Source organism: Rhizobium sp. P40RR-XXII, from assembly GCF_012641405.1.
In the GTDB taxonomy this organism is placed as follows: domain Bacteria; phylum Pseudomonadota; class Alphaproteobacteria; order Rhizobiales; family Rhizobiaceae; genus Rhizobium.
In genome coordinates, this window is sequence record NZ_JABAII010000013.1 from 57,056 (window position 1) to 112,467 (window position 55,412).

General features: G+C 61.1%; 56 protein-coding genes and 1 riboswitch (2 of these 57 running past the window's edge). Of the genes, 34 read left to right on the forward strand and 22 right to left on the reverse strand.

Features of this window, described 5'->3' with window-relative positions:
• Positions 1-195: the final stretch of a GntR family transcriptional regulator gene (locus tag HGP16_RS22675; RefSeq protein WP_168842247.1), read on the forward strand. Its footprint begins 498 nt before the window's first position; 195 of the gene's 693 nt are visible here — the last part of the coding sequence; its start codon lies beyond the left edge, outside the window; it ends in the stop codon at positions 193-195.
• A 119-nt stretch (positions 196-314) separates the two neighbouring features.
• Here the strand turns inward: HGP16_RS22675 and HGP16_RS22680 are convergent, their stop codons facing one another.
• Entirely contained in the window at positions 315-1,037 is a 723-nt protein-coding gene (locus HGP16_RS22680; RefSeq protein ID WP_246703385.1) for an SMI1/KNR4 family protein, read from the reverse strand.
• 53 nt (positions 1,038-1,090) lie between these two features.
• On the opposite strand from HGP16_RS22680, the gene HGP16_RS22685 reads away from it, so the two are divergent.
• The 4 genes from HGP16_RS22685 (at position 1,091) to nadC (ending at position 5,431) form a co-directional block, all read left to right on the forward strand.
• Positions 1,091-1,993: an NUDIX hydrolase gene (locus tag HGP16_RS22685; protein ID WP_168842248.1), complete on the forward strand. Its 903-nt coding sequence runs from the start codon at positions 1,091-1,093 to the stop codon at positions 1,991-1,993.
• Positions 1,994-2,062: 69 nt separating this feature from the next.
• Positions 2,063-3,034 carry a quinolinate synthase NadA gene (gene nadA, locus HGP16_RS22690; RefSeq protein WP_168842249.1) on the forward strand — a complete coding sequence of 324 codons (972 nt, stop codon included), beginning with the start codon at positions 2,063-2,065 and terminating at the stop codon, positions 3,032-3,034.
• Complete coding sequence (locus HGP16_RS22695; protein ID WP_168842250.1) at positions 3,031-4,572, forward strand: L-aspartate oxidase; 1,542 nt, start codon at positions 3,031-3,033, stop codon at positions 4,570-4,572. The genes nadA and HGP16_RS22695 overlap by 4 nt, the downstream gene beginning before the upstream one ends.
• 1 nt (position 4,573) lies before the next feature.
• Complete coding sequence (gene nadC / locus HGP16_RS22700; protein WP_205926463.1) at positions 4,574-5,431, forward strand: carboxylating nicotinate-nucleotide diphosphorylase; 858 nt, start codon at positions 4,574-4,576, stop codon at positions 5,429-5,431.
• Between the two features lie 65 nt (positions 5,432-5,496).
• Here nadC and HGP16_RS22705 read toward each other — a convergent pair whose 3' ends face one another.
• The 4 genes from HGP16_RS22705 to HGP16_RS22720 all read right to left on the reverse strand — a co-directional run bounded on the left by HGP16_RS22705 (position 5,497) and on the right by HGP16_RS22720 (position 8,065).
• Entirely contained in the window at positions 5,497-5,910 is a 414-nt protein-coding gene (locus HGP16_RS22705) for a type II toxin-antitoxin system VapC family toxin (protein ID WP_168842251.1), read from the reverse strand.
• Complete coding sequence (locus tag HGP16_RS22710) at positions 5,907-6,179, reverse strand: type II toxin-antitoxin system VapB family antitoxin (protein WP_168842252.1); 273 nt, start codon at positions 6,177-6,179, stop codon at positions 5,907-5,909. The genes HGP16_RS22705 and HGP16_RS22710 overlap by 4 nt, the downstream gene beginning before the upstream one ends.
• A 146-nt stretch (positions 6,180-6,325) precedes the next feature.
• Positions 6,326-7,102 carry an SDR family NAD(P)-dependent oxidoreductase gene (locus HGP16_RS22715; protein WP_168842253.1) on the reverse strand — a complete coding sequence of 259 codons (777 nt, stop codon included), beginning with the start codon at positions 7,100-7,102 and terminating at the stop codon, positions 6,326-6,328.
• A 102-nt stretch (positions 7,103-7,204) separates the two neighbouring features.
• The gene (locus HGP16_RS22720) at positions 7,205-8,065 is read right to left on the reverse strand and encodes a MurR/RpiR family transcriptional regulator (protein ID WP_168842254.1); all 861 of its coding nucleotides are present in this window, start codon (positions 8,063-8,065) and stop codon (positions 7,205-7,207) included.
• Between the two features lie 220 nt (positions 8,066-8,285).
• Between HGP16_RS22720 and murA the strand changes: the two genes are divergently transcribed.
• The 15 genes from murA (at position 8,286) to HGP16_RS22795 (ending at position 24,016) form a co-directional block, all read left to right on the forward strand.
• Entirely contained in the window at positions 8,286-9,542 is a 1,257-nt protein-coding gene (murA, locus tag HGP16_RS22725; protein ID WP_168842255.1) for a UDP-N-acetylglucosamine 1-carboxyvinyltransferase, read from the forward strand.
• Complete coding sequence (locus HGP16_RS22730; protein WP_168842256.1) at positions 9,539-10,435, forward strand: N-acetylglucosamine kinase; 897 nt, start codon at positions 9,539-9,541, stop codon at positions 10,433-10,435. The genes murA and HGP16_RS22730 overlap by 4 nt, the downstream gene beginning before the upstream one ends.
• 85 nt (positions 10,436-10,520) lie before the next feature.
• The gene (locus tag HGP16_RS22735; protein WP_168842257.1) at positions 10,521-10,772 is read left to right on the forward strand and encodes a type II toxin-antitoxin system Phd/YefM family antitoxin; all 252 of its coding nucleotides are present in this window, start codon (positions 10,521-10,523) and stop codon (positions 10,770-10,772) included.
• On the forward strand, positions 10,769-11,215 hold the full coding sequence (locus HGP16_RS22740; protein ID WP_168842258.1) for a type II toxin-antitoxin system VapC family toxin: 447 nt from the start codon (positions 10,769-10,771) through the stop codon (positions 11,213-11,215). Before HGP16_RS22735 ends, HGP16_RS22740 begins: the two co-directional genes overlap by 4 nt.
• Positions 11,216-11,555: 340 nt before the next feature.
• Entirely contained in the window at positions 11,556-12,479 is a 924-nt protein-coding gene (gene murQ / locus HGP16_RS22745) for an N-acetylmuramic acid 6-phosphate etherase (RefSeq protein WP_168842259.1), read from the forward strand.
• 81 nt (positions 12,480-12,560) lie between these two features.
• Complete coding sequence (locus HGP16_RS22750; RefSeq protein ID WP_168842260.1) at positions 12,561-14,081, forward strand: ABC transporter substrate-binding protein; 1,521 nt, start codon at positions 12,561-12,563, stop codon at positions 14,079-14,081.
• A gap of 27 nt (positions 14,082-14,108) precedes the next feature.
• Positions 14,109-15,068: an ABC transporter permease gene (locus HGP16_RS22755; protein ID WP_168842261.1), complete on the forward strand. Its 960-nt coding sequence runs from the start codon at positions 14,109-14,111 to the stop codon at positions 15,066-15,068.
• Positions 15,068-15,907 carry an ABC transporter permease gene (locus tag HGP16_RS22760; protein ID WP_168842262.1) on the forward strand — a complete coding sequence of 280 codons (840 nt, stop codon included), beginning with the start codon at positions 15,068-15,070 and terminating at the stop codon, positions 15,905-15,907. Before HGP16_RS22755 ends, HGP16_RS22760 begins: the two co-directional genes overlap by 1 nt.
• The gene (locus HGP16_RS22765) at positions 15,904-17,643 is read left to right on the forward strand and encodes an ABC transporter ATP-binding protein (RefSeq protein ID WP_168842263.1); all 1,740 of its coding nucleotides are present in this window, start codon (positions 15,904-15,906) and stop codon (positions 17,641-17,643) included. Before HGP16_RS22760 ends, HGP16_RS22765 begins: the two co-directional genes overlap by 4 nt.
• Before the next feature lie 36 nt (positions 17,644-17,679).
• Positions 17,680-18,681: a serine hydrolase domain-containing protein gene (locus HGP16_RS22770; protein WP_246703384.1), complete on the forward strand. Its 1,002-nt coding sequence runs from the start codon at positions 17,680-17,682 to the stop codon at positions 18,679-18,681.
• 10 nt (positions 18,682-18,691) lie between these two features.
• A complete protein-coding gene (locus HGP16_RS22775) occupies positions 18,692-19,807 on the forward strand; it encodes an anhydro-N-acetylmuramic acid kinase (RefSeq protein ID WP_168842265.1) in 1,116 nt (371 codons plus the stop codon).
• Between the two features lie 108 nt (positions 19,808-19,915).
• Positions 19,916-20,866, forward strand: coding sequence for a lytic transglycosylase domain-containing protein (locus HGP16_RS22780; RefSeq protein WP_168842266.1), 951 nt, complete (start codon positions 19,916-19,918; stop codon positions 20,864-20,866).
• 141 nt (positions 20,867-21,007) lie between these two features.
• A complete protein-coding gene (locus tag HGP16_RS22785; protein ID WP_168842267.1) occupies positions 21,008-23,278 on the forward strand; it encodes an FdhF/YdeP family oxidoreductase in 2,271 nt (756 codons plus the stop codon).
• A gap of 79 nt (positions 23,279-23,357) precedes the next feature.
• Complete coding sequence (locus HGP16_RS22790; protein WP_168842268.1) at positions 23,358-23,606, forward strand: type II toxin-antitoxin system VapB family antitoxin; 249 nt, start codon at positions 23,358-23,360, stop codon at positions 23,604-23,606.
• A complete protein-coding gene (locus HGP16_RS22795) occupies positions 23,603-24,016 on the forward strand; it encodes a type II toxin-antitoxin system VapC family toxin (protein ID WP_168842269.1) in 414 nt (137 codons plus the stop codon). Before HGP16_RS22790 ends, HGP16_RS22795 begins: the two co-directional genes overlap by 4 nt.
• Positions 24,017-24,078: 62 nt before the next feature.
• On the opposite strand, the gene HGP16_RS22800 is transcribed toward HGP16_RS22795, so the two are convergent.
• The 7 genes from HGP16_RS22800 to putA form a co-directional block, all read right to left on the reverse strand.
• Positions 24,079-25,152, reverse strand: coding sequence for an ABC transporter ATP-binding protein (locus HGP16_RS22800; RefSeq protein WP_168842270.1), 1,074 nt, complete (start codon positions 25,150-25,152; stop codon positions 24,079-24,081).
• Position 25,153: 1 nt separating this feature from the next.
• Entirely contained in the window at positions 25,154-27,085 is a 1,932-nt protein-coding gene (locus HGP16_RS22805; RefSeq protein WP_168842271.1) for a glycoside hydrolase family 127 protein, read from the reverse strand.
• Between the two features lie 24 nt (positions 27,086-27,109).
• Positions 27,110-27,973, reverse strand: coding sequence for a carbohydrate ABC transporter permease (locus tag HGP16_RS22810; RefSeq protein WP_168842272.1), 864 nt, complete (start codon positions 27,971-27,973; stop codon positions 27,110-27,112).
• Positions 27,970-28,887, reverse strand: a complete 918-nt coding sequence (locus tag HGP16_RS22815; protein ID WP_168842273.1) for a carbohydrate ABC transporter permease — start codon at positions 28,885-28,887, stop codon at positions 27,970-27,972. Before HGP16_RS22815 ends, HGP16_RS22810 begins: the two co-directional genes overlap by 4 nt.
• A 67-nt stretch (positions 28,888-28,954) precedes the next feature.
• On the reverse strand, positions 28,955-30,193 hold the full coding sequence (locus HGP16_RS22820; RefSeq protein ID WP_168842361.1) for an ABC transporter substrate-binding protein: 1,239 nt from the start codon (positions 30,191-30,193) through the stop codon (positions 28,955-28,957).
• Between the two features lie 44 nt (positions 30,194-30,237).
• Positions 30,238-31,197 (reverse strand): LacI family DNA-binding transcriptional regulator, encoded by a 960-nt coding sequence (locus HGP16_RS22825; protein WP_312862891.1) that lies wholly within the window; start codon positions 31,195-31,197, stop codon positions 30,238-30,240.
• A 268-nt stretch (positions 31,198-31,465) separates the two neighbouring features.
• Positions 31,466-35,170, reverse strand: coding sequence for a trifunctional transcriptional regulator/proline dehydrogenase/L-glutamate gamma-semialdehyde dehydrogenase (gene putA / locus HGP16_RS22830; protein WP_168842274.1), 3,705 nt, complete (start codon positions 35,168-35,170; stop codon positions 31,466-31,468).
• A gap of 184 nt (positions 35,171-35,354) precedes the next feature.
• Here putA and HGP16_RS22835 point away from each other — a divergent pair, with 184 nt between their 5' ends.
• A complete protein-coding gene (locus HGP16_RS22835) occupies positions 35,355-35,816 on the forward strand; it encodes an Lrp/AsnC family transcriptional regulator (RefSeq protein WP_168842275.1) in 462 nt (153 codons plus the stop codon).
• A gap of 158 nt (positions 35,817-35,974) precedes the next feature.
• Positions 35,975-36,241, forward strand: coding sequence for a hypothetical protein (locus tag HGP16_RS22840; RefSeq protein WP_168842276.1), 267 nt, complete (start codon positions 35,975-35,977; stop codon positions 36,239-36,241).
• Positions 36,242-36,280: 39 nt separating this feature from the next.
• Here the strand turns inward: HGP16_RS22840 and HGP16_RS22845 are convergent, their stop codons facing one another.
• Positions 36,281-36,466, reverse strand: a complete 186-nt coding sequence (locus HGP16_RS22845; RefSeq protein WP_120667565.1) for a 4-oxalocrotonate tautomerase — start codon at positions 36,464-36,466, stop codon at positions 36,281-36,283.
• A 114-nt stretch (positions 36,467-36,580) separates the two neighbouring features.
• Between HGP16_RS22845 and HGP16_RS22850 the strand changes: the two genes are divergently transcribed.
• The 4 genes from HGP16_RS22850 to HGP16_RS22865 all read left to right on the forward strand — a co-directional run bounded on the left by HGP16_RS22850 (position 36,581) and on the right by HGP16_RS22865 (position 39,320).
• Complete coding sequence (locus tag HGP16_RS22850; protein WP_168842277.1) at positions 36,581-37,465, forward strand: LysR family transcriptional regulator; 885 nt, start codon at positions 36,581-36,583, stop codon at positions 37,463-37,465.
• 72 nt (positions 37,466-37,537) lie between these two features.
• Complete coding sequence (locus HGP16_RS22855; protein WP_168842278.1) at positions 37,538-38,542, forward strand: LacI family DNA-binding transcriptional regulator; 1,005 nt, start codon at positions 37,538-37,540, stop codon at positions 38,540-38,542.
• Between the two features lie 143 nt (positions 38,543-38,685).
• The gene (gene vapB / locus HGP16_RS22860; protein WP_168842279.1) at positions 38,686-38,919 is read left to right on the forward strand and encodes a type II toxin-antitoxin system VapB family antitoxin; all 234 of its coding nucleotides are present in this window, start codon (positions 38,686-38,688) and stop codon (positions 38,917-38,919) included.
• Positions 38,919-39,320 carry a type II toxin-antitoxin system tRNA(fMet)-specific endonuclease VapC gene (locus tag HGP16_RS22865; RefSeq protein ID WP_168842280.1) on the forward strand — a complete coding sequence of 134 codons (402 nt, stop codon included), beginning with the start codon at positions 38,919-38,921 and terminating at the stop codon, positions 39,318-39,320. Before vapB ends, HGP16_RS22865 begins: the two co-directional genes overlap by 1 nt.
• Positions 39,321-39,396: 76 nt before the next feature.
• On the opposite strand, the gene HGP16_RS22870 is transcribed toward HGP16_RS22865, so the two are convergent.
• Entirely contained in the window at positions 39,397-40,281 is an 885-nt protein-coding gene (locus HGP16_RS22870; RefSeq protein WP_168842281.1) for a LysR substrate-binding domain-containing protein, read from the reverse strand.
• A gap of 128 nt (positions 40,282-40,409) precedes the next feature.
• Between HGP16_RS22870 and HGP16_RS22875 the strand changes: the two genes are divergently transcribed.
• Positions 40,410-41,270, forward strand: coding sequence for a DUF1989 domain-containing protein (locus HGP16_RS22875; RefSeq protein WP_168842282.1), 861 nt, complete (start codon positions 40,410-40,412; stop codon positions 41,268-41,270).
• Between the two features lie 112 nt (positions 41,271-41,382).
• Here HGP16_RS22875 and HGP16_RS22880 read toward each other — a convergent pair whose 3' ends face one another.
• The 7 genes from HGP16_RS22880 to HGP16_RS22910 form a co-directional block, all read right to left on the reverse strand.
• Positions 41,383-41,730, reverse strand: a complete 348-nt coding sequence (locus tag HGP16_RS22880) for a hypothetical protein (RefSeq protein WP_168842283.1) — start codon at positions 41,728-41,730, stop codon at positions 41,383-41,385.
• Positions 41,731-41,886: 156 nt separating this feature from the next.
• On the reverse strand, positions 41,887-42,498 hold the full coding sequence (locus HGP16_RS22885; protein WP_168842284.1) for a thiamine phosphate synthase: 612 nt from the start codon (positions 42,496-42,498) through the stop codon (positions 41,887-41,889).
• A complete protein-coding gene (locus HGP16_RS22890; RefSeq protein ID WP_168842285.1) occupies positions 42,495-43,268 on the reverse strand; it encodes a thiazole synthase in 774 nt (257 codons plus the stop codon). Before HGP16_RS22890 ends, HGP16_RS22885 begins: the two co-directional genes overlap by 4 nt.
• 2 nt (positions 43,269-43,270) lie before the next feature.
• Entirely contained in the window at positions 43,271-43,468 is a 198-nt protein-coding gene (gene thiS / locus HGP16_RS22895; protein ID WP_168842286.1) for a sulfur carrier protein ThiS, read from the reverse strand.
• On the reverse strand, positions 43,459-44,439 hold the full coding sequence (thiO, locus tag HGP16_RS22900; RefSeq protein ID WP_168842287.1) for a glycine oxidase ThiO: 981 nt from the start codon (positions 44,437-44,439) through the stop codon (positions 43,459-43,461). Before thiO ends, thiS begins: the two co-directional genes overlap by 10 nt.
• A 1-nt stretch (position 44,440) precedes the next feature.
• Complete coding sequence (gene thiC / locus HGP16_RS22905; protein WP_168842288.1) at positions 44,441-46,267, reverse strand: phosphomethylpyrimidine synthase ThiC; 1,827 nt, start codon at positions 46,265-46,267, stop codon at positions 44,441-44,443.
• Between the two features lie 92 nt (positions 46,268-46,359).
• Positions 46,360-46,492: riboswitch (TPP riboswitch) on the reverse strand.
• A gap of 133 nt (positions 46,493-46,625) precedes the next feature.
• A complete protein-coding gene (locus HGP16_RS22910; protein WP_168842289.1) occupies positions 46,626-47,369 on the reverse strand; it encodes a hypothetical protein in 744 nt (247 codons plus the stop codon).
• 612 nt (positions 47,370-47,981) lie between these two features.
• On the opposite strand from HGP16_RS22910, the gene HGP16_RS22915 reads away from it, so the two are divergent.
• Entirely contained in the window at positions 47,982-49,073 is a 1,092-nt protein-coding gene (locus HGP16_RS22915; RefSeq protein ID WP_168842290.1) for a porin, read from the forward strand.
• 171 nt (positions 49,074-49,244) lie between these two features.
• Here the strand turns inward: HGP16_RS22915 and HGP16_RS22920 are convergent, their stop codons facing one another.
• Positions 49,245-49,886, reverse strand: coding sequence for a TetR family transcriptional regulator (locus tag HGP16_RS22920; protein WP_168842291.1), 642 nt, complete (start codon positions 49,884-49,886; stop codon positions 49,245-49,247).
• A gap of 497 nt (positions 49,887-50,383) precedes the next feature.
• On the opposite strand from HGP16_RS22920, the gene HGP16_RS22925 reads away from it, so the two are divergent.
• The 6 genes from HGP16_RS22925 to HGP16_RS22950 form a co-directional block, all read left to right on the forward strand.
• The gene (locus tag HGP16_RS22925) at positions 50,384-51,187 is read left to right on the forward strand and encodes an EF-hand domain-containing protein (protein WP_168842292.1); all 804 of its coding nucleotides are present in this window, start codon (positions 50,384-50,386) and stop codon (positions 51,185-51,187) included.
• Between the two features lie 321 nt (positions 51,188-51,508).
• Positions 51,509-52,117 carry an RNA polymerase sigma factor gene (locus tag HGP16_RS22930; RefSeq protein ID WP_281408244.1) on the forward strand — a complete coding sequence of 203 codons (609 nt, stop codon included), beginning with the start codon at positions 51,509-51,511 and terminating at the stop codon, positions 52,115-52,117.
• Positions 52,110-52,574, forward strand: a complete 465-nt coding sequence (locus HGP16_RS22935; protein ID WP_168842294.1) for a hypothetical protein — start codon at positions 52,110-52,112, stop codon at positions 52,572-52,574. Before HGP16_RS22930 ends, HGP16_RS22935 begins: the two co-directional genes overlap by 8 nt.
• A complete protein-coding gene (locus HGP16_RS22940; protein ID WP_168842295.1) occupies positions 52,571-53,020 on the forward strand; it encodes a periplasmic heavy metal sensor in 450 nt (149 codons plus the stop codon). Before HGP16_RS22935 ends, HGP16_RS22940 begins: the two co-directional genes overlap by 4 nt.
• A gap of 75 nt (positions 53,021-53,095) precedes the next feature.
• Positions 53,096-54,610, forward strand: a complete 1,515-nt coding sequence (locus tag HGP16_RS22945) for a DUF1800 family protein (RefSeq protein WP_168842296.1) — start codon at positions 53,096-53,098, stop codon at positions 54,608-54,610.
• Between the two features lie 2 nt (positions 54,611-54,612).
• A protein-coding gene (locus HGP16_RS22950) for a DUF1501 domain-containing protein (protein WP_168842297.1) crosses the window boundary here: on the forward strand, positions 54,613-55,412 show its 5' portion. The gene runs 421 nt beyond the window's last position; 800 of the gene's 1,221 nt are visible here — the first part of the coding sequence; the start codon lies at positions 54,613-54,615; its stop codon lies off the right edge, out of view.

The window sequence follows — 55,412 nt, forward strand, 5'->3', positions numbered from 1 at the left end:
GACCGGCTGCGCATGCTGAACCTGCCGATGCCTGGCAAGCTGGAGCAGATCATCGTCGATCATCAGGCGGTCGTCGATGCTGTCCGTTCGGCCGATGCGGAGGCGGCCGCCGCCGCCCTGCGCAAGCATCTCTCCGGCACCTTGTCGATCATCGATCTGATTTGTGAACAATATCCGGATTATGTCCGTCGCTAGGGTGGCAAGCAAGCGATGTGCATTTAGGCCACCGCATTGCAGCTACGCCAAACAACGGCAAATATGAACTACGCGAGAATCTTGTTTCTGGCCGCTCAACCGGACATGCTGTTGGACGGCTATTTCTCATGTTCGGCAGAGGAAAATTCTGAGGTTAGGCCTTTGACGAAGGTCTCAAAGTTTTGGGCGACCATCGTAATACGATAATCGAACGCCTCATCCACATGGACAACCCTTGGCTTACCTTCGGGTCCGCATTCACGATAATCAAGACATAACATGTCGTGCCCGGCGGATGGGCAATCGCAAAAGTATATGCCTATGGGTGGATAATCCCAATCGTCTATCCAGAACTGATTTCCCATGCTGCTGGCCAAAGACCCTTTTGTGCATCCAATGCCGAAAATTCCAGTAATTGCGATGTGATCATTCGCCCAGGATGTGGGTGACGCAACCCTGTGTTCTCTGCGAATAGGCATTCCTCCATTCTGCTGACGCATCAACGCGACGTAGGCAGACGGAAGCTTGTAACCCAGTTGTGTCTGGACGGAGGAAAGGAGACTGTCCGTCAATGGCTCATCAAGATATTCTTTGCGGGCGAATTCGCTGTCGTCCCAGAAATCCGAGAGATCGAAATCTTCGAATGGCTGCGTCATTTTTTCTCGATCCTCGACAGTTAGCTGAGAAATTGCACCCACAGATATTAATCCGGCCGAGCGGTGCAATGCCCGCTTTTGCCGCTCAAAATTGTGGGCGTCTGGATAGTTTATCTTGAGGCCATTGGCGGCAGCTCTGGTTTGATGCTCTTGTGGTCGTCTTCGTCGCTCGGGCTGCATTGGCATCGTCAGCTCTTCATGCGAGAAAAGTATAGATTGAAACAAGATATGGAGTTCGCTTGACCATCGGGCTTGCGCATGCCGAGCTGATCGCGGTGCTGACGGCCGTTACGGGCAGCGATCCAAGGGTAATGACGGTGCGGTCGGGCGATGCCTTGCCGTCCGGTCCGTTCGAGCTCGGGCACCGCACGCTGCAGAGCGGTTTGCGCGAATGGGTTCAGGAACAGACGGCTCATCCTGTCGGCTATCTGGAGCAGCTCTATACGTTTGCCGATCGCGATCGAAATAACGAAATTCTCGGCGGACGGACGATTTCCATCAGCTATCTGGGGCTCGTGCGCGAGCAGGCGGCTCCCGGTGGTGGCATGCCAGGCTGGCACGGCTGGTACGAATATCTCCCCTGGGAAGATCATCGAAATGGGCACCCGCCGATCCTCGACGACGTCGCCGCTCGCCTCGCCCCCTGGATGGACGAGGATCAGATGCGGCGCGACCAGCGTCGCCGGCGCGCCGATTTCACCTTCGGACTGAATGGCGCCGCATGGAACGAGGATCTCGTTCTGCAGCGCTATGAACTGCTCTACGAAGCAGGGCTCGTCGCCGAGGCGGGCTGCGACCTCAAGCATAATTTCGGCAGATCAATGTTTGCCGATCACCGCCGCATCCTTGCAACCGGGATGGCGCGGCTGCGGGCGAAGATCAAGTATCGCCCTGTCGTCTTCGAACTCATGCCCGAGAATTTTACGCTTCTGCAATTGCAGAAAACCGTGGAAGCGCTTGCGGGCCTAACGCTGCACAAGCAGAACTTCCGCCGTCTGATCGAACAGCAGGAGTTGGTGGAAGAGACCGGTGGCACTGAAAGCGAAACCGGTGGCCGCCCCGCCAAACTCTTCCGCTTCCGCCGCGCCGTCCTCGAGGAACGCGAATTCGCCGGAACGAAATTACCGCTCTCCCGCAATTGACATATGCTCAGCTTGAGAATATCTATTTGCGCATGATATACTCAAAATGAGTATAATAAGGAGCCGGTCATGAATCTTCCCGTATCCGCATCCTCCCTTTACGATCGCGTCAGCCGCGTCATCCCCAAAGCCGAATGGCTGACGTTCCAGGATGATGTCGAGGCAATCCTCGAATTGAAGCGACGACACAACGCCGTCATTCTCGCGCATAACTACCAGACGCCGGAAATCTTTCATGGCGTTGCCGATATCGTCGGCGACAGCCTCGCGCTTGCCCGCAAGGCCGTGGACGTCGATGCCGACATCATCGTCCTTGCCGGCGTGCATTTCATGGCCGAGACCGCCAAGCTGCTGAACCCGGAAAAGACGGTTCTGATCCCCGACATGGAAGCCGGCTGCTCGCTGGCGGAATCGATCACGCCCGAGGATATCGCTCTGCTGCGCCAGGCTCATCCGGGCGTCCCCGTCGTCACCTATGTCAATACGTCGGCGGCCGTGAAGGCTGCTTCCGATATCTGCTGCACCTCGGGCAATGCCCGGCAGGTGGTGGAATCGCTCGGCGTGCCGAAGGTGCTGATGCTTCCGGATGAGTATTTGGCGCGCAACGTGGCGCGCGAGACCAATGTCGAGCTTATCGCCTGGCATGGGCACTGCGAGGTCCATGAACTTTTCACGGCAGACGATATCCGGCAGCTGCGCGAGAATTATCCCGGCGTGACGGTACTTGCGCACCCGGAATGCCCGCCCGACGTCGTGGCGGCGGCTGACTTCGCCGGCTCGACCGCCGTGATGTCCGATTACGTCGGCAAGAAGCGTCCGTCGCGCGTCGTGCTTCTGACCGAATGTTCGATGAGCGACAATGTCGCCGTGCACCACCCCGACGTCGAGTTCATCCGGCCCTGCAATCTCTGCCCGCACATGAAGCGCATCACGCTCGGCAATATCCGCAAGGCGTTGGAAGAGGGGCGGCATGAGGTGACGGTCGACCCTGCAATTGCCGCAGACGCCCGTCGGGCAGTGGAAAGGATGCTGGCGATATGAGCGAGATCCTCGAAGAACTGAGTGGCCGCATCGTCATCGTCGGCAGCGGCCTTGCCGGCTTGATGACCGCCCTGACGCTGGCGCCCGAACCCACCGTGATCGTCACTCGCGCCCTGATCGGTGCGGAAACCTCGAGCGCCTGGGCGCAGGGCGGCATCGCCGCCAGTATCGGCAAGGGTGATAGCGCCGCCCTGCATCTCGCCGATACGCTTGCCGCAGGCGACGGGCTCTGCGACGCGAAGGTGGCGGCAAGGATTGTTGCGGAAGCTCCAGTCGCAATCGCCGCCCTGGAGCGGGCAGGCGTCGAGTTCGATCGCGATGATGCCGGAGAATTGTCGTTTGGCCTTGAAGCCGCGCATTCGCTTCGGCGCATCGTCCATTCCAAGGGTGACGGCTCGGGCGCTGCCATTGTCCGCGCGCTTGCCGAAGCGGTCGGCCGCACGCCGTCGATCACCGTGCTGGAGGGCTATCAGGCACAGCGGCTCTTGCTGGATGGGGATCGCGTCACCGGGCTTCTGTGCCTGACCGAGAAGGGCAGCGTTGCCTTGCCGTCCTCCCGCGTCGTTCTCGCCACGGGCGGTGTCGGTGGCCTGTTCGATGCGACGACCAACCCGGTCGGCAATTTCGGGCAAGGCATTGCGCTTGCGGCAAGGGCCGGGGCACGGCTTGCCGATATGGAATTCGTGCAATTCCATCCGACCGCGCTCGCCAGCCGCCGCCGTCCCCTGGCGCTCGTCAGCGAAGCGGTTCGCGGCGAAGGCGCGCTTCTCGTCAACGAAAGCGGCGTGCGCTTCATGGCCGGGGTAGACGGTGCCGAGCTCGCGCCGCGCGATGTGGTCGCCCGCGCCATCAGCGCGGAAATCGCTCGTGGCGGCCGGGTTTTCCTCGATGCGCGACAGGCGCTCGGCCGCCGTTTCGCCGCGCGCTTTCCGGTTATCGAAGCCCTTTGCCACGAGGCCGGCGTCGATCCGGCGAGCGATCTCATTCCGGTGCGTCCGGCCGTTCACTATCACATGGGCGGCGTGGCGACCGACGAGAATGGCCGCAGCTCAGTTTCCGGCCTATGGGTCGTGGGCGAGGCGGCCTCCACCGGTCTGCACGGCGCCAACCGCCTTGCCAGCAACTCCCTGCTGGAGGCAGCGGTCATGGGCATGCGGGCGGCGCACGATATTGCCGGCACGGATGCAGGCCCCACGGGATTGCCGAACCATTTTCCCGAGACTTTCGCGCCAGACCTGACGCTCATCCGGCCGATCGTGTCGCGGCATCTCGGCGTGCTGCGCAATGCCGGCGCCATCCACGGCGCGATCGCAGCACTCCTGCCGCTTTGCGAGAGCGAGAGCCCGGCGACCGACCCGGCGCTGGTGGCACTGCTGATTGCCGTCTTCGCAAGTCTCAGGATGGAATCGCGCGGCGCCCATGCCCGCACGGATTTTCCGCTGAAGCTACAGCATGCGCAGCGCCGCATGATGCATCTCACCGATGCCCTGGATATCGCCAGGTCCGTCGTCCCCTATTCCATGGCAAGGAGTGCCTGACATGACGCTTGCTCCCCTCCCGCGCCTGATCGTCGAGCCGCTGGTGCGCAATGCGCTGGTCGAAGATCTCGGTCTTGCCGGTGACGTGACATCCACGGCCGTCATCCCGGCGGAACATCGCTCCCGCGTCGCGATGGTGACCCGCCAGGCGGGCGTCGTCGCAGGTCTCGATGCGTCCGAACTCGCTTTCCAACTGGTGGACCCAGCCATTGTCATGACCCGTCATGTGCCCGATGGCACGAAGGTTGGAGCGGGCGACATCATTGCAACGATCGAGGGGCCATCGCGCGGTTTACTAACGGCGGAGCGCACCGCGCTGAATTTCCTCGGCCATCTCTCGGGCATTGCCTCCTTGACCGGCAGTATCGTCGAGGCGATCGCCGGCACGAAGGCATCGATCGTCTGCACCCGCAAGACGACGCCAGGTCTTAGGGCTCTGGAGAAATATGCCGTGCGGGCCGGCGGCGGCATGAACCATCGCTTCGCGCTCTATGACGCGGTGCTGATCAAGGACAACCACGTCGCCATTGCCGGCGGCATCACTGAAGCCATCCGCCGCGCCAAGACGGGCGTGGGCCACATGGTCAAGATCGAGGTCGAGGTGGATACGCTGGCGCAGCTTCGTGAAGCCATGCAGGAGGGGGTCGACGCGGTGCTGCTCGACAACATGACACCGGATCAACTGCGCGAGGCGGTCGATATCGTCGGTGGCCGGGCCATTACCGAAGCGTCGGGCCGCATCACGCCGGCAACGGCTGCCGCAATCGCCGCATCCGGCGTCGATCTCATCTCCGTCGGCTGGCTGACGCATAGCGCACCAACGCTCGATATCGGGCTGGATTGGAAGGCGGCGGTCTGAGGCAGGACGAGATACCACATTTTGGACGGCCGGGAACGCAAGGTTACCGGCTTCTGGTTGGTCATTTACCTCGTCAATGCGGATTGCACATCGGTCAACGCAAAATCATCTCCGACATACAGCAGAGGCGCTGAATGTTGTTTGGCAAGGGCATAGGCAAAGCAATCACCGAAATTCAGGCCGCCTCGCGTACCGAAACCCTTGCCGTATTCCACACGAGCCTTCATCGCGGCTCGCGCGAGATTGTCGTCTATCGAGGCAATCTCGATGCGGAACTCGGCCAAAAACTCGTCCAGATCGGCAATTGCTTCGCGCCGGTTTCCCTCTTTGATCCTGCTCGTCATGACCGTGCCGGCCTCGACGTAATTCACAGCCGATATGAGACGAAGACTATCGGTCTGAAGAGCCATCATGCAGTCGGAAGCTTCTGCCTCCTCGAACATGATCGCAATGATGGCAGACGCATCAACGATCATCATCGGGGGAAATCGAGTTCTTCAGCTGTATCGCCGACCGCTTCATCCCATTCCTGTTTCGTGACGGCGCGGCGATCGTAGCGGCTGGCGCGCCCACGCACGAAAGCCTTCATGCGGGCAACATAGTCGCCATGCGCCTCCTGCTCGGCACGCAGCCGTTCCAGCCGCTCGCGCATGGCCTGGGTGATGGCGTCGGTCATGGTCTCGCCGGTCAGGCGGGACAGCTCCCGCGCCAGCCGATCCGCTTCTTCGGTCTTGATGCTCAATGCCATCGCCATCTCTTTCTAGATAACTGATCTAGATAGCATGCATACGTCGCTTCTTCAATGGAAAAGGGTCACGATCAAGTTGAGCCTGGTTAATACGTAACCTAAATCGACTCTTTGACCTCTGATGCGACCTGCTCGCTGCTCAGCTTTCACACCACGACCGGCACCTGCGCGCCGTCCATGCTGATCACGACGCCGGTGACGTAGCTCGCCTTGGCCGAGCTCAGGAACGCAACGACATTGGCGATGTCGGCTGGATCGGCCATGTGGCCGATCGGGATACGCTGCAGGGCATCGGCGAGCGCCTCCTTCTCGGTCGAGCCGGAAGCCTTCGCCGCCGCCTTGAGGCCTTCGGCGACGCGATCGGTTTCCGTCAAGCCGGGATTGAGGCCGACGACGCGCACACCTCGGCCGGCATAGGCATTGGCAAGCCCGACGCTTGCAAGCATGAGGGCGGCATTAGCCGAGCCGCCCGCCACGTGGACGGGCGAGGCGATCTTGCCGCCGTTGCCGATAATATTGATGACCGCACCCGAGCCGCGTGAGCCCATGCGCTTGATCACGGGATCGATCACGTTGACGTAGGAAAAGTACTTCGCATCCATCGCAGCCCGCCAGATGGCGGGGGTCAATTCATCGGCCGGCGTGCGCGCCGCGGCACCTGCGCTGTTGACGAGGATATCGATCGGGCCGACGTCGGCCTCGACCTTATTTACCACGGCAAGTGCCTGCTCGTCGGAGATCAGATCGGCGGCATAGCCATGCGCGCCGGGAAGCCCGGAGAGGGCAGCATCGATATTGGACTGCGAGCGCGAGCAGATTGCGACGCGCGCACCTTCCTGCAGGAAGAGTTCAGCACAGGCATAGCCGATGCCCTTCGAGCCGCCCGTGATCAGAACGACTTTATCCTTCAAGCCAAGGTCCATGGAATCTCTCCGGTACGGTTTGCTAGGGATCGCCAAGCTACGTCCCGAAATCACCACCGTACAGGGTCGCGGTCGTCACAGCTTGGTTACCGGAGCGCGATCTTATGAAAGACGCTTGGCCTTCAGCACGGACACGGCCGTCTCGCTATTATGGACGTAATCATTGGCATCGGGCTGGCGCTGCACCAGCAGAATGAACAGAAGATCGGTCAGCATCAGCTGCGCGTCGCGCGCGGTGATCGCCGAGGAGCGGACGCGATCCTCGTCGCCGACGGTGTGAAGGCAGATGTCGGCGACGCGGGCAAGCGGGTTGTCCTGTAGCCCGGTGACGGCAACGACGGTTGCCTGGCGCTGGCTTGCCAGTTCCGCGATCCGCAGGGTTTCGATGCTGGCGCCGGAATAGGAAAGCGCAAAAAGCAGGTCGTCCGGACCCAGGGTCGACGCGTTGGCCATCTGCACATGGCTGTCGCTGTCATGCAGCACGTTGCGCCCGAGCTTCATCAACTTGTAGGAAAAGTCGCGTGCGACCAGCGACGAGGCGCCGACACCGGCCAGATGGATACGCCGGGCGTCGTGAAGCGCTTCGAGCGCTTTTTCGATATTGGCTTCGTTGTTGACGGAGATGGTTTGCTGCATCGCCTGCATCTTGCTGCCGAGCAGCTTCTGCAGGATCGTGAGATAGCCGTCGCCGACCTCGATCGTGCCATGGATCATCCCAGCAGGCGCCTGCCATTCCTGTGCCTTGGCCTCGCTGACGGCAAGCTTCAATTCCTGATAGCCGGCATAGCCGAGCTTCTGGCTGAACTTGACGACGCTCGACTGGCTGCGGCCCGTTTCCACCGCCAGAGCCGCGGAGGACAGACGCAACATCTGGTCGGGATTATCGATGATGAATCGGCCGATCTGGCGGTCGGCGGGGGCCATGGCTTCGAGCTGCGCGCTGATTTTCTTTAAGATCGACATTTGGTCCTTCAGGGGTCCCTTCAGGCCGTCAACACCGACCGCAGTGAAAATAGCATCCGGTGTGGGCTCTGCAATCTCGCTTCGTGCGATCGGACATTATCATAGCAAATTGGAATAAAAAATTCCAATTCCCGTTGACAGCATGGAATGGTCGAATAATCTCTGAGGGGAACGACGGTGGCTTTTGTGCCCTTGTCTATTTCCTCGGCGGATATTCATCATGGACAGACTTCGCATCTCCGGCGGCAGAAGGTTGCAGGGCGCGGTGACCATCGCCGGCGCGAAGAACGCGGCGCTGCCGCAGATCGCGGCGGCGCTTTTAAGCCCGCATCCGCTGGAGCTGACCAACCTGCCCTTAGTCAGCGATGTCGAGAACATGCTCGATGTCATTGCCCTGCACGGTGCCAAGGTCGAGCGCGGGCCGCATGGCACGACGATCGATGCAAGCGATATCGTCTCGAAGGAGACGTCGTATGATACCGTCAGGCGCATGCGGGCAACCGTGCTGGTGCTGGCGCCATTGCTTGCCCGCTTCGGCCATGCGCGCGTCTCGCTTCCCGGCGGCTGCGCCATCGGCGCGCGGCCCGTCGATATGCACATCAAGGCGCTATCGAGCCTCGGCGCCGATATTGCGATCGAAAGCGGACTGATCGTCGCTTCGGCTTTAAATGGGCTGAAGGGCGCGCGGATCGTCTTGAGCTCGCCATCCGTCGGCGCGACGGAAACGGCGATGATGGCCGCCTGCGCGGCCAAGGGCGAAACCGAGATCCTGAATGCCGCCCGCGAGCCGGAAGTGGCTGATCTGGCAGCCTGCCTCAGCGCCATGGGCGCGCGGATCGAAGGCGCAGGCACGCATCGCATCCTCATCGATGGTGACGCCGACTGGCGTCCTGCCAGGCATCATGGCATCCCCGACCGTATCGAGGCCGGCACCTATGCCGTGGCGGCGGCAATCACCGGCGGCCAGCTCGAGCTCATTCATGCGCGCTTAGAAAATCTGGCTTCGGTCGTTCAGGCGCTCGAAGCCATGGGCGTCAGCGTCTGGCCGAGCGATCGCGGTCTCGTCGTTTCCCGGGACGGCCCGCTCAAGGGTGCCGATATCACCACGGAACCCTATCCAGGTTTTCCAACGGACCTGCAGGCGCAGTTCATGGCTCTCGCCTGCTGCGCCGCCGGCGCCTCGCTGATCCGCGAGACGGTATTCGAAAATCGCTTCATGCATGTACCGGAGCTGACGCGGCTCGGCGCCAACATCACGCTGCAAGGGACGACGGCTTTGGTGCGCGGTGGCGCACCGCTCAAGGGCGCGCAGCTCATGGCGACGGACCTTCGCGCTTCCGTGTCGCTGGTCCTCGCCGCTCTCGTGTCGGAAGGCGAAACCATCGTCAACCGCGTCTATCATCTCGACCGCGGCTACGAGCAGCTGGATCGCAAACTGCGTCTCTGCGGCGCCGATATCGAACGGCTGATCTCATGACTGCCGCATCGGAAAGCGCCCCTTATTTCCTCGGCGTCGATGGCGGCGGCACCGGCTGCCGGGCGCGCATCGAGAATGCCGAGGGCACCGTTTTAGGGCAGGGGTTGTCCGGGCCGGCGACGACCCGTCTTGGCATCGCCGAAGCGTGGGCGTCGATTTCGCGTGCATTCGACGCTGCCATCGAGGAGGCGGGGTTAAACGCTTCCGATATCAGGCGCATTCATGCAGGCGTCGGATTGGCGGGGATCGGCCGCAAAGGCGCGCTTGCCGCGCTCAAGGCGATAGAACACCCCTTTGCCAGCATCGATTTCGTCAGCGACGGCGAGGGCGCCTGCCTTGGCGCGCATTCCGGTCGCGATGGTGCCATCGTGATTGCCGGGACGGGCTCCATTGGGCTCGGTCTCGTCGAGGGGCGGCAATTACGGGTTGGCGGCTATGGGTTTCCGATCTCGGATGAAGGCAGCGGTGCCTATCTCGGGCTGAAGACGGTGCAGCTTGCGCTGCGCGCCCATGATGGTCGCGAACAGAAGACGGCGCTGCTGGCCGAGATCATGCAGCGTTTCCAGAACGATCCGATGGAAGCCGTCGCCTGGATGGATCGGGCATCGGCCACGGATTACGCGGCTCTTGCGCCGATGGTCCTGCGCCACGCCGATCAAGGTGATGCGGTTGCACGTCGGATCGTGCAGGGCGCTGCCGGCCATATCGATACGCTGGTTCGCACCCTGTTCGAGAAGGGGGCGCCGCGCGTGTGTCTGCTCGGCGGTCTCGCAAGCCCGCTCGAGCCCTGGCTTGCACCCGATGTGCGCCGCCGGCTGAAACCCATCGATGGCGATGCGGTCTCCGGCGCGATCATTCTGGCCAGACGATCCGCTAGCCTGGTCCCGAACTGATCGACGCCTTCTCTCCTCTCTTGATTTCATCGGCGGCAAGCTCTATTTTTGACTACATATGGTCATTTTAGTTTGGGAGCACGTGATGTCGACAATTAGCGTGGCAGAGGCAAAGGCTGGCTTTGCCAATCTGGTTGACGAAGCCGCCAACGGCGATTTTGTCACCATCACGCGCCACGGGAAGCCCGCTGCCGTGCTTGTGTCCGTCGAAGCAGCCGAGGCTGCAAAGAAGGCTTTGGAGAAGCCGAGGCCGAATTTCGGAGATTTCCTGCTCACCTTTCCCGGTGGCATCGATTTGGATCGAAACTCCTCAAAAATGAGGGACGTTGATTTGTGACCGCATACCTGCTCGATACGAATATTATCAGCAGGTTTGCGCCGGATAAGGTGCCTCCGTCCAATGCTGTACGGAGCTGGTTCCATAGCCAGGGCGAAGCCGACGCACTTTTTCTGTCGGCTATGTCCGTTTCTGAGATCGAAAAGGGAATGCGCTCCCTTCATCGTCGCGGTGGGACTGAGCGAGCCAAGCGGCTTTCTAACTGGCTCGATTTCGTCACAGACAGTTTTGGTGATCGTATCCTACCCATGGATACGGTCGTCGCGCGGATTGCCGGCGCTCTGGAAGACGATGCCCTAAGCAAGGGCCACAATCCCGGCCTCGGGGACATTATCATTGCGGCGACGGCGCGGGCTTATGACCTGACTGTCATCACCGAGAACTTACGGCATTTCCAGCCGCTCGACGTATCCGTTGATCTTCCGGCTGTTTTCCGGCCGTGATGATCGGGCAGAGTGTTTGATCGAGCGACAATCCTACTGGCACGCTGTCCGATGTGTAAGGCCCCGCTGACGCATGATCGCGGTGGGACGTCTACGCGAACAAGATGGAATATTTTATTCCTTAATGGATTGACGAGAGGAATAAACGGGCATAGTGTTAACCTAGGTAAACAGGGAATGGACGGGGAACGAAGCCGAAAAAGGCCATCCTCAGTCCCGGCTGGCTTTGGTCGTCCGTCTTGCTGAAAACCGATCCTTGCTGCGGTGTGCCCAATGTTCATGTGATTGGGCGCGCCACGCTGACTTATTGATATCGAAGCGTTATTTCGCGAGCAGGCCCATGACAGAGCAGAAATTGATATCCGAACTGGAGCAGTTGGTTTCCGAAGGGCGCAACCCGAATACGATGCATATCGATCTATTGCCGACCTTCGATATCCTGCGTGAAATCAACTATGAGGATCAGACGGTGCCGGTCGCCGTCGAAAAGGTGATCCCGGCAATCGCCGCCGCCGTCAATCAGATCGTCATTGCCTTCCAGAAGGGTGGCCGGCTGATCTATATGGGGGCTGGCACCAGCGGCCGGCTCGGCGTTCTCGATGCCTCCGAATGCCCGCCCACCTTCAGTGTACCGCCTGACATGGTCATCGGCCTGATCGCCGGCGGCCCGGATGCGCTGCGGCGCTCGATCGAAGGCGCGGAGGATGATCCGGCGCAGGGGCGCCAGGCGCTGGAAGAGATCAACCTGACCAGGGACGATGTCGTCGTCGGCATCGCCGTCAGTGGCCGCACGCCCTATGTCATTGGTGGCTTGAACTATGCCAAGAGCATCGGCGCCTTCACGGTTGCGCTATCCTGCAACCCGAATTCCATCATTGCCGGCATTGCCGATCTGGCGATCTCGCCGGTCGTCGGCCCCGAAATCCTGACCGGCTCTACCAGGCTGAAGTCCGGCACGGCCCAGAAGCTCATTCTCAACATGCTGACGACGGCAAGCATGATCCGCATCGGCAAGAGCTATCAAAACCTCATGGTCGACGTCAGTGCCAGCAACAAGAAGCTGGTGGCGCGCGCCTCGCGCATCGTCATGCAGGCGACCGGCTGCACCCAGCATGAAGCGCGCCGCGTACTCGATCTGACGGGAAACGACGTCAAGCTTGCCATTCTCATGGAAATTACCGGGATGGGCATTGAAGAAGCCCGCACGGCATTGCAAAACGCTGATGGATTCCTGCGCAAGGCCATCAACGCCAGGACTGCTTGAGACAACCATCGCGGCATGCCGCGATGGCAATCAATGGGCCAAAATCGGCCGGGGACATTTAAAAAATTTGGAGGACTGGCAATGAGAGGAAATTTTAGACGGACGCTGTTTTCGGGAGCAGCGCTGGTCATCGGGCTTGGTCTGGCGACGATCGCGATGCCTGTGGAGGCGGCAACGCTGCGCATGGCATGGTCGCAGGACGCAACTGGGCTTGATCCGCACAAGCAGACGGCCTTCTCCTCCATCCGCCTGCTAGAACTGATTTACGAGCCGCTGGTTCGCCTCGACGGCAATCTGCAGATCGTGCCCGGTGTCGCAGAAAGCTGGCAGTTCTCGCCCGACGGCAAGCAATTGACCTTCAAGCTCAATGCCAAGGCCAAGTTCCAGAATGGCGCGCCGGTGATTTCGGCCGACGTCAAGGCCTCGTTCCAGCGCATTCTCGACCAGGCGACAGCCGCCGTCGCCCGCGCCAATTTCCTGTCGATCGCAAGCATCGACACACCCGATGCCAATACCGTCGTCTTCAACCTGTCGCAGCCCGACGTTCCCCTTCTGACGGCGATGACGAGCCTCAATGCGGCCGTGGTTCCGGCAAGCGAAATCACCGCCGGTACCATCGGCACGAAGGCGATCGGCTCCGGCCCCTTCAAGCTCGAGAGCTGGGTTCCGAATTCCAAGGAAGTCCTGAGCGCCAACAAGGATTGGGCAGGTGGCGCTGTCGGCGTCGACGGCATCAATATCAGCGTGCTGCCGGACGAAACGGCGATCCTTGCCTCGCTGCGCACCGGCCAGATCGATTTCGCGCTGCTCAACGATCCGCTCGTTGCAACACTGGTGCCGAAGGAGCCGAAGCTGCAGCTCACCCGCACGCCGGTGCTCTCCTACAACGTGCTGCAGCTCAATCCGTCGCGTAAACCCATGGATCAGTTGGCCGTGCGCCAGGCGATCTCCTGTGCCATCGACCGCAAGGATGTGATGGATACAGCCGCTCTCGGCGAAGGCAAGGTGACCGGGCCGCTGACGATGCCGCTTTATGCCACCGATCCCAGCCAGCTCTTCTGCTATACGCGCGACGTCGCCAAGGCGAAGAAGCTGATGGCCGATGCCGGTTTTGCCAATGGCTTTTCCGCGACCGTGATCGCCGCAACCGGCGAGCCGCCGACGGCCACGGCCGAGGCGCAGGTCATCCAGTCGCAGCTTTCCGAAATCGGCATCAAGCTCGATATCAAGGTGATGGAGCTCAACGTCTATGTCGACACCTGGCTCAAGGGCAATTTCGACATGGCGGTGGCGCTCAACGGCGGCAGTGCCGATCCCTATTCGATGTATAACCGCTACTGGACGAAATCCGGCAACCTGCAGAAGGTCGCCAACTATATCGACGACACGCTCGACAGCCTGATGCAGAAGGGCCGCGCCGAGACCGATCCGGCCAAGCGCAAGGAAATCTTCGCCGAATTCGAAAAGCACATCGCCGAAGCTTCGCCCTGGATCTGGCTCTACACGGCCTACGGCTATACGGCCGAGCAGAAGAACGTCGAGGGCTTCGTGCCGACGCCGACCGGTTCGCTATTCGGTCTGAGCAAAGTCTCGATCAAGTAACGGCAGTCGAGACCTAGAGGAAGCGAAATGGCATACCTGACGCGCCGGTTGATGACATTCCCACTGATCATGCTGGGCGTGTCCATCTTCGTCTTCGTCGCCATCCGGCTGGTGCCCGGAGATGCGATCACCGCGATGCTCGGGACCAATGCGGGCCTGCTGACGCCGGAGCAGCGGCAGGCCCTTGCCGTCTATTTCGGTATCGACCAGCCCTGGCCGATCCAGTACTGGCATTGGCTGCTCGGCGTATTCCAGGGCAATCTTGGCATATCCGTCACCTATGGCAAGCCGGTGCTCGATATCATCCTGGAGCGCTTTCCGCTGACACTCGAGCTTGCGCTGCTCGCCATGGTGATCGCACTCGCCATCGGCCTGCCTGCCGGCGTCTTTGCCGCCACGCGAAACGAAAAACTGTCCGATCTTGCCGTGCGCATCTTCGCCATGATCGGCCAGTCGACGCCCAATTTCGTCCTCGGACTTCTGTTGATCTATGCCTTGTCGGCCGGTTTCGGCGTATTGCCGACCATGGGGGAATTCACGCCGATCTGGCAGGATCCGCTCGGCAATCTCGGCCAGATGATCCTGCCGGCGCTCACCCTCGGCTTTGCCTTCGCGGCGTCGGTGACGCGCGTCGTGCGCTCCGCCATGCTCGATGTCTTGAGCGATGACTATGTGCGTACGGCCCGCAGTCGCGGCGTGCCGGCGCGCGGCGTCATCTGGCGGCATGCTTTGCCGAATGCGCTCATCCCGGTGGTGACGCTGAGCGGCGTCGAATTCGGCTACCTGCTCGGCGGCGCGGTGCTGGTCGAGCAGATCTATGCGCTGCCCGGGCTTGGGCGGTTGGTGCTCGATGCGATCCAGCAGCGCGATTATGCCCTGGTTCAGGGTTGCGTGCTGTTCATCGCGTTCAATTTCATGATCGTCAACCTGCTTGTCGATCTCGCCTATGTCGCGCTCGATCCGCGCGTCCGTCTGGGAGAAGGCTGATGCGGATGATCAAGGCCATTTTCGGACATGTCAGCGGCCGGATCGGCGGCGTCATCGTGCTCATCTACATCTTGGCTGCCATCCTCGGCATGCTCGGCTTGACGCCGCATGATCCGGTGGCACGCAATCCGTTGGCCCGCCTGCAATCGCCCGGTTATGCCTATTGGATGGGCACCGACCTGCTTGGGCGCGATGTGGTCAGCCGCTTGATGAATGGTATCGGAGAATCCTTGACCGTTGCGTTCTTCTCCGTTGCGCTTGCGAGCCTGATCGGCACCGTGCTTGGCCTGACCGCCGCCTGGTCGGGCAAGCGTTGGGACGGCGTGATCATGCGTCTGATGGATGTGCTTTTGGCCTTTCCGGCGATCCTGCTGGCGCTGCTGATCATCGCCATTGTCGGGCCTGGCACCTGGACCAGCGTCGCCGCGATCGCGATCGTCTATACGCCGATCTTTACCCGTGTGGTGCGCGGCCCGGCCCTTTCGCTGAAGGCACGCGATTTCGTCGATGCGGCCCGGACCTTCGGCAGCAGTAGGTCCTATATCCTGACGCGGCATCTCCTGCTCAATCTCGTCGCACCCTTGACCGTGCAGGTAACGCTGGCACTCGCCTGGTCGCTGTTGACGGAGGCGGGCCTGAGCTTCCTCGGCTTGGGAACGCAGCCGCCGGCCTCGTCCTTGGGCCTGATGCTGAGCGACAGCCGCAATCTGATGGAAACGGCACCCTGGCTGCTGATCTTCCCCGGCATCACCATCATGATCTCCATTCTCGGCTTCAATCTGCTCGGCGACGCCCTGCGCGATATCCTTGATCCGAAGATGCGGAGGGCGACGGTATGACACCACTTCTCTCTGTGTCCGATCTGCGCGTCGGTTTCGGCCGCAATCCCGAAGCCAACCCCATCGTTCGCGGCGTCAGCTTTAATCTCGATGCCGGCGAAACGCTGGCGATCGTCGGCGAAAGCGGCTCGGGCAAGTCGGTCACGGCGCTTTCGATCAATCGCCTCGTCGATTTCGGCGGTGGCCGCATTACCGCCGGTTCGATCCGTCTGACGCGGGCCGACAACCGCATTCTCGACCTGACCAAGGCGAGCGAAGCTCAGCTGACGAAGATCCGTGGTGGCGAGATCGGCATGATCTTCCAGGAACCGATGACCTCCCTCAACCCGGTCCTGACCATCGGGACGCAGATCGAGGAATCGTTCCGGCTGCATCGTGGTCTGACGGGAAGCCAGGCAAAGGCGGCGGCCAAGGATGCCCTGGATCGCGTGCGCATTCCCGATGCTGCGCGCCGTCTGACCTATTGTCCGAACCAGCTCTCCGGCGGCATGTTGCAGCGCGTGATGATCGCAACGGCGCTTGCCTGCAATCCCCGTCTGCTGATCGCCGACGAGCCGACAACGGCGCTCGATGTCACCGTGCAGGCGCAGATCATGGCGCTGCTTGCCGAATTGAAGCGCGAGACCGGCATGTCGATGATCTTCATCACCCATGATATCGGCCTTGTCGCCGGCATTGCCGACAAGGTGATGGTGATGCAGGCCGGCGAGGCGGTGGAGCAGGGTGAGCTCAATCAGATCCTCGATCATCCCGCGCATCCCTATACCCAGCATCTGCTGCATTCGGTCCCGCATTTCGCCTCCGGGCAGGCGGCACGCAGCGATTTCCAGCGCGATAAGGTACCATCCAAGCCGGCGCTGAAAGTGGAAGGGCTCACGGTCCGCTTCCCGGTCAAGGGCAGCTTCCTGCGGCGCTCGACCGGCGCAGTCCATGCCGTCGAAGGCGTCGGTTTCGACCTGATGCCGGGTGAGACACTGGCAATCGTCGGCGAGAGCGGATCGGGCAAATCCACGACCGCAAGGGCGATCCTCGGGCTCGTCAAGTCGACCCGCGGCGTCTTCACGGCGAATGGCGGCAAGGCTGCCGATCGCACGGGCGCGGTGCAGATGGTCTTCCAGAATCCCTATGCCTCCCTTAATCCGCGCCTTCGCGTCGACAGTATCCTTGCCGAACCGGTGATCGCATCGGGAGTGGGGGTTTCCGCCGAAACGCGCGAGCGCATGGTCATGCTGCTGAAGCGCGTGGGCTTGCCCGAAAACGCCCTGGAGCGCTATCCGCACGAATTTTCCGGCGGCCAGCGTCAGCGGCTTTGCATCGCGCGCGCCTTGATGCTCAATCCTTCCGTGCTGGTGCTCGACGAAGCGGTTTCGGCACTTGACGTCTCCGTCCAGGCCCAGGTCTTGAGCCTGTTGATCGAATTGCAGCGAGAATACGGTCTCGCTTATCTTTTCATCTCGCATGACATGGCGGTCGTCGAGCGCATCGCCCATCGCATTGCCGTGATCTATGCCGGGCAGATCGTCGAGATCGGCGATGCCGTCTCCGTCTTGTCGGAGCCCAAGCATTCCTATACCAGGCAGCTGATCGCGGCGGTTCCAACGGTTGAGCGGCGCAAGGAAACCTTTACGCTCGACACACGCCAGGTTCCGTCGCTGGTGCGCCCGCGGGGCTTCGAGCCCACCGTACCGGAATGGCGCCGTTTCGCAGCGGATCATATCGCTCTGGCGGAAGCCTGAGCGGAGCTGCAGGGAGCCGAGATGGAAGGGGGGAGCATGCAGTTTCAGGAGCGTTTCGACCGGGCCTTCGCGCCGCTCGAACAATCGGTTGCAGCGGCCCGCATTCCGGGCGGCGTGTTTGGCATGGTCGATCTTAAAGGGAACCGGCAGGTCCGCGCCGTCGGCTCGGCGCAAAAGGTGCCTGATGTCAGGCCGATGCTTGCCGATACTTGGTTCGACCTTGCATCGCTCACCAAGGTCATTTTCACCACGCCGCGCATCCTTGCCCTCGCCGAGGCCGGCACGATCGATCTCGATGCGCCGCTGACAGCGCTCCTGCCCGATCTGCGCCAATACAGCGCCGAAGCCTGGGAACGGAAGGTGACGTTCCGGCAATGCTTGGGCCATCAGACACCGTTCCCCGCGGTCGAGCCAATTTATACCTATGGCCGCGATCCGGAGCTTTTGCGCACCTTCATCCTGCAGCGCGAATGGCGCGCCGGCCCACCTGTCTATTCCGACATCAACTTCATTCTCCTCGGCTTCGCGCTGGAGCGGCTGGCCGGACAGACGCTCCGCGCCATGGATCCGGGGCCGGGCTTTGCCTTCTCCGCGCCGCCCGAGCTGTCGGCCGCGACGGAAGATTGCACCTGGCGCCCCCGCATTCTGTCGGGCGAGGTTCATGACGACAATTGTTCCGCGCTGCAAGGCGCCGGTCATGCCGGCCTATTCGGAACGGCGGACGCGATCCTCGATTTTGCCAGGGGATTGCTTGACGGTAGCGGCGCATCGGCTCAATCAATTGCCCTGATGCGCGCGCCGCTTTCGGCCACCCGTACGCATGGCTGGGAGCGCCCACATGACGGCTGGCATGGCGGCACCCTTTGCTCGCCGGGAACCATCGGCCATACGGGGTTCACCGGCACGGCCCTCTGGGTCGATTTCGATAAGGGCAGGGCCTGGACCTTGCTTACCAATCGCATTCATCCGACACGCCACTTCGACAGCGGCATCCTGGCGCTTCGTCAAACGGTGAGTGATCTCGTCAACGCAGCTTAGGAGCCTGACCATGGAACCAATCTGGGCAGTGGGTCTGATGACCGGGACCGTCCTCGACGGCAATATCGATGTCGCCATGCTGAAGACGGATGGCGAGCGCATCGTGGAATTCGGTCCTTACGTGCTGGCGCCCTATCCCGATTGGATCCGCAAGCTTCTGGAAGAGACCCTGGCGCAGGCGCGCGCCTGGAACTTCGAAGGGCCGGAGCCAGCGATCTTCAAGCAAGCCGAGGAGGCCCTGACGCGCGCCCAGTCGGAGGCGGTCAGGGAGCTGGTCGAAAGCAACGGCATGACGATGGCCGACATCGGCGTCGTCGGCTTCCACGGCCAGACCGTGCTGCATCGCGCGCCGCAGAAGGATCGGCTGGGACAGACGCGCCAGCTGGGGGATGGCGAGCTGATGTGCTCCATCCTCGGCACCAAGGTCGCCTATGATTTCCGCTCGGCCGACATGCGCGCCGGCGGGCAGGGCGCACCACTTGCCGCGGCGTATCACACCGCACTGCTGCGTGGCGCGGGTGCTGCGGGGGAGGCCGCCATTCTCAATCTTGGTGGTGTGGCCAACGTCACCTGGTGGGACGGAGAGGGCAATTTCGTTGCTTTCGATACCGGCCCGGCCAACGCGCCTCTGAACGATTTCATCAAGTCTCACGGGCTCGGCGAGATGGACCGGGACGGCGCGCTTGGGCGCGCCGGCAAGGTCGACGAGGCGCGGCTCGAAAAGCTGTTGCAGCACCCCTATCTGACCGCGCCCTATCCGAAATCGCTCGATCGGTTCGATTTCGGTGCCGCCATGGCGGATGGCCTGGGTCCCGAAGACGGCGCCGCCACACTTTCGGCCTTCACGGCAAGCGCCGTCGGCAAGGCGTTGGATCTTCTGCCGCGCAGGCCGAGCAAAGTGGTCGTCAGCGGCGGCGGCCGGCACAATCCGACGATCATGTCGATGCTCCGGAGCCGGGCCGGCGTCGAGCCGATTTTTGCCGAGGATCTCGGCTGGCGTGGCGATGCGGTGGAGGCGGAGTGCTTTGCGTTTCTCGCCGTGCGCGTCTTACGCGGCCTGCCGATCAGCTTTCCCGGCACGACGGGCGTGCCGGCGCCGATGCGCGGCGGGCGCCTCGCACAGTAGCGGCCGACGAACAATCGCCGTCACGTCAGAGGTTTTCGCTGCGGTCCTTCGATGATATGAAGAGGCCGCGAATTTGCGATCGGTTGGTTTCGGACGGATATCGCTTAGATGGCAGGCAGGCAGTATCGGGCAGGCTCCGTCGGCATGATTGTCGCTTTTGCGATCGCTTGCGCCATTGGCATGTCGACTTCCAATCCCGCAGCAGCGCAACCGGAATGGCGGGTTGCGCCGCCCGCTTGCGTCTCCGGCCCAATGACGACGGAAACGGGCCAGACGCTTTGCCTGCGCAAGGACAGCTATAATCGCGATCTGTGCACGGCCATCGAGTATTTCGCTCACGCCAATCATCTGCCGCCGGACTATCTGGCGCGGCTGGTCTGGCGCGAAAGCCTGTTTCGCTCCGATGCCGTCAGCCCAAAGGGTGCTCGCGGTATTGCGCAGTTCATGCCGGGAACGGCGAAGCTGCGTGGCGTGCGCGACAGCTATGATGCGCTCGAAGCGCTCGGCAAGGCGGCGACCTACCTCGATGAACTGCGCGACCGTTTCGGCAATCTTGGTCTCGCCGCCGCCGCCTATAATGCCGGTGAGGGCGGTCTTGCCAATTTTCTGAATTCCGGCGGTCTTCCCTTCGAAACGCGCAACTATGTGAGCGCGATCACCGCCCATAGTGTCGAGGAATGGCGGGACGATCCGCCCGATATCGCCGCCCCTGTGCTGGACAAGGGCAAATCCTTCGTCGATTCCTGCGTCGCGCTTGTCCAAAGCCGGCGCCTGAAACCGACGCCTTTGGAGCAGGAGCGGCCCTGGGCGCCCTGGGGTGTTCAATTGGCCGAGCATTTTCAGCTGGATGCCGCCCGGCGTCTGTTTACCGCGAACATCCAGAAATTGCCGTCTCCGCTGAATGCGGAGAAGCCGTTGATCGTGCGCCAGCGCAATGCCGATTTCGGCCGTCGTGTCCGCTATGCGGCGCGCATCGGGCGGGAAACACGGGGGCAAGCGGATGCCGTTTGCACGCAGATCCGGCAGCAGGGCGGCTCCTGCCTGGTCTTCCGGAACTAGCGTTCTGCGTGGCGCCATAACCCGTAGCGATTGTTTGATTTACTGTCGCTTGATTGTGCTTTACTCCCTGAAGTCACAAGCTTATTTCTTGTAAGCCCGGCCTTTGGGAGGAAGCCGTTTGGGTAGCCAAAGGAGTGTATGATGGCGCAGAAGCGTGAAGTCCCTGGTATCCGTCCCTACAATAGCCCCGCCGGCGGTTGGGGCGCACTGAAAGCCACCGCCAAGGCGGTTCGCGACCAGATGGATGTCACCGAAGCGCCCGGTCTTCTCCTGCGCACCAACAAGCCGACGGGCTTCGATTGCCCGGGCTGTGCCTGGCCCGACAAGGAGCATACCTCCACGTTCCAATTCTGCGAAAACGGCGCCAAGGCCGTGACCTGGGAAGCGACGAACAAGCGCGTGACGCCCGAATTCTTTGCCGAACATACGGTCAGCGAACTTCGGACCTGGAGCGACTACGAGCTGGAAAACTCGGGCCGATTGACCCATCCGATGGTCTATGACCACGCATCCGATACCTACCGGCCGATTGCCTGGGAGGACGCCTTTGCCCGCATCGGCGAGGTCATGCGCAGTCAGCCCGATCCGGATATGGTCGAGTTCTACACGTCCGGCCGTGCCTCTAACGAAGCGGCCTTCCTGTTTCAGATCTTCGCGCGCGAATACGGCACCAACAATTTCCCCGATTGCTCGAACATGTGCCACGAGGCGACCAGCGTCGGCCTGCCGCAATCGATCGGCATCGGCAAGGGCACCGTGTCGCTCGACGACTTCGACGAATGCGATCTCATTATCTCCATGGGACATAATCCCGGCACGAACCATCCGCGCATGATGGGCACGTTGCATGAATGCTCGCGTCGTGGCGTGCCGATCATCGTCTTCAACCCTCTGAAGGAGCGGGCGCTGGAGCGCTTTGCCGATCCGCAGGACCCGATCGAGATGGGAACCTTCGGCTCGACGCGGATCGCGTCGTCCTATTATCAGGTCAAGATCGGCGGCGATGCCGCGGCGCTCAAGGGTATCATGAAAGCGGTCCTGGCGCTTGCCGAAACTTCGCCTGACGTTCTCGATCATGCCTTCATCGCCGAGCACACCATCGGTTTTGACGCGCTCGTTGCGGATCTCAGCCAGACGGAATGGGCTGATATCGAGCGGGTTTCGGGCCTGGCGCGTGCCGATCTGGAGCGGGTGGCCGCTGCTTACGCTAAATCCAAGGCGACGATCGTCGCCTATGGGATGGGCATCACCCAACATGCCAAGGGGACGGCGAATGTCCAGCAGATCGCCAACCTGCTGCTGCTGCGCGGCAATTTCGGCAAGCCGGGCGCCGGCATCTGCCCGCTGCGCGGACATTCCAACGTGCAGGGCAATCGCACCGTCGGGGTCACCGAGAAGCCCACTCCTGCGCTGATCGAAGGCATCGAGCGCGCTTTCGGTTTCACGTCGCCTGCCCATCATGGCCACGATGCCGTTGCCGCCATGCAGGCGATGGCGGAGGGGCGCTCCAAGGTGCTGCTCTGCCTCGGCGGCAATTTCTCGATCGCGCTTCCCGATCCGGAATTATGTGCCGAGGCTATGCGCAAGCTCGATCTTGCCGTTCATATGAATACCAAGCTCAATCGCTCCAATCTCCTGATCGGCAAAGAATCCTTCTTGTTCCCCGTACTTGGCCGTACCGAACAGGACGTTCAGGCGACCGGCGCGCAATCCGTGACGATCGAGGATTCGATGTCGATGGTGCATGCCTCGCGCGGCCGGCTGAAACCGGCCTCCGACCAGCTTCGCTCGGAGCCCGCCATCGTTGCCGCGATGGCGCAGGCGACGCTGCCTGATAGCAAGGTCGCATGGATGGAGCTCATCACCGACTATGACCTGATCCGCGACAAGATCGAAATCGTCTATCCGGATTTTGCTGATTATAACGAGCGCATCCGTGTTCCGGGTGGTTTCCGCCTGCCGCTCGGGCCGACGGAACGCGTCTGGAAGACGCCTTCCGGCAAGGCCGAATTCAAGCTGTTTTCCGGCCTCAACGAAGACATTTCGCTTTCCGACGGGACCATTTTGAAGCTGGCGACCATCCGTAGCCATGATCAGTACAATACGACGATCTATGGCCTGGACGACCGCTATCGCGGCGTCTTCGGCCGTCGTGACATCCTGTTCATGAATGACAGGGATCTGAAGGCGAAGGGGCTGGAACATGGTGATCTCGTTGAGATCGAGACCGCGCTTCCCTCCGGCGCCAAGCGGCTGCTGAAGCTGACGGCGATTTCCTACGATATTTCCGAGGGCTCTGTTGCTGCCTATTACCCGGAGGCAAATTGCCTGATCCCGATCGACTACCAGGACAAGGAAAGTGGCACTCCTTCGTATAAGTCCGTTCCGGTACGGGTCAGCAAGGCGGCATAGATTCAGCCATCCAGCCATCTTCTGCCATCTTGATGGCTGAGTTGCGAATCGTTATATTGATCTCGGACAGGAGACAGATATGGCAGAACCACAATTGTCCGTTCGTAGTGCTAGAGCGCGCGACCTCGCGCATCGGCTCGCTCGCCGCGAAAACCGCACAATCGCCGATGTCGTCGAACGTGCGCTGGAAGCTTATGAGATTCGAGAGGCTGGTCGCGAACCAGCATCGTCTTTCTATGCTCGAATGGCGATGAGCGATGATGAGGATACCGACCTTGAATCTGTCATTCGCGAGGGGCGTCAACCCAATCACGGTATTGATTTGTGATATTTCTGGACACGAATGTTATCTCTGAAACTTTCCGGAAACTGCCTGACGAGGCCGTGATATCGTGGCTTGGTCGGTATGATGCGGAGCTAGCACTTTCCACTGTGGCTATTGCTGAAATCGCCTTTGGCATTCAAAAGATTGTTCCCGATCAGCGCGCTGCGCGGCTTGAGCAGAAATTGTCCGAATGGCGCCATCGTTTCGCTGATCGGATGTTCGGTCTTACCGAAGAGGCCGCATTGGAGTATGGCGAGCTTATGGGCGCGGCGAAGAGGCAAGGACGACCAATGTCAACGGCGGATGGCATGATTGCAGCAATCGCCCGCGTAAATGGCGGACGTTTGGCCACCCGGAATCTACCTGACTTTCACACGACAGGGCTGGAGTTAATATCTCCTTGGGAATTCTAGCAAGTCTTCAATAGCAACGATCTCTTGTTTGCATCGCTCGCTGCTCAAAAGGAGCTAATAAGTTAGCGAAGCCTCTTTCCGTCTTCGTTGAAATAGCGGCGGCGCTCAGACGGGCAGTAAAGATGGAGCGTGTCGCCGCGCTCGATCTCCGGCCCATCACGATACTCGGCAATAACGGATTGACCATCCTCTGTCTGGCAATAGAGATAGCGTGTGCCGCCTAGATATTCGGTGACGTCGACCGTGACCCGCAACGCATCGGTCGCACCGGAAATGACGACGAAATGTTCGGGGCGCATGCCGAGCAGGATCTTTTCGCCAGATGATGGTTTGTGCTGGCTAAGATCGACCTTGATGCTGCCATTGCCGACCTTTGCCGATCCGTCGCCTGACCATGTCGCTTCGATCATGTTCATCCTCGGCGAGCCGATGAAGCCGGCGACGAAACTGTTGGCCGGATCTTCATAGACCTCGCGGGGGCTGCCCACCTGCTCGATCCGGCCGTCCCTCAGCACGACAATCCTGTCGGCAAGCGTCATGGCCTCGGTCTGGTCGTGGGTGACATAGATCATCGTATTGCCGAGTTCGCGATGCAACCGGGCAATTTCGATGCGCATCGAGACACGAAGTTCCGCGTCGAGGTTGGAGAGCGGCTCGTCGAAGAGGAAGACATCCGGCTCGCGAACGATGGCGCGTCCGATGGCGACACGCTGGCGCTGGCCGCCGGAAAGCTGGCCCGGCCGGCGGTCGAGCAGGTGGTCGATCTTGAGGATCGAGGCGGCGGAGCGCACGCGTCTTTCGATTTCGGATGCCTCGGTCCGAGCCATTTTCAGCCCGAAACCAAGATTGTCGCGGACGCTCATATGCGGATAGAGCGCATAGGACTGGAAAACCATGGCGATACCGCGCTCGGAGGGGTCGAGATCGGTGACCTCCCGGCCCTTGATGGCGATCTCACCGTCGGTGACTTCCTCCAGCCCGGCAATCATGCGCAGCAGCGTGGACTTGCCGCAGCCGGACGGGCCGACGAAGACGACGAAAGCCCCTTCCGGTATGTCGAGGTCAACGCCGTGAATGACGGCGAGCCCGCCGAAGCTTTTGCGGACGCCGGTCAGGCGCATGCCGTTCTTCGTCATGTCAGGCTCCACGCTGCATCTGATCGGCGCGGATCCAGACAAGCATCTCGCCGGGCTCGCGATTGTCCCAGAGATGATAGGGGACGAAGCGCGCGGTGGAGGCGGCGCTTTTCGGCGGTGCCGTACGGTAGAGATCGGAGCCCCAGTCGGCCGTCTCGCGCGTCACGGACACATCGAGCGCCACAGCCCCTTCGAGCGCGGCAATTTCCGTCGTCTTGGCGGATGCCGGATCGCTGGAAAGCGAAATGCCGTTGAGATCGCGGCCATTGTCCGTCGTTTCGACGCAATAGACGAGCGGGCCACGCATCAGCGCAGCACGTCCGGCGTCCTGGCGGACTTTCGGATTGGCAAACAGCGTGCGTGGGATGAGCGGAAGGGTGAGGTCGACACGATCGCCCGCCCGCCACTCCCGCTCTATGCGGGCGTAGCCATCGACCGTGACCGTTGCCAGATCGACCGGCGCGCCATTGATTGTAAGCGCAGCACCCTCGGCCCATTCGGGAATGCGCAGCGACAGCGCAAATTTCGCGTTGCGATCGGGATTGACCTCGAAGCGAATTGCGCCGTCCCAGGGGTAGCGTGTCGTCTGGGAAAGCTGCACCGTCACGCCGCCCGCCAGCGGTATGCGGGCCTTGCTCTCGCCGTAGAGATGGACGGCGATCTCGTTGTCGGCCGCGGCATACATATAGGAGCCGACGGAGGCGAGCAGGCGCGCGATGTTCGGTGGGCAGCAGGGGCAATGGTGCCAGGTCCAGCGATGATGCTTGCCGGCGCTCTCCAGCGGATTTTCGTAGAAGAAGGTCTTGCCGTCCTGCGACAGGCCCGCCATCGCGCCGTTGTAGAGTGCCACTTCCATGATGTCGGCATAGCGGCGGTTCGGCCCGCGGCCCAGCATGCGGTTGGCCCAGAACACCAGGCCGACGGAGGCGCAGGTCTCGGCATAGGCGCTTTCGTTCGGCAGGTCGTAATAGTCGGTGAATCCCTCGTTGGAGGCAGCCGGCCCGATGCCGCCGGTCACATACATCTGCTTGGTCGTCAGGTCGTCCCAGAGCGTCTCGAGTGCCGACGTCAGTGTATCGTCGTTATATTCCGTGGCGATATCGGCCATGCCGGAATAAAGGTACATGGCGCGCACGGCATGGCCCACGACTTTGGTCTGTTCGCGCACCGGCAGATGCGACTGGCTGTATTCATAGGTCTTCTGCACGAATTTCTTCGGATCGCGGCCGTCGCGAAGCGCTTCCTCGGTGAAGAAATGCGGCTCCTGGCCGCGCTCGTCGATGAAGTATTTTGCCAGATCGAGATATTTCTTCTCGCCGGTGACCCGGCTGAGTTTGACGAGCGCGAGTTCGACCTCTTCGTGGCCGCAATAGCCGCGAAGCTGGTCTTCGCTATGCCCGAAGACAGTGATCATGTAATCGGCAAAACGGCTCATGATGTCGAGCAGCTTGCGTTTGCCCGTTGCCTGGTAATAGGCGACGGCCGCCTCGATCAGATGGCCGGCGCAATAAAGTTCGTGATGGTCGCGCAGGTTGGTCCAGCGCCGGCCGGGCTGGACGCGCTGGAACCAGGCGTTCAGATAGCCGTCCTCCTGCTGCAGCTTTTCATACATGTCGATGATAGCATCCGCGCGCGCTTCCAGTTCGGCATTGGGGCGGCGATAAAGCGAATAGGCGATGGTTTCAATCGACTTGCCGAGATCGCTGTCCCAGAACATTTGCGTCGAGCCCGACCATGTCTGCAAGGGGATGACGATGCCGGGGCTCGGCTGGCTGACGTCGATCGCCTGGATCATGCCGGCCTCGACGCAGCGGTCGAGCAGGGTTGCCGCGGTGGAGTTACAGATTGCATCCTGGCGGGCGCCGAACAGGCCTGCAAGTTCGACATTCGGGACGGGCAGGGGGCGAAACTGGCGGTTTTCTCTGTCAGACATGGCTTTGATCCGTTGTTGAAAGGGTTATTTCACCGCGCCGGCCATCAGCCCGCGCATGTAGTAGCGTTGCAGAAGCAGGAAGACGATGACGCAGGGGATGGTCATGACGGCGATGCCGGCCTGGACTGCCCCCCAGTTGACGGCTCCAAGGCGGCCAGTCCTGACGGCGATCATCAGCACCGGCAGGGTGAATTTCTCGTTGTTCGACAGGAGCACCAACGCCGCCAGGAACTCGTTCCACGCATTGAGGAAGGCAAAGATCGCAACGGTCGCGACACCCGGCAGCACCAAGGGGAGGAGAACGCGGAACAGCAGTTTCAGATCGCGCGCGCCGTCGATGCGCGCGGCCTCCTCGATTTCCTTCGGTACGGCGTCGAAGGCGTTGCGCATCATGAAGACCGAGAAAGGAAGCTGCAGCGTCACGTAGACCAGTGTGAGGCCAATCAGCGAATTGTTGAGGCCGAGCCTTGCCAGGATGATGAAGAGCGGGGTCAGGATCGACTGAAACGGGATCATCAGCGTCGCGATGATCAGGATGAAGAGCGCGCCCTTGAAGGGGAAATGATAGCGCGAGAAGCCGTAGCCGGCGAGCAGGCTGACGATGACGGTCAGAAGCACGGTTGCGACCGAGACGAAGAGCGAGTTCAGCGTATGCTGGATGACGCCGGCGCCGAAGCCGTTCAGCGAGCGGTAAGCATCGAAACTGAAACCGGTCGTCGGCCATGGCGGCAGAGGCGGAAGGCTCGCCTCGGTTCCATGCCGGAAGGACGACAGCAATGCGATCGCGAAAGGCGCGAAGAAGAAGATGACGATGACGACGCCGATGCCATGGTAGCCGATGCCACCCCACAGCTTGCGCCGCGCGCGCCGTTCCTTAGCGGTGGTCATGGACGGTCCTCCCCGACGCGAAGCAGCCAGAGCTGGACGATGCTGATCAGCACCAGGATGACAAGGAGGGCGATCGAGAGTGCCGCGCCATAGCCGAGATTGAAGGACACGAAGGACTGGTTGAAGATGTAGTAGACCACCGAAATCATCCGGTTCTGCGGGCCGCCTGATGTCATGATGTAGAACTGGTCGAAGGCGAGCACCGAGCCGGTAATGGAAATGATCAGCGCGAGCGCGATCGTGCGGCGCATCAGCGGCAGGGTCAGATGCCGGAACCGCTGCCAGCGTTTCGCGCCGTCGATCCGGGCGGCTTCCGTCAATTCGGAGGGGATCGCCTGCAGGCCGGTCAATAGAATGATCATTGTGAAGCCGGCGATCTTCCAGACCACCATGACGATGATCGTTGCAAAGGCCAAATCGAAATCGGCAAGCAGGTTCGGCCTTTTGTCGACGAGACCAAGCGCCAGCGCGACCGGTGCGAAGAAGCCGGCGTCGACATTGGCGAGCCAGACCCAGAGCAGCGACGCCGTTGCCAGCCCGACGACGACGGGAAGGAAGATGATCGTGCGGTAGAAGCCGACGAACGGCCGGTGCTTTTCGACGAAGAAGGCGAGCGGGAAGGCGACGGCGAAGATCGCAATGGTCACGATGACGGTGTAATAGGCGGTGAAGCGCAACGCCGCCATGAAGCGCATGTCGGAGACCATGCGGATATAGTTGCCGAAGCCGATCCAGCGGGGATTGCCGAGCAATGGCCAATTGTGAAAGCTCATCCAGATGGTGAAGGCCACGGGCAGAACGAAGAAGACGATAACGAGCGCCATGGCCGGCGCGATGTAGAGAAACCCGTGCCAGCCGGCACGACTTCGTTGTTTTCGACGACGCGCGGTTGCGATAGCTCCAGGGCCAGCCATGGAATGCTCCCGATGTTGCGATGGAGGGACCGGGAAGCCTTGAGGCTCCCCGGCTTTCATGGATTGATTATTGTTGGGCGTTGTCGATGATCGACTGCATTTCCGATTGGGCATTGGAGAATGCGCCATCGACATCGCTTCCGAAGATGGCTGCATTGGTGAAGCCCGCCCAGGGGCCATTGGCGCTGTTGATCAGGTCGTTGAACTGCAGCGTATAGGGCGTCTTGGCGACGGCGATCGCCTTCAGCCCGACCTGCATGCGTGGATCCAGACCCTGAAGCACCTGATCGGCGATATCGCCGCGCGTCGGCAGGCTGCCGTATTTCGCCATGATCTTCTGTCCCTCGAGTGAATAGGTATATTCGAGGAACTTCTTCACGGCATCGAGCTTCTTCGTGCCCTTGGAGATGACGAAATTGTCGCCGCCGGCAAAGGATGACGGTTTGCCATCGGCGCCGGGGATCAGCGTCACGCCGAAGTGGATATTGGGGTATTGGGTGATCAGCGTGCCGATTGAGAAGGCGCCGATGCTCTGCTGGCCGATCTTGCCGTTGCTGATGCTGAGGAAATTGGCGCCGGTGTCGCTCGCGGCTCCCGCCGGCACCAGATCCTTTTTGACCATGTCGCGGTAGAAGCCCACGGCCTTGCGCATTTGCGGTGTGTCGAGTGTCGCCGTCTTGCCGTCCGCGGAGAGAATATCGGCGCCGGCACCCCAGACGAGTGGTGTGAAGGTGAAGATCATGCAGCCGCCACAGCCGCCGCCGGAGAAATAGAAGCCATAGGTGTCGCCGCCGAGCGCCCGGATCTTTTCGGCATTCTGCTCGATCTCTTCCCAGGTGGCCGGGGCCTTTTCAGGGTCGAGACCCGCCTTCTGGTAGAGATCCTTGTTCCAGGCAAAGACAGAGGTTTCGACCGACAGAGGCAGGCCATAGATGTGGCCGTCATAGGTGCCGAGCTTCACATGCGAGGGCGACAGGGAATTGAAATAGGGCAGGCTCTTCGCCCAGTCCGTTAGATCTTCCAGCTGCCCGGCGGCGGCAAAGGCCGGCGTATAGATCAGGTCCATCGACAAGGCGTCCGGCGCCTGCCCGCCGGCGATCGCGGTCGCATATTTCTGTACCAGTTCGGAAAATGGCACTTCCGTCAGCGTGACCTTGTCGTCATGGCCCGCATTATAGGCCTCGACGACCTTCTTGAAGGAATCGCCGATGCCGCTTCGAACCCACATGGAGATGTTTTCGGCAGATGCACCGGATGCAAGCATTAAGGATATGAGGCCGGTTGCGGCCAGAAAGCGCTTCATCATCTTCTCCTCCCACAGGGCTACTCCCGTCAGCCCCTTTTCCTCTGTCAACGATCGGGGTTTCCCCCGCACGATTGCCGCACGATAAGCTCGCACGGCAAAGTTCTGATGCCAGGTTCGACGTCGCGTCCTTCTGCAAGGGCCAGGACCGTCAACCCCGCCTCGCGGCCAAGCGCTTTAAGATTCATATCGACCGTCGTCAGCGGCGGCCGGGTCTGCGCGGCGACGATCTCCCAATTGTCGAAGCCGACCACCGAGACATCGTCCGGCACCCGCACGCCACGCTCGCGAAGCGCATCGACCACCGCACGGGCGATCTGATCGTTGCCGCAGAAGATCGCATCCGGCTTTTCCCCTGACGAAGCCCATAGTTGCGCCACCGCCTCGTGACCCCAGGCCTCCGACCACGTGCCGTACATGACAGGCAATTCGCCCCCTCCGGCGAGATCATGATAGGCCCTGGCGCGCTCGCGTACCGAAACGAAGCTTTCAGGGCCGGTCACATGGGCGATGCGCTGTCGGCCAAGCCCTTGCAGCCATTCGACAGCAAGCGCCGCCCCCTGATAATCGTCGGCGCAGAAGGTGACGCTTCCCGGCGCTCCCTCGGTGAATGCATAGATGACCGGGACCGGCAGGTTGGACAGGTCCACCGGCAGGCGGCGGTCGATCCGCTTTCCAGAGGCGATGATGCCATCCACATGCTTGTCCAGCATCGCGTCCACATGAACCTTTCCAAGTGCCGGATCGTCCTCGATGGTGCAAAGGAAGACCGAGACGCCATGATCGACGAGTGCCTCCGTGATGCCGGCCATGACCGGCAGCGTGAAGCGACCATATGTATCATTGGTCAGAAGACCGATCGTGAAGGTGCGATTGCTGAGCAACCCCCTGGCGAGCGCATTCGGACGGAAGCCGATTTCGGTAGCGGCGCGCTTGACCCTTTCCCTGGTTTTCTCGCCCATGCGGCCGGTGTTGTTCAAGGCCTTGGATGCCGTTGAGATGCTCACGCCCGCAGCTGCCGCAACATCGTGAATCGTTGCGCGTCCGCTTTTCGCACGCTGATTTTCCAGATGTCTTCTCCCATTTGAATTTTCTTGAGAAAAGCTTTTCTCAATCGAAGAGTCAATATGAGAAAAGCTTTTCTCAGGAATTTCTATAGCGAAGCCGAAATGGCCTCGAAGGGCGAGGACGGTTCGGGTCTTCCGACTGGAAAAAGAGCGGCGGCCGAACCTTTTCCGGTCCGGCCGCCGCGTAAATTGCAAATTGCGAAAGACGTTATCCGATCGTCATCAGGCTGGCGTTGCCGCCGGCTGCGGCCGTATTGATCGATGTCGTCACCTCTTCGAGCAGCCAGTTCAGGCAATAGGCATCGGCATTTTTGGCGATCTCTTCGCTCGAAGCCGCCTGGGTGAGAACCAGCGGGCCGGGAATTGCCGAGATCGTCTTGATCGCCTGTTGGACCCGCGCGGCATCGCCCTCGATGAGGGCACCGGCCAATGGTCCGTCCGCCGCCCAGTCCTTCGTCCAGGAGATGCGATTGGCGACCTGTGCCGGCAGGTTGCGAAGCTCGTCCTGCAAGCCCGATGCGTCATCGATGACGATCGAATTGCCTGTCGCAAGCCCTGCGGCGATCTGGACATTGAGGCCGAGGGCCGTCTGCGGAGCGAGCAGGATCCTGCCGCGCGGATGCAGCGCGTAAAGGTTCAGTTCGCCGACCGGGCCTTGAAGCTCGATGTTGAAGCCCAGCGACGACTGGTCGGCGACGGCGCGCGCCTGCTTTGCCGCGTCCGCCGCCCCCTTGCTTTCGAGCCAGGCGATGAACTGCTGTGCGGCCGGATCGCTTTGCACCGAGGCATCGCGCAACGGTTCGGTCGAGGAGGCGACCAGACGACGTAGATACATCGGGCCGCCCGCCTTCGGACCGGTGCCGGAAAGGCCACGTCCGCCGAAAGGCTGGACGCCGACGACAGCGCCGATGATGTTGCGGTTGACGTAGAGGTTGCCGGCCCGCACACGCCCGGTCACATGGGCGATCATATCGTCGAGCCGGGTATGCAGGCCGAAAGTCAGGCCGTAGCCGGAGGCGTTGATATCAGCGATGAGCTTGTCCAGTCCCTTGCGCTGATAGCGGATGATATGAAGAACCGGGCCAAACACTTCCCGCTTGAGATCGCTCAGCTTCTTCAGCTCGATGATGGTCGGGGCAACGAAGGTGCCCTTGCCGGCGCTCTCGGGAAGATCGAGCTGTTCGACGTTGCAGCCAAGCTGGCGCATGCGCTCAATATGTTCGTCGATGCCGCGCTTGGCGTTATCGTCGATGACCGGGCCGATATCGACCGCAAGACGATCGGTCTTGCCGACCGAGAGCTCGCGAAGCGCGCCGCGCAGCATGGTCAGGGTACGATCCGCCACTTCCTCCTGCAGGCAAAGGACCCGCAATGCCGAGCAGCGCTGTCCGGCGCTGTCGAAGGCCGATGCAATCACGTCGCCGACCACCTGTTCGGCAAGGGCCGAGGAGTCGACGATCATGCCGTTCTGACCACCGGTTTCGGCGATCAACGGGATCGGCTTGCCGAATTTGGAAAGCCGTTCGGCAAGCTGCGCCTGGATCAGGCGCGCGACTTCCGTCGAGCCGGTGAACATGACGCCGGCGGTTTCGGGCGAGCCGACGAGCGCGGCACCCATTCTGCCGCTGCCGGGTGCAAATTGCAGCACGTCGCGCGGGATGCCGGCTTCATACAGGATGCGGATACCCTGTGCGGCAATTAGCGGTGTATTGCCGGCGGGTTTCGCGACGACAGGATTGCCGGCAACGAGTGCGGCCGCAACCTGGCCTGTGAAGATCGCCAGTGGGAAATTCCATGGGCTGATGCAGACCACCGGGCCGAGTGGCACGCTTTCCGGCTTCAAGACCTTGCGGGCCTGTGTGGCGTAATAGCGAAGGAAGTCGATCGCTTCCCTGATTTCGCCGACGGCATTTGCAGCCGATTTGCCGGCTTCGCGGATGGTGAGGCCGACGAGGGCGGGCATCTCGCTTTGCATGAGGTCGGCGGCACGCTCCAATATGGCGGCACGCTCGTTGGGCCTCACGGCGGCCCAACACTCGGCAGCGGTCGCCGCCAGCCGCATGACGTCGGCAGCATCCTGTGTTTCGAGTTCGGTGACGTGGCCGACGACGTCGGCATGGTCGGCAGGGTTGAGAACCGCGCGGGCCACGCCGCGCTCGGAGCCGTCGGCAAGGAGTGGCTTGGCGATCCAGTCCCTGGCTGCGGAGGCCTGCAGCTGCGCGGATAGATCGGAGATCGCCATCTCGTTCGACAGATCGACGCCGCTGGAATTCTGACGCGCGCCGCCGAACAGGTCGGCAGGACGCACGATCTTCTCGTGCTGCTTGCCGACGACAGCCATTGCGCGCACGCGCTCGACCGGATCGGCAATCAATTCGGAAACAGGGACGGTGGGGTCGGCGATCTTGTGGACGAAGGAGGAGTTGGCACCGTTCTCCAGCAGGCGCCGGACGAGATAGGCGAGCAGCGTCTCATGCGTGCCGACGGGTGCGTAGATGCGGCAGGGTCGGCCAAGCTTGTGGGCGCCGACGACCTCTTCATAGAGCGGTTCGCCCATGCCATGCAGGCACTGGAACTCGTATTTGCCGACGGAAAAATCGCTTCCGGCCATGTGGTAGATCGTGGCCAGGCTCTGGGCGTTGTGGGTAGCGAATTGCGGAAAGACCACATCGGTCGCCGCCAGCAGCTTCCTGGCGCAGGCGATATAGGAGACGTCGGTGTAGACCTTGCGGGTATAGACGGGGAAGCCTTCGAGGCCATCCAGCTGCGCGCGCTTGATCTCCGCGTCCCAATAAGCGCCCTTGACCAGGCGAACCATGAGGCGATGCCCGGAGCGGCGGGCAAGATCGATGATGAAATCGAGGACGAAGGGGCAACGCTTGCCGTAGGCCTGCACCACGAAGCCGATGCCATCCCAGCCGGAAAGCTCCGGATCGAGGCACAGTTCTTCCAGGAGATCGAGCGAGAGCTCCAGCCTGTCGGCCTCTTCGGCGTCGATGTTCAGGCCGATATCATAACGCTTGGAGAGCAGCGCCAGCGCCTTCACCTTCGGCAGAAGTTCGCCCATCACCCTGTCGGCCTGCGAACGCGAATAGCGCGGGTGCAGCGCGGAAAGCTTGATGGAGATGCCGGGACCTTCATAGATGCCGCGGCCGGCCGATGCCTTGCCGATGGCATGGATCGCATTTTCATAGTCGCGATAGTAGCGCTCGGCATCGGCATGCGTCGTCGCGGCCTCGCCGAGCATGTCGTAGGAATAGCGGAAGCCTTTCGCCTCAAGCGAGCGGGCGCGCCGCAATGCCTCGTCGATCGTCTCGCCCGTGACGAACTGCTCGCCCATCATGCGCATGGCCATGTCGACGCCACGGCGGATGACCGGCTCGCCAGCGCGGGCAATCAGCTTTGTCAGCGCGGCGGAAAGCCCACCTTCGCTGACGGTCGATGTCAGCTTGCCGGTGACGACCAGTCCCCAGGTGGCGGCGTTGACGAACATCGAGCGGCCGCCGCCCAGATGCGCCTTCCAGTCGCCGCCGGCGATCTTGTCGCGGATCAGCGCATCGCGCGTCGCGGTGTCGGGAATGCGCAGCAGTGCCTCGGCAAGGCACATCAGCGCAACGCCTTCCTGGCTCGAAAGGGAATATTCCTGCACCAGTCCCTCGACGCCATCGCCCTTATGCTTGGCGCGCAATGCTTCGATCAGCTTTTTGGCCGTCTTCCTTGCCGCCTCGCGGGAGGATTCCGGCAGGGTGGCCGCCTCGATCAGCGTGGGCAGGCATTCGGTTTCGGGCCGCCGGTAGGCGGCGGTGATCGCCAGACGGAGCGGGCTTTGTTCACGAATGGGCGGCGCGAAATTCGAAAATGGGGCAGCGTCTGGAGCTGGTTCTTCAGTGGCGAGCTTGGCAGAGACAGTCATGATAACCTCAAGGTGCAAGGGTCCCGATGGCCTTGTGGGCGTCGGCGATATCGCCCCACGCAGCCCTCCCGTTGCTTCGATCAGAACATACTTCATTCCAGAAAAGCGTTCCGCCTTGAAACTGCGGCTTTCCAGTCATATTGAACTTCAATAGCGCTGATTTCAAATAGGAATGCCTGCTAAAATGACAAAACCCAGTGAAATTGACCAATTCGACCAAAAAATCCTCGACGCGCTGGTCGAGGACGGCCGCATGTCGATCACCGAGCTTTCCGAGCGGGTCGGTCTTTCCAAGACCCCATGTCAGGCGCGCCTGAAGAAACTGATCGATTCCGGCTATATCGATGGCTTCAAGGCCATACTCAATCCGATCAAGCTCGGCCTCGACCACGTCGCCTTTGCCGAAGTGAAGCTGACGGATACCCGCGAGGAAGCTTTGCTCAGCTTCAACAACGCCGTCAAGAAGATCAAGGAAATCGAGGAGTGCCACATGATCGCCGGCCGCTTCGATTATCTCCTCAAGGTGCGGACCTCGGACATTCGCCGCTACCGCATCGTTCTTGGCGAAAAAATTTCCAGCCTGCCTTTCGTGGCCAGTACATCGACCAATGTGGTGATGCAGTCGGTCAAGGAAAACTGGTCGTGAAACCGCTTCGCCCACCGTGCACGCTCTCACGCGCTTAATGAGCCTCCCATCGGCCAACTCATCTTGCCGGCTAAACAATGGCCTAGATTTTGCCATCCGAATCGGATCATTGCGAGACGCTAAAATAAGCAAGCTGAAATAGTTGAGATGGAGTGCGCATGGAGACCAATGCCGGAGACCGCGACCTTGTCGAGGTCATGAAGCGGTATTTTGCGGTGAAGGCCGAAGTCGAGGACGTGAAATCCCGCCTGGAGGCGGCAAGGCGGGAGAATGGCGAAGAGATCGGCGTATTCTACAACCCGCGCACCAATCCGAACCACGCAGCCGATATCATCCGTTCCCACGCTCTCAAGCAGGAGATGGTGCGCCTGATGGATTGGGCCGAGGCCTGGGGACGCCGGAACCTGATGCCGAACGAGGCCTGACGTCGGTTACGATCGCCAGGCCATCATCATGAAATCGGATCAATTATCGGATTTCAGTTTGCCCGCCGTTGCCCAAGAATCCTTCGAGATCTCGGTAATGACGATCTCCACCGATTCCGGCGGGCAAACGAGCGTTTCGACGGCGACCCTGGTCGCCTCACGAACGAAGGCGCGCTTCTGGTCCTGCGTGCGTCCGGGATGCATTTCCAAGCGAAGGATGGGCATGGTGACTCCTTGATAGATTATGGCCTGACGTAGGCACCGCGGACTATCTTGCAAAACCCGTAGGCGATAAATACGCTCACATTTGCTTCACTCCGAACCTATAGGTATGCAATCGTGGACAAGTTGGCCGGTATGGCGATGTTCGTCAGAGTGGTCGAGCATGGCAGCTTCGCCGCCGCGGCCGACATCAGTCAGGTGTCATCAACCATGGTCGCCAAACATGTCAGGACGATCGAGCAGCGGCTCGGCGCGCGCCTGCTTCACCGGACCACGCGCCGCCACCAGCTAACGGAGGTCGGCAGGCTCTATTACGAACGCTGCAAGACGGTGCTGGCGGAGGTCGAGCTGGCCGAGTCCTCGGCATCCGAACTGCAATCGGCTCCGCGCGGACGCCTGCGGCTCGTCGCGCCTGTCAGCTTCGGGACGCAGAGCCTCGTGCCGGCGCTTGTCGACTATCTGCATGAGAATCTCGATGTCAGCGTCGATCTGGCGCTCGACAACAATCCGCATGATCTGATCGGCGAGGGCTACGAACTCGGCTTCCATATCGGCGAGCTGACGGACACCAATCTCGTGGCTCGTCCGTTGAAACCCTATCGGCGCATTTTGGCGGCATCGCCGGATTATCTCGCCCGCTGTGGCCGGCCTGAAACCCCTGAGGATCTCGCCAATCATCTATGCCTCGGCCATTCCTACTGGCGCCTGCAGGGCCGCTGGCATCTCGTCGGCCCGGAAGGAGAAGTCCGCGAAATCGCCATAAGGGGCCGGTTCACCACGAACCAGGGCGGGGCTCTGCGTGTTGCCGCCCTGCATGGAGCCGGTATCGTGCTGCAGCCGGAACTGCTGCTCGCGGCCGATCTCGACGCCGGCCGGCTTGAGCCGGTGCTGCCGCAATGGTCGTACAAGCCGACACCGATGCATTTGGTCTATGCGCCGGATCGGCGTCCGACGGCAATGCTGCGCAGTGTCATCGATTTTCTCGTGGCCCGCTTCGGCTGATGGTCGACCCTCTTTCGCCGGCTGCGAATCTATGATCAATTCTGATCATCGGCTTGGAGGGCGAGGGGAAGCGTGGCCAAGGTTACATTGAAGGACGTGGCGGCTGCCGCGGGCGTCGGAGCCGCGACGGTCGAGCGCGCGCTGAACGGGCGTGGCAACGTGTTGCCGGAGACCGCGGAGAAGATCTTCATCGCGGCCAAACGGCTTGGCTATCGCGCGCCGCTTGCCGGCGCCAGGCACGGCCTGGTGCGCATCGAGGTCGTGCTGCTCCGGCCTGAGACCTATTTCTACTCGAGGCTCAATCGCGCCTTCGAGCGCATCGCCGCCCTGCTCGACAAGGACATTCTTATTCAGCGGACGTTTGCGCGCGAGGACGATCCTGCCGATTTCTCGCGTCATATCGCAAACCCTCAGACACGTCGTTCAGCCTTGATCGTTGTCGCGCCTGATCATCCCGATGTGGTCGGCAGCGTTCGCAAGGCCGCCGCCGCCGGCATTCCTGTCGTTCAGATCATGACGCGGCCGGCGCCGGAACTCGCCTATGTCGGGATCGATAACGAGGCCGCCGGTCGCACGGCCGCTTTCTACACGGCGCGCATGCAGGCCGGCATCGCTGGCACCTTCGTCGCATTGTGCCACAGCGGCGCTTACGAGAACCACAAGGCGCGCATCCGCGGATTTTCCAACTACTTATCCGCGGATGCCAATCCGGCCCATCGTTTCGCCGAGGTCATGTTCGACGAGGACGACGAGATGAAGACGATGGAATTGTTGACGAACGCCTTTGCGAGATATCCCGATATTGCCGGCCTCTATAGCGCCGGCGGCGACAATGCCGCCATCGCCACGGTTCTGCGCCGGCATCGTCAGCGCCCCGTCTTCTGGGTCGGCCATGAATTATCCGATGCGACGCGGGGCTACCTCAGGCAAGGCTTGATGACGATCGTTCTCGATCAGGCTCCGGAAGTTCAGGCCCGCCGTGCCATCGACCTGACGCTGAAGCGGCTGGGTCTGATCGATACCGATATCGATCCCGAACCGGTCCGTTTTCTGACCATTACCCCTGAAAGCTTTTGAGCCTCACCACGCTTGTCGACTATGGAATGGTTGCGAGGATTGGCGCGATAATCGATGTCGTATGGCGAGGCGACATCTTGAATTTTTGAGCTCGCGGAGCTAAGTATATCCCAATTGCATATCCCAAGAATCAGGAGGCGGACATGACGAGTTCGACTGTATTCATCAGCAACCGAAGCCAGGCGGTGCGTCTCCCCAAGGCTGTCGCGTTCCCCGAGGACGTGCATCAGGTCGACATCCTGAAGATCGGCCGCAGTCGTGTGATCGTGCCCCAGGGCAAGCGATGGGATGATCTCTTCCTGCATGGCCCCCGTGCTGGTGACGACTTCCTCGGCAAGCGCGAACAGCCGGCGGTGGAGGAACGCGAGTCCTTCTGATGCTGACCTATATGCTCGATACCAATATTTGCATCTATGTGATGAAGACCTATCCGCCCACCATTCGAGAGAAGTTTAACGCGCTGGCGGAACAGCTTTGCATATCGAGCATAACGCTTGGTGAGTTGCACTACGGCGCGGAAAAATCAGCCCGGCGCATGGAAAACTTGACTGCCATCGAGCATTTCGTGGCGCGGTTGGAGGTTCTGCAGTTCGGCGACAAGGCGGCTGCGCATTACGGACAGGTTCGGGCCGAGTTGGAACGCGCCGGAACTCCGTGTTGTGGTCCGCACGACATGCAGATCGGTGCCCATGCTCGCAGCGAGGGACTGATTGTGGTGACGAACAACATGAAGGAGTTTATCCGTATGCCCGGTCTCCGGGTGGAGAATTGGGTGTAGCCATCGCCGCGAACGCGATGGCCTTCCTGCAGGTACGGGAAAGGCCTGACCCTGCAAATTCGTCTAACAAGGTTATTCACAGATCCGTGGCCGAAGCGGCTTGGCCATTGGCGGCAATCAGCCAGTCGCGGAACGTTTCAGCCTCATCGGAAAGGCGGCTGGCCTCAAGCAGCCAATAGGATTTTTCCGTATCCAACGGCGTATCGGATAGGGTGACCAGTGTGCCACTGGCCAGTTCCTCGGCAATGAGCGCGGTCGGGCAAAGACCTACACCTTGCCCGCCGATGACAGAAGCGATCATCAGGCTGAAATCGGCAAAGATCGGGCCGGGCTTTAGGGGGTGGTAGATATCGTCGAGGGCGAACCAGCGTGTCCAGGCTGCCGTCGTTTCGTCGTGCAAGAGATCCAGATCGAGAAGATCGGCTGGCTTCCTGACAGGGCCATGACGACGCTCGTATTCTGCCGAGCAGGTCGGCCTCGTCTCCGCGCTCAGAATTGAGATGGCGTTTGCGCCAGGTCTCGGTCCATGGCGTATCAGCAGATCGACGCTCGCTGCTTCCGGCGTCCTCGCGTCGAGCGCGTAGACGATATTGATATGAATCTCGGGATGCTCATTCCTGAATGCCGGCAATCGCGGTATCAACCATCGGGTGGCGACGGACGCAATGCATGCGACGCTGACGGGCCGCTCATTGCCATCCAGCGTCAACCGCCGAGCGGCGATCTCGATATGTCCAAGACCACTTGCGACCGCCGTCCCGAATTCGCGGCCCGCTATCGTCGCAGTCACGCCGCGGGCATGGCGGGTAAAGAGCCTGATGCCAAGCCACTCCTCCACCGTGCGCACATGCTGGCTTATTGCCGCAGCCGTGAGATTGAGTTCGCTCGCTGCTTTGGCGAAGCTCTCATGACGGATGGCGGCCTCGAAGGCGCGAAGGGAGGCAAGCGGAATAGGTTGCATCCCTCAAGGCTAAGTAAGACTTAGCCAAAGCACAAGTGCAATCGACGTTGCGCGAGAAGCTTATATCCTTACATTGCTGCGCAAACGAATGGCTCGGTTCTAAAATCGGTAAGGAATGAAACGTCGCTATGGATAATCTTTTTGATATGCCTGCTCCTGCAGATGCCGAGGAGCGGCGCCGTAAGCCGCCCGTCGTCGTCTATCCGAACGGGACGCTGCCGCCGGCCGATATGGATGTGCTGCGTGCTGCGCGGCGGGACGTGGCCAAGATAGAAGACATCACCGTGCCGCCGCGCGATGGCGGCTGCTTTCGCGTGCCCAAAGGACATTTCTTTCGCATCGTCGGCGTGGATGGCTCGCAGGTTGGCGACCTCAATCTGTGGAATGCCGATGATCTTTCGGAACGGTTCTTCAGCGGCAAGACCCGTGCGCTGCACGGCACGCATGTCGGCGTCGGGGACAGGTTATGGAGTAATCTGCCTTATCTGCGGCCGATGGCGACGATTACCCACGATACGCTCGGCTGGTATGGTTTTGATGCGGATGGAGCCGGCATCCACGATGTCATCGGCACGCGTTGCGATCCCTACACGAACCGGCTGCTGAACGGTGACAACTATCACCATTGCTGCCATTCCAACCTGTCGCGCGCCCTCGCCAAGGAACTGAAGATTTCCGTCCGGGAAGCCGAGTTTCACGTCCATGACGTGCTGAACGTCTTCATGTGTACCGGTTTCACGCGCGACACCTATCAATATTTCATGAAGGCAAGTCCGGTGCGGCCGGGCGATTTCATCGAGTTCTTCGCCGAGATCGACCTTCTTGGCGCTCTTTCGGCCTGCCCGGGCGGTGATTGCGGCAGTGAACATTCGAGCGATACGGTGCCCTGCTATCCGTTGCGGGTGGAGATTTGGCGGCCCGAGCCCGTAAGCCTTGCCAGCAGGGTATTTCCGGAGCGCAATGCCTATCCGCGGACGCACGGCCTGTAGCTCGATCGTCCGAAAGGCTCCAAAAAAGTTTGCCGGCGGTTTCGGCCGCCGGCAATCTCAAAGTCGTCCGTCAGGCCAAGCATCTGCCAAAGGGCAGAACTCGGTTGATTGCTTAGTCGCAGACGCGAACACGTTCGTAGTGCCAACCGTCGTCATAGGCGTTGTCGACCTGACGGTCCTCGTACCAGCACCTCGGCCGCGGCGGGGGTGCTTCGTACACCGGACCTCTATTGGCAAGGGCGCCGCCGACGATCAGTCCGCCGAGGAGACCCGCAGCAACACCGCCGGCGATCGCGCCGCCATTGCCATGGTGATGATGGCGACGCCAGTCGTCGTGGCCACGCCAGTCGCCGCGACCGCGGCCGTCGTAATACTGTGCCTGTGCGTTGCTGACGGGCGCCAATGCGCCGCCTACCACCGCAGCGGCCAGCATAACCGTAAGAACCGTCTTCTTTATCATGACTACCTCCAAAGCAGCCTTTATGCTCAGCGAATGCGCGAGTCATTTATTCAACGTCTTAAGCATGATTATGTTCAGCTGAATATTTGATGAATGCGTCGTTCATCGGGCAAGAGATTGAAAAACAGGCCTAAGCTGCGATTTCGGCACGATAGTTCAGCGCGGCGGTATCGGCCGCGTTGCTCTTATCCATTCCAGCGTCCGCGATTCGGGATCCGGATTTCGGGTGATATCGGTCACCACGGCGGCGATATCGGCACCATGGTCAAATACGCCGCCAAGGCGTTCGACCGTCAACCCGCCGATTGCGACAAGCGGGAGGTTGCCGATACGGCTTTTCCATTCGCCGATGCGCGCAAGGCCCTGCGGCGCCCAGGCCATGGCCTTGAGGATGGTCGGATAGATCGGTCCGAGGGCTATATAATCTGGCGTGGCCGCAAGTGCTGCCGCCAACTCCGTTTCGTCATGTGTCGATAGCCCCAGTTTCAATCCGGCGGCGCGAATGGCCGAGGGATCGGCAGCGGCAAGGTCCTCCTGGCCGAGATGGATGAAGTCGCAGCCTTCTTCGATCGCGAGCTGCCAATAATCGTTGACGATCAACTGGCATCCATGCGCGGCGCAAATTGCCTTTGATTCGCGAATCTCCGTACGAATTTCCGACGGCGTGCGATCCTTGATGCGCAATTGCACCAGTTTGACGCCGAGCGGCACCAGCCTCTTTATCCAGGCAGCACTATCGACGATCAGGTAGAAGGGATCGAGTGTCATGAGAAAACCGCCTTTCCGATGACCGGCGTCGACGGCACCGCCATGTCGCGCGGTTCCAGCATGCCCGCGCCGAATGCCTGTCTGCCGGCATCAATCGCCTTGGCGAAAGCTTCCGCCATCGTGGCCGGGTCGCCGGCACCGGCGACGGCCGTATTGAGCAGCACCGCATCGAAGCCGAGTTCCATGACTGTGGCCGCATGCGAGGGCCTGCCGATGCCGGCATCCACGATCAAAGGTGTTTCCGGAAAATGCGCCCTCATAGAGCGGAGAGCGGAAAGATTGAGCGGCCCGGCCGCCGTACCGATCGGTGCGCACCAGGGCATCAGCACCTTACATCCGGCCTCCAGCAGCCGCTCGGCGACGACGAGATCGTCCGTCGTATAGGGAAAGACCTCGAATCCCTCGTCTGTGAGGATTCTGGCTGCTTCCACCAGCGAGAAAACATCCGGCTGCAATGTGTCGTGGTTGCCGATCACCTCCAGCTTGATCCAGTTGGTTCGGAAGACCTCGCGCGCCATCTTCGCCGTTAGCACCGCTTCCGAGACACCATGGCAGCCGGCGGTATTGGGAAGAACGCGAACGCCAAGTTCGCGAATCATGTCGAAGAAGGCGCCGCCATTGCGGCCGCCGGCCGTTTCCCGGCGCAGCGATACGGTGACGATTTCGGTTTCGGAGCGCTGGACCGATTCGGCCAGCACGGCCGGGGAGGGGTAGCGCGCCGTGCCGAGAAGAAGACGCGATCGGATCTCGGTTCCGTAGAGCTCGAACATGGTCAGCCTCCCTGCATCGGCGTCAGGATTTCGATCCTGTCATTGTCGGTCAAGATGTGGTCGTCGCGTTCTTCGCGATGGATGAGTTCGCCGTTGACGGCGGTTGCCAGCCACTCGCCCTCGTATTCGAGCGCGGCGAGAAGCTGCGAAAGCGTGGTTGCGTCGACGATCTGTGTTTCGCCATTGATGATCAGGCGCATTGGCGGCTCCTGTCGTTTTTGTGTCCGGAAAAAAGGAGATCCGCGGCCTCTGTCGCAATCGACGGCGCCAGCAGGAAGCCGTGGCGATAAAGGCCGTTGATAAGAATGGTCTTGCCCTCCCGCGTCACGCGCGGAAGGTTGTCCGGAAAGGCGGGACGGATGCCCACGCCGGTTTCGACGATGGCGGCATCGCCAAAGGCGGGATGCAGCGCATAGGCGGCGTTCAGCAGTTCCATCAGCGAGCGGGCGGTGATCGGTCCTTCGAAGTCCGTTTCGATCATGGTGGCGCCGACCATGAACAGGCCTTCGCCGCGCGGCACGATGTAAACGGGAAATCGCGGATGCAGCAGTCGGACAGGCCGCGCAAGGGCGACCTCCTGCGTCTGCAGATAGAGCATTTCGCCGCGCACGCCGCGTAATTCTCGGCTTTCGCCGATGCGGGCAGCGCCCGTGCAGTCCACGACATCGGGGAAGGGATCGCGATCTCCGATATGGTCGGCAAAGGTGACGCCCTTCGCCGCGAGTGCGCCTTTTAACGACTGCAGGGCGTCGCGAGGGTCGAGATGTGCTTCTTGCGGGAAGAACAGGCCATGCCTGAAGCGACCGGCAAGCGAGGGTTCGAGGGTGGCGATCTCGCGTTCCTCGACCCAGCGATAGCCCGTCGTGCGGCCGGCGAATCGTTTCAGCTCGCTTTGGTCCCGGTTCGGTGCGACGACAAGCGTGCCATTGCGGATGATCTTGACCGGTAGAATCGCGTCCCATCGATCGGCGGAATCACGTCCGCGCTCGAGCACGGCCTCATCGGCACTTTCCCGCTCGCACCAGGGCGCCAGCATGCCGCCGGCGAGCCAGGAGGCGGCTCGGCGGAAATTCAGGCCAGGATCGACAACCGTGACCTCGGCACCGCGAACGTGCAGTTCATGTGCGACCGTGAGGCCGGCAACGCCGGCCCCTTTGACAAGGATGCGCATTTCATTCGGCCGGCTGCGCAGGGGTTTCGACCGGCATATAGAGATCACCGCCTTCGCGATATTTTGCCGCCATCGCCTCCAATCCTTCTTTCTGCGCCTCGGCGCGGATGTCGTGCGAAATCCGCATGGAACAGAATTTCGGGCCGCACATCGAGCAGAAATGCGCCACCTTGTGCGCTTCCTTCGGCAAGGTTTCGTCATGGAAGCTGCGGGCGGTGTCGGGGTCGAGCGACAGGTTGAACTGGTCCTCCCAGCGAAACTCGAAGCGGGCGCGCGACAATGCGTCGTCACGCACCTGCGCGGCCGGATGACCCTTGGCGAGATCGGCCGCATGGGCGGCGATCTTGTAGGTGATGACGCCGGTCTTGACGTCGTTGCGGTCAGGCAGGCCGAGATGTTCCTTTGGCGTGACGTAGCACAGCATCGCCGTGCCGAACCAGCCGATCATGGCAGCGCCGATCCCCGAGGTGATGTGATCATAGCCCGGCGCGATATCCGTCGTCAGCGGCCCGAGCGTGTAGAAGGGCGCTTCGCCGCAAACGGCGAGCTGCTTGTCCATGTTCTCCTTGATCTTGTGCATCGGCACATGGCCGGGACCTTCGATCATCACCTGGCAATCCTTGGCCCAGGCGATCTTGGTCAGTTCGCCGAGCGTTTCGAGTTCGGCAAACTGCGCGGCATCGTTGGCATCGGCGATCGAGCCGGGGCGCAGGCCGTCGCCTAGCGAGAAGGAGACGTCATAGGCGCGGCAGATGTCGCAAATTTCGTCGAAATGCTCGTAAAGGAAGCTCTCGCGATGGTGATGGAGGCACCACTTGGCCATGATCGAGCCGCCGCGCGAGACGATGCCGGTGACGCGATTGACGGTCAGCGGGATATAATGCAGCCGCACGCCGGCATGGATGGTGAAATAGTCGACGCCCTGTTCGGCCTGCTCGATCAGCGTGTCGCGATAGACTTCCCAGGTGAGCTCCTCGGCAATGCCGCCGACCTTTTCCAGCGCCTGATAGAGCGGCACGGTGCCGATCGGCAGCGGCGAATTGCGGACGATCCATTCGCGGATATTGTGGATGTTGCGGCCGGTCGAAAGGTCCATGACGGTATCGGCGCCCCAGCGGGCGGCCCAGACCATCTTTTCGACTTCCTCCGCCATGGAAGAGGTGACGGCGGAATTGCCGATGTTGGCGTTGATCTTCACCAGGAAGTTCCGGCCGATGATCATCGGCTCGCTTTCCGGATGATTGATATTGGCCGGAATGATCGCCCGGCCGGCCGCGACCTCCTGGCGGACGAATTCCGGCGTCACATGGTCCGGAATATGGGCGCCGAAGCTCTCGCCGTCGCGCACCAGGGCTTCGGCATTCGCCTTGCGACCGAGATTCTCACGGATGGCGATGAATTCCATTTCCGGCGTGATGATGCCGGCCCGCGCATAGGCAAGCTGCGTGACGGCCTTGCCGTCTTTAGCGCGCAGCGGCTCGCGCTTGGCCGGAAATTCCGGCGTCAGCCGCTCGCCGGTGACGAAACCATTGTCTTCGGGGCGCACATGGCGGCCCTCATAGGCCTCGACGTCGCCGCGAGCGAGCACCCAGTCGCGCCGGTGCTGCTGCAAGCCGTGCTCGATGCGGATATCGGCGCCCTCGACGGTGTAGGGGCCGGAGGAATCATAGACGATAACAGGCGGCTCGCCCGATGTCGGATGGACGCTGACCTCGCGCATCGGCACGCGGATATCGGCGTGGATGTCTCCCGGGATATAGATCTTCCGCGATGCCGGCAGCGGGCCTGTCGTGACGGTTGGGGTAAGGGTCTTTGCGGCAATGGTCATGGTTTGAGGCTCCAAGTTGCGGTTGGAGACCCAGTCAATCAGCCGGAATGATGAAAAGACGCCGACATGGAATCCACGCGGGAATCCGAGGCCTTCGAGCGCTTGCACCGTCCCTACGCCAGTATGAACTGGATCAGGTTCAACGGGTCACTGCGCCCACAACCGGCAAAGCCGTATTGTTCAGCAGTATCTCAGCCCCTTGCCGGGACCCCCCTGGTGAATACTGAAAGGCTATGCTCTCCCTTCGGCTTCTGTCAACCCCGCAACGATGATTGCCTTTTTTCGGGCGGCTGCGCTCGGCGCATTGGAGAATCTACAATTTAAACGTATTTAAACGGGTAGCCGGCATGGCGTCGCCTCAATAACGAGGAGCGGTGTTGCCATTGAAGCGGTGAGGGCCGGTGTGGGAGAGCTTGCTGGCGGTATCGAGCCAGATCTTGCCGCCGAGCGCGCGCCAGCGGTGACAGAAGGCGAAGTCTTCGCTCAGATAAATTCCTGTCCCTTCCTCGACCATGCATTCGAACAGGGCATATTGGGTGCCCGGCGAACGCTTGGTGCTCGGATAGGCGTGTATGGCGTTGTAGCGCAGGTCGGGATAGGCGGCGATCATCCTTTCGATGACAGCGCGCTTGATCAAAAGCATGCCCGTGCCCGCATAGACGGCACTGACGAAATCGCCCTCGCGCTCGGCGCTCTGGCCGACCAGCGGCGTTCCGACATAATGAAGTGCTGCCGCCGCAAGCGACATCCCATCGCGCGAATTTTCAAGGGCCGCGGTGTCCCAGTCGTAGTCCTTGATCGGATACATGGCGGCGACCACATCCTTGTCGGCATCCAGCAATCGCATCACCTGATCAGGCTCGAAGCTGATGTCGGCGTCGATGAAAAGCATGTGGGTCGCCGCCGTATCGTTCAGGAAGGACGACACCAGCGTGTTGCGGCTGCGGGTAATCAGCGCGTCATTGCCGAGGAGAGCGAGCGTCAGCTGTATGCCGGCCTGCGCGCCCGTCTGCATCAGGGAAAAGATGGATTGCATATAATCCTTGGTGACGAGGCCACCGAAGCAGGGGGTCGCGATGAAGATCATTCGTTTCTCGTTCATGCGCGATTTGTTCCCTTCCCATGGCGCGAGTCGCCGGAATCTAGGAAGATTCACCATTTCTGTGTGTAGCGAATTGTTGAATTTTATTTCTGAGCCTTGCCGGAATTCGCAAGCCTTTGCGGGCGCCCAAGCGCGGATAGGACCGTCGCCGGCCGTGAATCTATCCGCCATGCTCTGATCGATTATCTCTGGCGACCTCGCCTTTAATGCCGCCGGCAGCCTTTCTTGCCGCGCGTTCGCGCCTTTGGTGCTCTCGCCGGATGAAGCGAACCCCGCACTGCCGTCGCCAGTTGCATTTAAGCAACAGCGGCCAAGACTAACGCCAGACCAGCGTCCGTCAAGCCTTCATATAATTGACAAACATACGGGCTGTTTGTAAGTCAGAAGCAGGACAGAACTTGTCTTACGGTCGAGCGATCGGCCGGATCGGTAGGGGCATTTCAAGACCTTTGCCGCGGGGTCAATCATGGAGGTTCGAGGGGACTCAAGCCAACATTACGTGCGTACTTGCCGGGCTGCGCGGTCGCGTTTTCGACCGAGTCGATCTTCAAGGTGGTTTCAGCTCAGCACTCGCGGCAAATTAGAAATGCATATTACAACCAGGAGTTTAATATGAATATCAAGAGCCTTCTTCTCGGCTCCGCTGCTGCGCTGGCAGCAGTTTCCGGCGCCCATGCAGCTGACGCCATCGTTGCTGCCGAGCCGGAGCCGTTGGAATACGTCCGCATCTGCGACGCTTACGGTGCTGGTTACTTCTTCATTCCGGGCACTGAAACCTGCCTCAAGATCGGCGGACGTGTCCGTTCCGAAGGCGAGTGGTACGATGCCTACAACCCGAACAGCAAGAACGGCACGCTCTGGCACACCCGTGCGGAACTGAGCGTCGACACCGCGACCGACACCGAATACGGCCCGCTGAAGACCAACACGGTCATTCGTTGGGACTGGAACGACGGCAACTCGACCTCCACCAAGCTGCTGTTCGCCAACATCAGCCTCGGCGGTTTCCTCGTCGGTAAGGCCGATTCGCAGTACAACTCCTACATCGGTTATGCCGGCGACGTCATCAACGACGACGTGATCTATGACGGCCCGTACGAACTCAACCAGTTGACCTACAACTATGATGCCGGCAACGGCTTCACGGCTATGATCTCGGTTGAAGACTCGAACTCCAGCGGCTCCGACGCTTCCTACGGCGCAAGCTGGTGGTCCGACGACAAGGGCAACCACTACGCTCCTGACGTCGTTGCTGGTGCTGGCTTCAAGTCTGGCGCATGGGGCTTCAAGGTCGTCGGCGGTTACGACTCGATCGTCGAAGAAGGCGCTATCAAGGCTCGTGTCGATGCCGACTTCGGCGTATTCTCGGCCTTCTTGATGGGCGGCTGGAACACCGATGGCGACAAGCTCAACAAGTATGCAGGTACCAACCTCGACCGTTCGGCTTGCCCCGTTAATGATCCGTCGAAGTGCGGCTGGGGTGACTGGGCTGTTTGGGGCGGCGTTGGCGTTCCGATCAACGAAAAGCTGAAGTGGAACCTGCAGCTCGCCTACACCGACTCGAAGATCTTCGCCGCTACCACGAACGTCAAGTGGAACCCGGTCAAGAACCTGCTCATCGAGCCGGAAGTCTCCTACACCAACTTCGATTCTGTAAACCAGGATCAGTGGGCCGGTATCCTGCGCTTCGAGCGTAGCTTCTAATTTCGAATTACCCGGCCTCGTGCCGGGTATAGAGAAGCCTGATGTTCCAATCCGTCAGGCTTCTTTCCCCGATCGGTTGACCTCCGATCAAAGTAAAGGATCCGGTTTTCCCTCCGGATCCTTTTTTATGTTCAAAGCGTTGATTTTGCTGGGCCTGCTTCTGGGCCTGCTTTATGCAGCCGAGGTCTCTACCTCATGTGCCTGCTCCATCGGGAACCATGTCTTCAAGATCATCTTGATGAACATCTGCCCGCAAGGCACGAGCTGGAAATTGCCCCTGTCGAGCGTCCATTCGGTGATCAGCCCGCCGATGACGGCCGTCAGCGCGGAGGCGGCCGTATCCGGCGTCCAGGGCGCGGGCAGCTTCGTCTTCTCGTTCATCAGAGTGAATATGCGTTCGAAGTGTTCGTGCATATCGTGCCGGAAGGAGCTGGCGCGGCTCGTGGTCCCGTCGCAAAAAGCCATGTCGAGGTGCATCATCACCTTCAGCATGCTTCTCTTGCGCGGATCGCCCTGGACATCGTCGAATATCCCGGCAATGGCCTCGGCCACCAGATCAAGCGGATTTGTCGGCAGCTCCTTCGACATCCGCTCGGCCAATTCCTGAAACGGCTGCTGTGCCTCGTCGCGAATCGCGAACATCAGACCTTGCTTGTTCTTGAAATGCCAGTGCACCGCCCCACGCGTGACACCAGCCGCTGCGGCTATCTCCTCGAGGCTGACATTCTCGTAGCCCTTGTCGAGAAACAGAGCCTTTGCAGAGTGCAAAATCTCGCTCCTCGTTTCCGCAGCCTCCTCCTTAGTGCGCCTCATTCACGTCTCCACGGAAATCAGTTTTCAAGCTCTACCCCTCTTTTTTGGCGTTCTTATCCCATCGACGCAGATTATCGCTGGAAATCCCCTATACCAGCAATGCTCAACAAAACGGCCGAATTATATAATCCCCTAAAATTAGGGAAGGAAATCGTAACAGGAGGTCTTCGTCAAGCGCCTATAAGCCACGCGCAAGTTTCGGGGTGCAATTTCCCGGCGTTGGGAAGTGAAAATCGAAAATGTGCGGATGCTGATATAGCCATGATGGCAATATATCGGCTGGACGAAGCCGAATTCGCTCGCCCGGGAAACGATGCGCCCGTCAAATCGGGGCACAGGGCGCGGTTGATCTTAGGCGTTCGCAAGTCCGTCTGCTCATCTCGATCGTCGACGTCGTGCCGTCGCCTTCGCGCGACGAAGCTTGGCGATCGTCATGTTCAAGTCGCGTAAGCGTAAGTCATCCGAGTTCCTCTCAACGCTCGTATCTGGAGGCCCCAATGACGAGCATTACCTCAGTCTCTTCAAATAATTATTATCAATATAAGTCGTCGCGCTCCACGTCTTCGAGCGACGACGATTCCATCTCATCGCTGCTGTCCGGCAGCTCTTCGAGCGGTTCTTCCAGCACGGGTTCCTCCTCCTCTTCTGACGAATCGTCTCAGCTTGCCTCGGCGCAACAGCTGATCGCGCAGCTGATGAACATCATTCTCAACCTTCAGGCCAATAGCGGCAGCGACAGCTCGAACTCGAATGGTGATTCGACCGACTCGACATCGAGCACGGAAGAGACTTCCGCCACCGGCAGCCAAAACAGCAAGCAGCGCGATATGATCAGCGCCATGGACACCAATGGCGACGGCAATATCAGCGAGGCGGAATTTGTCGCTGCGCGGCCGTCCGATGTCAGCGAAGACCAGGCAGACCAACTGTTCAAAAGCTTCGATCAGGACACTACCGGTTCGCTCACCGAATCGCAGCTTGAAAATGCCATGCAGGCAGGTCGGCAGCCGCCTCCGCCACCGGGCGGCCAGATGAGCGACGACGAACTCTCCACCGCGTTTTCCTCCATGGATGCGGATGGCGACGGCAATGTGAGCGAATCCGAGTTCGTTGCTGCCCGTCCATCCGATGTCAGCGAAGATCAGGCAACGGCGTTGTTCAAGAGTCTCGATACGTCCGGTTCCGGATCGCTGACGCAGAGCCAGTTCGAGCAGGCCATGAAGCCGCAGATGCGGGACTTCGGCAGTTTCTACACATTCAGTGAGCACGACCAGACGACGAGCGATCTCCTGACGCTCTGATCGAACACGAGCTTTCGCATTTGACCATGCGAAGTGCCGGCAACCCGGACGAGAGACGTTGGGCCTCCACGTCCGGGTGAGCCGGCTCTTCTTGTGTTCGCCCGATAGCTAGTTGCCGGGGAGGGGAGAAAAATCCGAAAATCCTCGATGTGAGAGCGACGGAATTCGGCGGATAGGCCGTTCAATCCTTGCGAACCCATGCTTGATGTCGAAGGATGATGCGCTGACCGAGATGCTGCGATCTGACGGGAGCCGCTTGCCGGATTTGACGGCCGGGCAGAGTTTTTCTGCCGAAAACCCGAGCCGGGCGGCGCGCCATGCCTGTCTCGCACGAAACAGGAGCGGTGGCGATTGTCGATGAAGTGGGATCGCGCGCCCAGGAGCGGCGATGCGGACGAGGATCTGCTTGGTCGTATCGCCGCTGGTGACGTTCCAGCAATGCGTATGATGGTGGCAAGGCAGCTGCCGCGCATCATCGCCGTGGCAACCCGCATGCTCGGCGATGCGAGCGAAGCCGAGGATGTGGCGCAGGAGACGTTTCTGCGCGTCTGGCGGAATGCCGGCGGCTGGCGTCAGCGCAATGCCCGCTTCAGCACCTGGGTGCATCGCGTGGCGATCAACCTCTGCTACGATCGCCTGCGCCGGCGTAAGGATATTCTGGCCGAGCATTCGCCCGACATCGAATATGAAGGGCCGGCGCCGGATGCGGGCCTGATGAGCGAGGACGATCCGTCCAAGCGCGTGGAGCGGGCCATGCAGATGATTGCCCCCCGGCAGCGCGAGGCGATCATTCTGGTTTACTATCAGGCGCTGTCGAATGCCGAGGCGGCCGAGATCATGGATGTCAGCGTCGACGCACTGGAAAGTTTGCTTGCGCGCGGAAGGCGCTCGTTGCAGCTGCTTTTGTTGAAGGAACAGGGCGATGGTTGAGAATATCGCAGCTCCGATGAATGCCGGGCGGTTTGAGGAGCTAACCGCTGCTTATGGCGGCGATATCGCCCGGTGGCCGCAGGCCGAGCGCGCCGCCGCGCGGGAATTTGCGAAAGATCCCGCCACAGCCGGAATTCTCGCGCGTGCCGCCGATCTGGATGCGCTGCTCGATACCTATATCGTCAGGCCGGGCCATGTGGATCTGCAACGCCGAATCCTGAAAGGCTTCGTGCACCGCCTGACGATCAGAAACTGGTTCCGCTTCGGCTCGGCCGGTATCGGCTTTGTGGGTATCGGCATCGCCGGCGCGCTTGCCGGCAGCATTGCCATTGCCGTGCTGACGCCCAGCCTGACATCCGATACTTCAGTCGTCTCCGACGGAACCGCAACCATGTTCGGCGATATCGGGCCGGACGCGGGCATGGTGGACGCAGGCATAGCGCAGGACAGCCAATGACGGATCGCAGTTTTAGAATAGTGGTCATTTCCCTACTGGTATTGAATACGTTCCTGATCGGCGCGCTGGCCGGCGGCGGCCTGACGTGGATCCGCAAGACGCAGGCGCGTGCAGGGATGATGCCGCTCGCCGGCGAACAGCTGCCATCGGCGCAGAAGAAAGCTTTGCGTGCGGCGCTCAACGAGGCGCGCAAGGACAACCGGCAGACCATTCTCGAGGCGCAGCAGGCCAAAGTCGATGCCGCTTCCATCCTGGGCCAGCCGACACTGGACAAGGAAGCGCTCCTGGCTGCCCTGGCGCGGGCGCGCAATGCCGATACCGGCCTCAGAGCAAAGCTCGAGGAACGCGCCGTCGATTTCGCCGCAACACTCTCCTATGACGAACGCCGGGCGCTTGCCGAAAGCCTTGTTCGCCGCAGCGTGCTGAGAGCCGCTGCCACAAAATGATCATACTTGCCGAGCGACGGATCGGAACAAGCCCTGCGTTTAAGGAGCATGTTTGATGCAGGAGTTGGCCGGAACATGGCTCAGCAATCGAATGATGTTTATGCCGCGCTCGCTCTTTCCCGATTTGGGTTAGGGGCGGATCATAATGGCGCTGCGTCGATCGCATCGGATCCGCGCGGAGCGCTGATGGAAGAAATCACCGAGCGCTTCGCGCCGGTGCCCGTCGGGCCGCAGCTTCAATCCACCGCGGATCTTCTCGTTTCCCTCTACGCGTTCCAGGAACAGCGTAAGGAGGCAAGGCAGCAGGCGGCAACCGCAGCCGCCGCGATGCCGCAGGACAAGCCGGTGCAAGGACCGCCGCGGCCGCAACAATTGCCGGGACAGCCGTCCGGCGTCATGGCAGCCCAGCCGAACAATCAAGCGATGGCGGCCGTGATCGGCAAGGCGGCGGAGAAGCTGGAAAAGCCCCAAATGCCCTATCTGCCACAGCAGATCCTGCTGGCCGAAGTGGACGCTCGTTTCAACGGCACCATCCGGCAGCCGCTGATCGGTTTCGGCGAGCGGCTCGCGATGTTTTGGGCAAACCACTTCGCGGTTGCCGTTTCGAAGAGCGAGGAGGTTCATATCGTTGCCGGCGCCTTCGAGCGCGAAGCCATACGGCCGCATGTCTTCGGGCGTTTTGCCGATATGCTGCTCGCCGTAGAGACCCATCCGGCCATGCTCGGCTACCTCGACAATCAGCAGTCGATCGGGCCGAACTCCAAGGCCAATGCCAACAAGAAGCGCGGCCTCAACGAGAACCTCGCCCGCGAGACGCTGGAATTGCACACGCTTGGCGTCAATGGCGGCTATACGCAGACCGATGTGACGACGCTTGCCAAGATCATCACCGGCTGGACTGTGGCGCGCGCCGAGGGCAAGCTCGGCGCACCCGGCACCTTCGTCTTCAACGCAGGCGCCCATGAGCCTGGCGACCAGACGCTGCTCGGCCTCACCTATGCCGATAACGGCGTCGGGCAGGGGCGGGAGGCGCTGCGGGATCTTGCCCGCCATCCGGCGACGGCGCAGCATATCGCCACCAAGCTCGTCCGGCATTTCGTCGCCGATACTCCGCCGCCGGCCCTCGTACAGACCGTCGCTGCGACCTTCAGCAAGACGGATGGCGATCTCTCAGCCGTTTATCGGGCGCTCATCGGCTCGGAAGACGCATGGAACCCGACGCTTTCAAAGGTCCGCTCGCCGTTGGAGTTCATGACCGCGCTGTTGCGGGCGAGCGGCGAGACGCCGAAGCCGAATGTTATTCTCGGCGCCCTGACCGCCATGGGCCAGCCATTTTGGGCGCCCGCCGGCCCCAACGGCTTTGCTGACACCGCCGATGTCTGGGCCTCCAGCGAGAGCCTCAGCATGCGCATGGATGTCGCCAATATGATCGCCAACGCTGTGCCGCCGCAGATCGACCCCCGCCGTTTCGTGTCCGACAGCCTGGGGCCGCTGCTTTCGAATGAGACGCTGCGGGCCGTTTCGCGTGCCGAGACCCGCAACCAGGGCCTGGCGATCGCTTATCTCTCCCCCGAATTTCAAAGGCGCTGACCATGACCTGCGAATTCATGACCCCCACCCGTCGTGCCGTGCTTGGCGCTTCCGGCGCTCTGTTCGCCTGGGCCTTCATCCCGCGCTTCGCCCATGCCGCCGGCGGCCGCGATCCGCGCTTCATCACCATCATTCTCCGCGGCGCGCTCGATGGTTTAACGGCCGTGCCGCCCATCGGCGATCCTGATTATCAGACGCTGCGGCAATCAATTGCCATGACGACCAGCGGCCCCGATGCCGCTCTTCCGCTCGACAGTTTCTTTGCGCTGCATCCGTCGATGCCGAATTTCAACCGGCTCTATCGCGCAGGACAGGCCGCCGCCGTGCATGCCAGCGCCACACCCTACCGCGACCGATCCCATTTCGACGGGCAGGACGTTTTGGAGTCGGGCTACGAGATGCCGGGCCGTGTCGAGTCCGGCTGGCTCAACCGGCTGCTGGAGGGGCTGCCGAAGGGCGACAAGGTTTCACCAAGCGCTTCGGAGATCCGTGGCCTGTCCGTCGGCGCCAACGCACCGCTCGTCATTCGCGGCAAGGCGCCGGTGCTGGGCTGGTCGCCGTCCAATCTGCAGCCGGTTGGCGACGATCTGCCGCCGCGCCTGATGGACCTCTACAACCACACCGATCCGCTTTTTGCGAAAATCCTCGCCGAGGGCATTTCGACCGGCAAGATCGCTGCTGGCCTCGACGTCAAGGCAAGGGGCGGCCCCGGAGACCCCACGGGAATGGAGCAGATGGCGAGAGGTGCCGCGCGGCTATTGGCGCAGGACGACGGCCCCCGCGTCGCGGCACTGGCCTTCGA

What these genes read in the sequence shown, in the direction of transcription:
- HGP16_RS22680 (WP_246703385.1), bottom strand. Translation starts at nt 1,037, where the DNA reads ATGCCAATGCAGCCCGAGCGACGAAGACGACCACAAGAGCATCAAACC.
- nadA (WP_168842249.1), top strand. Translation starts at nt 2,063, where the DNA reads ATGAATCTTCCCGTATCCGCATCCTCCCTTTACGATCGCGTCAGCCGC.
- HGP16_RS22695 (WP_168842250.1), top strand. Translation starts at nt 3,031, where the DNA reads ATGAGCGAGATCCTCGAAGAACTGAGTGGCCGCATCGTCATCGTCGGC.
- nadC (WP_205926463.1), top strand. Translation starts at nt 4,574, where the DNA reads ATGACGCTTGCTCCCCTCCCGCGCCTGATCGTCGAGCCGCTGGTGCGC.
- HGP16_RS22705 (WP_168842251.1), bottom strand. Translation starts at nt 5,910, where the DNA reads ATGATGATCGTTGATGCGTCTGCCATCATTGCGATCATGTTCGAGGAG.
- HGP16_RS22710 (WP_168842252.1), bottom strand. Translation starts at nt 6,179, where the DNA reads ATGGCATTGAGCATCAAGACCGAAGAAGCGGATCGGCTGGCGCGGGAG.
- HGP16_RS22715 (WP_168842253.1), bottom strand. Translation starts at nt 7,102, where the DNA reads ATGGACCTTGGCTTGAAGGATAAAGTCGTTCTGATCACGGGCGGCTCG.
- HGP16_RS22720 (WP_168842254.1), bottom strand. Translation starts at nt 8,065, where the DNA reads ATGTCGATCTTAAAGAAAATCAGCGCGCAGCTCGAAGCCATGGCCCCC.
- murA (WP_168842255.1), top strand. Translation starts at nt 8,286, where the DNA reads ATGGACAGACTTCGCATCTCCGGCGGCAGAAGGTTGCAGGGCGCGGTG.
- HGP16_RS22730 (WP_168842256.1), top strand. Translation starts at nt 9,539, where the DNA reads ATGACTGCCGCATCGGAAAGCGCCCCTTATTTCCTCGGCGTCGATGGC.
- HGP16_RS22735 (WP_168842257.1), top strand. Translation starts at nt 10,521, where the DNA reads ATGTCGACAATTAGCGTGGCAGAGGCAAAGGCTGGCTTTGCCAATCTG.
- murQ (WP_168842259.1), top strand. Translation starts at nt 11,556, where the DNA reads ATGACAGAGCAGAAATTGATATCCGAACTGGAGCAGTTGGTTTCCGAA.
- HGP16_RS22750 (WP_168842260.1), top strand. Translation starts at nt 12,561, where the DNA reads ATGAGAGGAAATTTTAGACGGACGCTGTTTTCGGGAGCAGCGCTGGTC.
- HGP16_RS22755 (WP_168842261.1), top strand. Translation starts at nt 14,109, where the DNA reads ATGGCATACCTGACGCGCCGGTTGATGACATTCCCACTGATCATGCTG.
- HGP16_RS22760 (WP_168842262.1), top strand. Translation starts at nt 15,068, where the DNA reads ATGCGGATGATCAAGGCCATTTTCGGACATGTCAGCGGCCGGATCGGC.
- HGP16_RS22765 (WP_168842263.1), top strand. Translation starts at nt 15,904, where the DNA reads ATGACACCACTTCTCTCTGTGTCCGATCTGCGCGTCGGTTTCGGCCGC.
- HGP16_RS22770 (WP_246703384.1), top strand. Translation starts at nt 17,680, where the DNA reads ATGCAGTTTCAGGAGCGTTTCGACCGGGCCTTCGCGCCGCTCGAACAA.
- HGP16_RS22775 (WP_168842265.1), top strand. Translation starts at nt 18,692, where the DNA reads ATGGAACCAATCTGGGCAGTGGGTCTGATGACCGGGACCGTCCTCGAC.
- HGP16_RS22780 (WP_168842266.1), top strand. Translation starts at nt 19,916, where the DNA reads ATGGCAGGCAGGCAGTATCGGGCAGGCTCCGTCGGCATGATTGTCGCT.
- HGP16_RS22785 (WP_168842267.1), top strand. Translation starts at nt 21,008, where the DNA reads ATGGCGCAGAAGCGTGAAGTCCCTGGTATCCGTCCCTACAATAGCCCC.
- HGP16_RS22790 (WP_168842268.1), top strand. Translation starts at nt 23,358, where the DNA reads ATGGCAGAACCACAATTGTCCGTTCGTAGTGCTAGAGCGCGCGACCTC.
- HGP16_RS22800 (WP_168842270.1), bottom strand. Translation starts at nt 25,152, where the DNA reads ATGACGAAGAACGGCATGCGCCTGACCGGCGTCCGCAAAAGCTTCGGC.
- HGP16_RS22805 (WP_168842271.1), bottom strand. Translation starts at nt 27,085, where the DNA reads ATGTCTGACAGAGAAAACCGCCAGTTTCGCCCCCTGCCCGTCCCGAAT.
- HGP16_RS22810 (WP_168842272.1), bottom strand. Translation starts at nt 27,973, where the DNA reads ATGACCACCGCTAAGGAACGGCGCGCGCGGCGCAAGCTGTGGGGTGGC.
- HGP16_RS22815 (WP_168842273.1), bottom strand. Translation starts at nt 28,887, where the DNA reads ATGGCTGGCCCTGGAGCTATCGCAACCGCGCGTCGTCGAAAACAACGA.
- HGP16_RS22820 (WP_168842361.1), bottom strand. Translation starts at nt 30,193, where the DNA reads ATGATGAAGCGCTTTCTGGCCGCAACCGGCCTCATATCCTTAATGCTT.
- putA (WP_168842274.1), bottom strand. Translation starts at nt 35,170, where the DNA reads ATGACTGTCTCTGCCAAGCTCGCCACTGAAGAACCAGCTCCAGACGCT.
- HGP16_RS22835 (WP_168842275.1), top strand. Translation starts at nt 35,355, where the DNA reads ATGACAAAACCCAGTGAAATTGACCAATTCGACCAAAAAATCCTCGAC.
- HGP16_RS22840 (WP_168842276.1), top strand. Translation starts at nt 35,975, where the DNA reads ATGGAGACCAATGCCGGAGACCGCGACCTTGTCGAGGTCATGAAGCGG.
- HGP16_RS22845 (WP_120667565.1), bottom strand. Translation starts at nt 36,466, where the DNA reads ATGCCCATCCTTCGCTTGGAAATGCATCCCGGACGCACGCAGGACCAG.
- vapB (WP_168842279.1), top strand. Translation starts at nt 38,686, where the DNA reads ATGACGAGTTCGACTGTATTCATCAGCAACCGAAGCCAGGCGGTGCGT.
- HGP16_RS22865 (WP_168842280.1), top strand. Translation starts at nt 38,919, where the DNA reads ATGCTGACCTATATGCTCGATACCAATATTTGCATCTATGTGATGAAG.
- HGP16_RS22870 (WP_168842281.1), bottom strand. Translation starts at nt 40,281, where the DNA reads ATGCAACCTATTCCGCTTGCCTCCCTTCGCGCCTTCGAGGCCGCCATC.
- HGP16_RS22875 (WP_168842282.1), top strand. Translation starts at nt 40,410, where the DNA reads ATGGATAATCTTTTTGATATGCCTGCTCCTGCAGATGCCGAGGAGCGG.
- HGP16_RS22880 (WP_168842283.1), bottom strand. Translation starts at nt 41,730, where the DNA reads ATGATAAAGAAGACGGTTCTTACGGTTATGCTGGCCGCTGCGGTGGTA.
- HGP16_RS22885 (WP_168842284.1), bottom strand. Translation starts at nt 42,498, where the DNA reads ATGACACTCGATCCCTTCTACCTGATCGTCGATAGTGCTGCCTGGATA.
- HGP16_RS22890 (WP_168842285.1), bottom strand. Translation starts at nt 43,268, where the DNA reads ATGTTCGAGCTCTACGGAACCGAGATCCGATCGCGTCTTCTTCTCGGC.
- thiS (WP_168842286.1), bottom strand. Translation starts at nt 43,468, where the DNA reads ATGCGCCTGATCATCAATGGCGAAACACAGATCGTCGACGCAACCACG.
- thiO (WP_168842287.1), bottom strand. Translation starts at nt 44,439, where the DNA reads ATGCGCATCCTTGTCAAAGGGGCCGGCGTTGCCGGCCTCACGGTCGCA.
- thiC (WP_168842288.1), bottom strand. Translation starts at nt 46,267, where the DNA reads ATGACCATTGCCGCAAAGACCCTTACCCCAACCGTCACGACAGGCCCG.
- HGP16_RS22910 (WP_168842289.1), bottom strand. Translation starts at nt 47,369, where the DNA reads ATGAACGAGAAACGAATGATCTTCATCGCGACCCCCTGCTTCGGTGGC.
- HGP16_RS22915 (WP_168842290.1), top strand. Translation starts at nt 47,982, where the DNA reads ATGAATATCAAGAGCCTTCTTCTCGGCTCCGCTGCTGCGCTGGCAGCA.
- HGP16_RS22920 (WP_168842291.1), bottom strand. Translation starts at nt 49,886, where the DNA reads ATGAGGCGCACTAAGGAGGAGGCTGCGGAAACGAGGAGCGAGATTTTG.
- HGP16_RS22925 (WP_168842292.1), top strand. Translation starts at nt 50,384, where the DNA reads ATGACGAGCATTACCTCAGTCTCTTCAAATAATTATTATCAATATAAG.
- HGP16_RS22935 (WP_168842294.1), top strand. Translation starts at nt 52,110, where the DNA reads ATGGTTGAGAATATCGCAGCTCCGATGAATGCCGGGCGGTTTGAGGAG.
- HGP16_RS22940 (WP_168842295.1), top strand. Translation starts at nt 52,571, where the DNA reads ATGACGGATCGCAGTTTTAGAATAGTGGTCATTTCCCTACTGGTATTG.
- HGP16_RS22945 (WP_168842296.1), top strand. Translation starts at nt 53,096, where the DNA reads ATGGCTCAGCAATCGAATGATGTTTATGCCGCGCTCGCTCTTTCCCGA.